This window comes from Fodinibacter luteus (assembly GCF_039541575.1).
GTDB classification, from domain to species: Bacteria; Actinomycetota; Actinomycetes; order Actinomycetales; family Dermatophilaceae; genus Fodinibacter; species Fodinibacter luteus.
On the sequence record NZ_BAABGM010000001.1, the window covers coordinates 286,040 to 340,756 of the forward strand.

General features: G+C 74.6%; 57 protein-coding genes (1 of these 57 running past the window's edge). 28 read left to right on the forward strand and 29 right to left on the reverse strand.

Going from position 1 to position 54,717, the window contains the following annotated elements:
• Positions 1-64: the end of a DUF2339 domain-containing protein gene (locus ABD899_RS01220; protein WP_345201387.1), read on the forward strand. It extends 1,892 nt beyond the left edge of the window; only the last 64 of its 1,956 coding nucleotides appear in the window; its start codon lies off the left edge, out of view; the stop codon is at positions 62-64.
• Between the two features lie 32 nt (positions 65-96).
• Complete coding sequence (locus ABD899_RS01225) at positions 97-981, forward strand: HD domain-containing protein (protein ID WP_345201389.1); 885 nt, start codon at positions 97-99, stop codon at positions 979-981.
• Here ABD899_RS01225 and ABD899_RS01230 read toward each other — a convergent pair.
• Entirely contained in the window at positions 962-1,738 is a 777-nt protein-coding gene (locus ABD899_RS01230; protein ID WP_345201391.1) for a DUF4031 domain-containing protein, read from the reverse strand. The two genes, ABD899_RS01225 and ABD899_RS01230, sit on opposite strands and share 20 nt — an antisense overlap.
• 316 nt (positions 1,739-2,054) lie before the next feature.
• Here ABD899_RS01230 and ABD899_RS01235 point away from each other — a divergent pair, with 316 nt between their 5' ends.
• Positions 2,055-2,345, forward strand: coding sequence for a WXG100 family type VII secretion target (locus ABD899_RS01235; protein WP_345201393.1), 291 nt, complete (start codon positions 2,055-2,057; stop codon positions 2,343-2,345).
• A 69-nt stretch (positions 2,346-2,414) separates the two neighbouring features.
• Here ABD899_RS01235 and ABD899_RS01240 read toward each other — a convergent pair whose 3' ends face one another.
• From ABD899_RS01240 to ABD899_RS01250, 3 genes are all read right to left on the reverse strand, one after another.
• A complete protein-coding gene (locus tag ABD899_RS01240) occupies positions 2,415-4,979 on the reverse strand; it encodes an ABC transporter permease (protein WP_345201395.1) in 2,565 nt (854 codons plus the stop codon).
• Positions 4,980-4,981: 2 nt separating this feature from the next.
• Positions 4,982-5,758: an ABC transporter ATP-binding protein gene (locus ABD899_RS01245; protein WP_345201397.1), complete on the reverse strand. Its 777-nt coding sequence runs from the start codon at positions 5,756-5,758 to the stop codon at positions 4,982-4,984.
• Positions 5,759-5,842: 84 nt separating this feature from the next.
• Positions 5,843-7,591, reverse strand: a complete 1,749-nt coding sequence (locus ABD899_RS01250) for an alkaline phosphatase D family protein (RefSeq protein ID WP_345201400.1) — start codon at positions 7,589-7,591, stop codon at positions 5,843-5,845.
• 161 nt (positions 7,592-7,752) lie between these two features.
• On the opposite strand from ABD899_RS01250, the gene ABD899_RS01255 reads away from it, so the two are divergent.
• Positions 7,753-9,048, forward strand: coding sequence for a phosphoribosyltransferase family protein (locus ABD899_RS01255; RefSeq protein ID WP_345201402.1), 1,296 nt, complete (start codon positions 7,753-7,755; stop codon positions 9,046-9,048).
• Between the two features lie 109 nt (positions 9,049-9,157).
• The gene (locus ABD899_RS01260; protein WP_345201404.1) at positions 9,158-9,790 is read left to right on the forward strand and encodes an HAAS signaling domain-containing protein; all 633 of its coding nucleotides are present in this window, start codon (positions 9,158-9,160) and stop codon (positions 9,788-9,790) included.
• A 469-nt stretch (positions 9,791-10,259) separates the two neighbouring features.
• On the opposite strand, the gene groL is transcribed toward ABD899_RS01260, so the two are convergent.
• From groL to ABD899_RS01275, 3 genes are all read right to left on the reverse strand, one after another.
• Positions 10,260-11,885 carry a chaperonin GroEL gene (gene groL, locus ABD899_RS01265; protein WP_345201407.1) on the reverse strand — a complete coding sequence of 542 codons (1,626 nt, stop codon included), beginning with the start codon at positions 11,883-11,885 and terminating at the stop codon, positions 10,260-10,262.
• A 232-nt stretch (positions 11,886-12,117) separates the two neighbouring features.
• Entirely contained in the window at positions 12,118-12,807 is a 690-nt protein-coding gene (locus ABD899_RS01270) for a DedA family protein (protein WP_345201408.1), read from the reverse strand.
• Between the two features lie 267 nt (positions 12,808-13,074).
• Positions 13,075-13,539 carry a hypothetical protein gene (locus ABD899_RS01275; protein ID WP_345201410.1) on the reverse strand — a complete coding sequence of 155 codons (465 nt, stop codon included), beginning with the start codon at positions 13,537-13,539 and terminating at the stop codon, positions 13,075-13,077.
• 114 nt (positions 13,540-13,653) lie between these two features.
• On the opposite strand from ABD899_RS01275, the gene ABD899_RS01280 reads away from it, so the two are divergent.
• From ABD899_RS01280 to ABD899_RS01290, 3 genes are read left to right on the forward strand one after another with little or no spacing between them, the layout of a single operon-like run.
• Positions 13,654-15,093, forward strand: coding sequence for an inorganic phosphate transporter (locus ABD899_RS01280; protein ID WP_345201413.1), 1,440 nt, complete (start codon positions 13,654-13,656; stop codon positions 15,091-15,093).
• 12 nt (positions 15,094-15,105) lie between these two features.
• On the forward strand, positions 15,106-15,402 hold the full coding sequence (locus ABD899_RS01285; RefSeq protein ID WP_345201415.1) for a hypothetical protein: 297 nt from the start codon (positions 15,106-15,108) through the stop codon (positions 15,400-15,402).
• Between the two features lie 8 nt (positions 15,403-15,410).
• Entirely contained in the window at positions 15,411-16,001 is a 591-nt protein-coding gene (locus tag ABD899_RS01290; protein WP_345201417.1) for a DUF3349 domain-containing protein, read from the forward strand.
• Positions 16,002-16,086: 85 nt separating this feature from the next.
• On the opposite strand, the gene ABD899_RS01295 is transcribed toward ABD899_RS01290, so the two are convergent.
• The 5 genes from ABD899_RS01295 to ABD899_RS01315 all read right to left on the reverse strand — a co-directional run bounded on the left by ABD899_RS01295 (position 16,087) and on the right by ABD899_RS01315 (position 20,124).
• Complete coding sequence (locus tag ABD899_RS01295) at positions 16,087-16,380, reverse strand: DUF3263 domain-containing protein (RefSeq protein WP_345201419.1); 294 nt, start codon at positions 16,378-16,380, stop codon at positions 16,087-16,089.
• 175 nt (positions 16,381-16,555) lie between these two features.
• Positions 16,556-17,857 (reverse strand): pyridoxal phosphate-dependent decarboxylase family protein, encoded by a 1,302-nt coding sequence (locus ABD899_RS01300; RefSeq protein WP_425474929.1) that lies wholly within the window; start codon positions 17,855-17,857, stop codon positions 16,556-16,558.
• A gap of 73 nt (positions 17,858-17,930) precedes the next feature.
• Positions 17,931-18,587 (reverse strand): HAD family hydrolase, encoded by a 657-nt coding sequence (locus ABD899_RS01305; protein ID WP_345201423.1) that lies wholly within the window; start codon positions 18,585-18,587, stop codon positions 17,931-17,933.
• Positions 18,588-18,701: 114 nt separating this feature from the next.
• Positions 18,702-19,307 (reverse strand): PadR family transcriptional regulator, encoded by a 606-nt coding sequence (locus ABD899_RS01310; protein WP_345201424.1) that lies wholly within the window; start codon positions 19,305-19,307, stop codon positions 18,702-18,704.
• Position 19,308: 1 nt separating this feature from the next.
• Positions 19,309-20,124: a DUF4097 family beta strand repeat-containing protein gene (locus ABD899_RS01315; RefSeq protein WP_345201427.1), complete on the reverse strand. Its 816-nt coding sequence runs from the start codon at positions 20,122-20,124 to the stop codon at positions 19,309-19,311.
• A gap of 155 nt (positions 20,125-20,279) precedes the next feature.
• Here ABD899_RS01315 and ABD899_RS01320 point away from each other — a divergent pair, with 155 nt between their 5' ends.
• From ABD899_RS01320 to ABD899_RS01360, 9 genes are all read left to right on the forward strand, one after another.
• Complete coding sequence (locus tag ABD899_RS01320) at positions 20,280-20,969, forward strand: uracil-DNA glycosylase (RefSeq protein WP_345201428.1); 690 nt, start codon at positions 20,280-20,282, stop codon at positions 20,967-20,969.
• On the forward strand, positions 20,966-21,811 hold the full coding sequence (locus ABD899_RS01325) for an SGNH/GDSL hydrolase family protein (RefSeq protein ID WP_345201430.1): 846 nt from the start codon (positions 20,966-20,968) through the stop codon (positions 21,809-21,811). The genes ABD899_RS01320 and ABD899_RS01325 overlap by 4 nt, the downstream gene beginning before the upstream one ends.
• A gap of 226 nt (positions 21,812-22,037) precedes the next feature.
• The gene (locus ABD899_RS01330; protein WP_345201432.1) at positions 22,038-23,354 is read left to right on the forward strand and encodes a glutaredoxin family protein; all 1,317 of its coding nucleotides are present in this window, start codon (positions 22,038-22,040) and stop codon (positions 23,352-23,354) included.
• Between the two features lie 54 nt (positions 23,355-23,408).
• Complete coding sequence (locus tag ABD899_RS01335) at positions 23,409-23,804, forward strand: TOBE domain-containing protein (protein WP_345201434.1); 396 nt, start codon at positions 23,409-23,411, stop codon at positions 23,802-23,804.
• A complete protein-coding gene (modA, locus tag ABD899_RS01340; protein ID WP_345201435.1) occupies positions 23,801-24,592 on the forward strand; it encodes a molybdate ABC transporter substrate-binding protein in 792 nt (263 codons plus the stop codon). Before ABD899_RS01335 ends, modA begins: the two co-directional genes overlap by 4 nt.
• Positions 24,589-25,419: an ABC transporter permease gene (locus ABD899_RS01345; RefSeq protein ID WP_345201437.1), complete on the forward strand. Its 831-nt coding sequence runs from the start codon at positions 24,589-24,591 to the stop codon at positions 25,417-25,419. Before modA ends, ABD899_RS01345 begins: the two co-directional genes overlap by 4 nt.
• Positions 25,416-26,471 (forward strand): ABC transporter ATP-binding protein, encoded by a 1,056-nt coding sequence (locus ABD899_RS01350; protein ID WP_345201439.1) that lies wholly within the window; start codon positions 25,416-25,418, stop codon positions 26,469-26,471. The genes ABD899_RS01345 and ABD899_RS01350 overlap by 4 nt, the downstream gene beginning before the upstream one ends.
• 62 nt (positions 26,472-26,533) lie before the next feature.
• On the forward strand, positions 26,534-27,706 hold the full coding sequence (locus tag ABD899_RS01355; RefSeq protein WP_345201441.1) for an acyl-CoA dehydrogenase family protein: 1,173 nt from the start codon (positions 26,534-26,536) through the stop codon (positions 27,704-27,706).
• 77 nt (positions 27,707-27,783) lie between these two features.
• Positions 27,784-28,281: a hypothetical protein gene (locus ABD899_RS01360; protein WP_345201442.1), complete on the forward strand. Its 498-nt coding sequence runs from the start codon at positions 27,784-27,786 to the stop codon at positions 28,279-28,281.
• 297 nt (positions 28,282-28,578) lie between these two features.
• Here ABD899_RS01360 and ABD899_RS01365 read toward each other — a convergent pair whose 3' ends face one another.
• The 3 genes from ABD899_RS01365 to gabT form a co-directional block, all read right to left on the reverse strand.
• Positions 28,579-29,928, reverse strand: coding sequence for an MFS transporter (locus tag ABD899_RS01365; protein ID WP_345201444.1), 1,350 nt, complete (start codon positions 29,926-29,928; stop codon positions 28,579-28,581).
• A gap of 224 nt (positions 29,929-30,152) precedes the next feature.
• Positions 30,153-30,956, reverse strand: coding sequence for an SDR family NAD(P)-dependent oxidoreductase (locus ABD899_RS01370; protein ID WP_345201446.1), 804 nt, complete (start codon positions 30,954-30,956; stop codon positions 30,153-30,155).
• 2 nt (positions 30,957-30,958) lie between these two features.
• Positions 30,959-32,293, reverse strand: coding sequence for a 4-aminobutyrate--2-oxoglutarate transaminase (gabT, locus tag ABD899_RS01375; RefSeq protein ID WP_345201448.1), 1,335 nt, complete (start codon positions 32,291-32,293; stop codon positions 30,959-30,961).
• 178 nt (positions 32,294-32,471) lie between these two features.
• Here gabT and ABD899_RS01380 point away from each other — a divergent pair, with 178 nt between their 5' ends.
• Positions 32,472-32,744: a Rho termination factor N-terminal domain-containing protein gene (locus ABD899_RS01380; RefSeq protein WP_345201449.1), complete on the forward strand. Its 273-nt coding sequence runs from the start codon at positions 32,472-32,474 to the stop codon at positions 32,742-32,744.
• A 178-nt stretch (positions 32,745-32,922) separates the two neighbouring features.
• On the forward strand, positions 32,923-33,603 hold the full coding sequence (locus tag ABD899_RS01385) for a response regulator transcription factor (protein ID WP_345201451.1): 681 nt from the start codon (positions 32,923-32,925) through the stop codon (positions 33,601-33,603).
• On the opposite strand, the gene ABD899_RS01390 is transcribed toward ABD899_RS01385, so the two are convergent.
• Positions 33,581-34,945 carry a sensor histidine kinase gene (locus tag ABD899_RS01390; RefSeq protein WP_345201452.1) on the reverse strand — a complete coding sequence of 455 codons (1,365 nt, stop codon included), beginning with the start codon at positions 34,943-34,945 and terminating at the stop codon, positions 33,581-33,583. The genes ABD899_RS01385 and ABD899_RS01390 overlap by 23 nt on opposite strands.
• Before the next feature lie 149 nt (positions 34,946-35,094).
• Here ABD899_RS01390 and ABD899_RS01395 point away from each other — a divergent pair, with 149 nt between their 5' ends.
• The 4 genes from ABD899_RS01395 (at position 35,095) to ABD899_RS01410 (ending at position 39,039) form a co-directional block, all read left to right on the forward strand.
• Positions 35,095-35,544: a DUF6325 family protein gene (locus tag ABD899_RS01395; RefSeq protein WP_345201454.1), complete on the forward strand. Its 450-nt coding sequence runs from the start codon at positions 35,095-35,097 to the stop codon at positions 35,542-35,544.
• Between the two features lie 5 nt (positions 35,545-35,549).
• Positions 35,550-35,873 (forward strand): SHOCT domain-containing protein, encoded by a 324-nt coding sequence (locus tag ABD899_RS01400; protein ID WP_345201456.1) that lies wholly within the window; start codon positions 35,550-35,552, stop codon positions 35,871-35,873.
• 102 nt (positions 35,874-35,975) lie between these two features.
• Complete coding sequence (locus ABD899_RS01405) at positions 35,976-38,693, forward strand: winged helix-turn-helix domain-containing protein (RefSeq protein ID WP_345201458.1); 2,718 nt, start codon at positions 35,976-35,978, stop codon at positions 38,691-38,693.
• A 145-nt stretch (positions 38,694-38,838) separates the two neighbouring features.
• Positions 38,839-39,039, forward strand: a complete 201-nt coding sequence (locus tag ABD899_RS01410) for a hypothetical protein (protein WP_345201460.1) — start codon at positions 38,839-38,841, stop codon at positions 39,037-39,039.
• 18 nt (positions 39,040-39,057) lie between these two features.
• Here the strand turns inward: ABD899_RS01410 and ABD899_RS01415 are convergent, their stop codons facing one another.
• Genes ABD899_RS01415 through ABD899_RS01425 form a run of 3 tightly spaced genes read right to left on the reverse strand, consistent with a single transcriptional unit; the run spans position 39,058 to position 41,463 of the window.
• The gene (locus ABD899_RS01415; RefSeq protein ID WP_345201462.1) at positions 39,058-39,756 is read right to left on the reverse strand and encodes a PIG-L deacetylase family protein; all 699 of its coding nucleotides are present in this window, start codon (positions 39,754-39,756) and stop codon (positions 39,058-39,060) included.
• 15 nt (positions 39,757-39,771) lie between these two features.
• A complete protein-coding gene (locus tag ABD899_RS01420) occupies positions 39,772-40,092 on the reverse strand; it encodes a rhodanese-like domain-containing protein (RefSeq protein ID WP_345201464.1) in 321 nt (106 codons plus the stop codon).
• Between the two features lie 30 nt (positions 40,093-40,122).
• Positions 40,123-41,463 carry an MBL fold metallo-hydrolase gene (locus tag ABD899_RS01425; protein ID WP_345201466.1) on the reverse strand — a complete coding sequence of 447 codons (1,341 nt, stop codon included), beginning with the start codon at positions 41,461-41,463 and terminating at the stop codon, positions 40,123-40,125.
• A gap of 289 nt (positions 41,464-41,752) precedes the next feature.
• Between ABD899_RS01425 and ppk2 the strand changes: the two genes are divergently transcribed.
• Positions 41,753-42,556, forward strand: a complete 804-nt coding sequence (gene ppk2, locus ABD899_RS01430) for a polyphosphate kinase 2 (RefSeq protein WP_345201468.1) — start codon at positions 41,753-41,755, stop codon at positions 42,554-42,556.
• Positions 42,557-42,627: 71 nt separating this feature from the next.
• On the opposite strand, the gene ABD899_RS01435 is transcribed toward ppk2, so the two are convergent.
• From ABD899_RS01435 to ABD899_RS01475, 9 genes are read right to left on the reverse strand one after another with little or no spacing between them, the layout of a single operon-like run.
• Entirely contained in the window at positions 42,628-43,398 is a 771-nt protein-coding gene (locus ABD899_RS01435) for a DUF6390 family protein (RefSeq protein ID WP_345201470.1), read from the reverse strand.
• A gap of 5 nt (positions 43,399-43,403) precedes the next feature.
• The gene (locus tag ABD899_RS01440) at positions 43,404-44,333 is read right to left on the reverse strand and encodes a DMT family transporter (protein WP_345201473.1); all 930 of its coding nucleotides are present in this window, start codon (positions 44,331-44,333) and stop codon (positions 43,404-43,406) included.
• The gene (locus ABD899_RS01445; RefSeq protein ID WP_345201475.1) at positions 44,330-44,620 is read right to left on the reverse strand and encodes a HypC/HybG/HupF family hydrogenase formation chaperone; all 291 of its coding nucleotides are present in this window, start codon (positions 44,618-44,620) and stop codon (positions 44,330-44,332) included. The genes ABD899_RS01440 and ABD899_RS01445 overlap by 4 nt, the downstream gene beginning before the upstream one ends.
• Positions 44,607-45,140: a hydrogenase maturation protease gene (locus ABD899_RS01450; protein WP_345201477.1), complete on the reverse strand. Its 534-nt coding sequence runs from the start codon at positions 45,138-45,140 to the stop codon at positions 44,607-44,609. Before ABD899_RS01450 ends, ABD899_RS01445 begins: the two co-directional genes overlap by 14 nt.
• 2 nt (positions 45,141-45,142) lie before the next feature.
• A complete protein-coding gene (locus ABD899_RS01455) occupies positions 45,143-46,453 on the reverse strand; it encodes a Ni/Fe hydrogenase subunit alpha (protein ID WP_345201479.1) in 1,311 nt (436 codons plus the stop codon).
• Positions 46,450-47,286: an NADH-quinone oxidoreductase subunit B family protein gene (locus ABD899_RS01460; protein WP_345201481.1), complete on the reverse strand. Its 837-nt coding sequence runs from the start codon at positions 47,284-47,286 to the stop codon at positions 46,450-46,452. Before ABD899_RS01460 ends, ABD899_RS01455 begins: the two co-directional genes overlap by 4 nt.
• 2 nt (positions 47,287-47,288) lie before the next feature.
• Entirely contained in the window at positions 47,289-48,158 is an 870-nt protein-coding gene (locus ABD899_RS01465) for an FAD/NAD(P)-binding protein (protein ID WP_345201483.1), read from the reverse strand.
• Positions 48,155-48,616, reverse strand: a complete 462-nt coding sequence (locus tag ABD899_RS01470) for a cyclic nucleotide-binding domain-containing protein (RefSeq protein WP_345201486.1) — start codon at positions 48,614-48,616, stop codon at positions 48,155-48,157. The genes ABD899_RS01465 and ABD899_RS01470 overlap by 4 nt, the downstream gene beginning before the upstream one ends.
• Before the next feature lie 10 nt (positions 48,617-48,626).
• Positions 48,627-49,883: a 4Fe-4S dicluster domain-containing protein gene (locus ABD899_RS01475; protein ID WP_345201488.1), complete on the reverse strand. Its 1,257-nt coding sequence runs from the start codon at positions 49,881-49,883 to the stop codon at positions 48,627-48,629.
• Positions 49,884-50,024: 141 nt separating this feature from the next.
• Here ABD899_RS01475 and ABD899_RS01480 point away from each other — a divergent pair, with 141 nt between their 5' ends.
• The 3 genes from ABD899_RS01480 (at position 50,025) to ABD899_RS01490 (ending at position 52,446) form a co-directional block, all read left to right on the forward strand.
• Positions 50,025-50,615, forward strand: coding sequence for a peroxidase-related enzyme (locus ABD899_RS01480; protein ID WP_345201490.1), 591 nt, complete (start codon positions 50,025-50,027; stop codon positions 50,613-50,615).
• Between the two features lie 177 nt (positions 50,616-50,792).
• Complete coding sequence (locus ABD899_RS01485; RefSeq protein WP_345201493.1) at positions 50,793-51,557, forward strand: histidine phosphatase family protein; 765 nt, start codon at positions 50,793-50,795, stop codon at positions 51,555-51,557.
• Positions 51,550-52,446, forward strand: a complete 897-nt coding sequence (locus ABD899_RS01490) for an NAD(P)H-hydrate dehydratase (RefSeq protein WP_345201496.1) — start codon at positions 51,550-51,552, stop codon at positions 52,444-52,446. Before ABD899_RS01485 ends, ABD899_RS01490 begins: the two co-directional genes overlap by 8 nt.
• A 206-nt stretch (positions 52,447-52,652) precedes the next feature.
• Here the strand turns inward: ABD899_RS01490 and ABD899_RS01495 are convergent, their stop codons facing one another.
• Entirely contained in the window at positions 52,653-53,495 is an 843-nt protein-coding gene (locus ABD899_RS01495; RefSeq protein ID WP_345201498.1) for a peptidoglycan-binding domain-containing protein, read from the reverse strand.
• Between the two features lie 403 nt (positions 53,496-53,898).
• On the opposite strand from ABD899_RS01495, the gene ABD899_RS01500 reads away from it, so the two are divergent.
• The gene (locus ABD899_RS01500) at positions 53,899-54,678 is read left to right on the forward strand and encodes an electron transfer flavoprotein subunit beta/FixA family protein (RefSeq protein ID WP_345201501.1); all 780 of its coding nucleotides are present in this window, start codon (positions 53,899-53,901) and stop codon (positions 54,676-54,678) included.
• Positions 54,679-54,717: the final 39 nt, after the last annotated feature.

The window sequence follows — 54,717 nt, forward strand, 5'->3', positions numbered from 1 at the left end:
GCTCCTCCTCGCGACGGGAAGCCGCTACGCGCGCGCCTACGAGCGGAGTCGGCGGAGCGCCTGACAGGCGTGTCGCCCGGGTGGCACAGTGGCCCGATGCACGTGCTCGGACGGCGATGGGTCGCCGACTGCGCCGCCGCTGCCCCCACCGCCGACCCAGCCGTCGTCGAGGAGGTCGGGCGCGACCTGCTCGGCCGCTGGCAGGAGCCGCACCGCCGCTACCACGGCACCGCCCACCTCGGTGAGGTGCTCGCCGCGGTCGACACCCTGTGCACCGCCGAGCGGGTGCCCGCCGACGACCGCACCGTGGCGAGGCTCGCGGCGTGGTTCCACGACGCGGTGTACGCCGTGGGGCCGGTCCCGCCCGGCGGGGGCGCCTGGACGGCGGGCGCGGCGGTGGATGCCGCTGCCGGCGCTTCCGGGGATGCCCGTGCGCAGGGGTCGGCGGACGCTGCGGCGGCCGGGTCCGCGGACGCTGCGGCGGCCGGGTCCGCGGACGCTGCGGCGGCCGGGTCCGCGGACGCTGCCGGGGCCGGGGCCGTACGTGCTGCGGGGGCCGGGTCCGAGGACGCGTCGGCAGATGCCTCGACGAACGAGATCGCGAGCGCGCGGCTCGCCGCCCGCCAGCTCGAGCGGCTCGGCGTCGGCCCCGCGGCCACGTCGCGGGTCGTCGCGGTGGTGCTCGACACCCTGGCGCACGAGCTGTCCGACGCCGCCGCCGAGGACCCCGCCCGCGTCGTCGTCCACGACGCCGACCTGTGGGTGCTCGCGGCCCCCGTCGCGCGGTTCGACGAGTACTGCACCCAGGTGCGCCAGGAGTACGCCCACGTCCCCGCGGCGGACTACGCCCGCGCCCGGTCCGGCGTGCTGCGGCCCTTCCTCGCGCGCGGGCACGTCTACCGCACGGCGTTCGCCCGGGCGGCGTGGGAACCGGCGGCGCGCGAGAACCTCGCCCGCGAGCTCACCCGGCTCGCGGGCTGAGCGCCGCCTCGGCGAGCGGCCACCAGAACTGCGCGGAGCACAGGTCGACGAGCTCGTCCCACGTCACCCACCGGTGGTGCGAGGTGTCGTCCAGCTCGGGCCGCAGCCCCGGCCGGCGTCCCGGGACGCGCACCTCGTAGACCTGGAGCAGGTCCATGCCCTCGCGCCACAGCCCGCCCGTGGTGCGGGAGTGGAAGCGCTCGTAGCCGCGGGGGACGAGGCGGGTCGGGTCGACGACGAGGCCGGTCTCCTCACGCACCTCGCGAACCGCGTTCTCGCGCACCGACTCCCCCGGCTCCCGCCATCCTCCGGGGGCACCCCACTCCCCACGGCGCACGGAGTGCACGACGGCGAGGTCGCCGGCGGCGTCGCGCACGAAGGCCATCGCGGCGAAGACGCGTGCGGCGTCGGCCTCGCGGTCGGAGCAGATGAGGTCGACGTCGGCGGAGGTGCCGTCGACGAAGCGCACGCCACGCACCCGGGCCACCCCCGTGTCGCCACGCCGCTTCTGCATCCGCAGGCCGCTCGCCTGGAGGGCCCGTAGGAGGTCCCGTGCCGGGGTCGGGACCGCGCCGGCGGCGACGACGGCGGCGTACCAGTCCTCCGGGACGTCGTAGTGGTCGCCCTCGAACCCGCGTTCCGGGATGCCGGCCGAGCGGGCGAAGGCGTGCAGCTCATCGAGGCTGGTGTCACTGACGAGGTGCGACCACCGGCGGCCGTGCGCCTCGGGCCGGGGCGGGTCGATGAGGATGGCCACGAGCCCGATCGTAGGTGCCGCCACCGTGGGGTGCCCGAGCGCAGCCTCGACGGCGGCGGCGTCGAGCCCGGCGCTGCGGCGCCAGGCCCGACCCTCCGGCCCCAGGCCCGACCCTCCGGCGCCAGGCCCGGCGCTGCGGCGCCAGGCCCGACCCTCCGGCCCCAGGCACGACCCTCCGGCGCCAGGCAGGAACCTCCGGCCGGGCCCGGCCGCGGGCAGCCTGTGGACAACCGACGGGCCGCGTCGGCGGCTCGACCTAGGCTCGCGGAGAGGGCCCGCCATCCGGGCGCGGCCCCTGCCGATGAGGGGGACTCACATGGCTGCACAGTTCCAGGTCGACACTGACCGCCTGGCCGCGGCGGCGGGCGACGTCGCGCGCATCTCCGCCGAGATCGAGGGTCAGGTCGCCGTCATGATGGCGCGGCTCACCGCGCTCCAGGACGCGTGGACCGGCTCGGCGTCGGTCCAGTTCCAGGGGGTCGTGTCGCAGTGGCGCGGCACCCAGCAGCAGGTGCGCACGTCGCTCGACTCGATCGGGCAGGTCCTCGGGGCGGCCGGCTCGCAGTACGCCGAGGCCGAGGCACAGGCGGTGCGTATGTTCTCGTGAGCCCGGCCGCGGGGCGGGAGGTGCGCGTGTTCTCGTGAGCCCGGCCGCGGGCGGGCGGGGCGCGGGGTGTCAGTCGCTCCCGATGGCGCGCAGGATGTCCAGGCGCGCGGCCCGCCGGCCCGGCCACAACGCTGCCAGCACCCCGACGAGCCCCGCCACCGCGACGAAGCCGACCAGCTGCAACCCGGGGACGGCGAGCACGTCGATGCCGTCGTCGACGAGCGAGCGCTGGAGCGCGAGGGCGAAGGCGAGCCCGAGCACGACACCCAGCACGGCGCCGAGCAGAGCGATGGCGACCGACTCCAGCCGCAGCATGGTGCGCAGCTGGCGGCGGCTGAGCCCGACCGCACGGAGCAGCCCGATCTCCCGCACCCGCTCGATGACCGAGAGGGCGAGGGTGTTGACGATGCCGAGCACGGCGATGACGACGGCGAGTCCGAGCAGCGCGTAGACGATGAAGAGCAGCTGGTCGATCGGCGCGCGCTGCTCGGCCGCGAACGTCGCCTGGTCGTTGACGTTGACGGTGGGCAGGTCCGCGACGACGTCGGCCAGCGACGCCGCGAGCGCGTCCCGGTCGGCGCCGGGCTCGGCCGTGACGTAGACGGTGCGGTCGGTGGGGGGCACGCCGATCGCGTCGAAGCCCTCGAGCGACATCGTGACGTCCGACTGAAGCACGCTGTCCTCGACGTAGGTCGCGACGACCCGGGCCTCGCTCTCGGCCCCCGCGTACCCCACGGTGACGGTGGAGCCGACGGCGATCCCCTGCTCGGCCGCGAGCTCGCTCGAGACGGCGACCGACCCGGCATCCAGGTCGAGGAGCGACCCGGTGACGACCTCGGGTCGCGCGACGATCGCTACGGCCCGAGGGTCGATGCCCGACGCGAAGTCGCGCTCGCCGTCGACCCGCAGCACCGCACCCCGGACGCGGGCCACCTCGGCAACGCCGGGCACCGTCTCGACGTCGTCCGCGACGGTCGCCGAGAAGGCCTGGCCCACCGCGTTCGACACGACGTAGTCGGCGACGATGTCCTCGGCGAGGGTCTGGTCCAGGCTCGCCTTGGCCGATGCCCCGAGCACCGACATCATCGTCACGAGCGCCACGCCGATCATGAGGGCGGATGCCGTGGCCGCGGTGCGCCGGGGGTTGCGCCGGGCGTTCTGCTCCGCCATGAGCCCGACGGCCCCGAAGCCGCGGCGGTACCACCAGCCGAGGCCGGCCAGCACGGGGCGGCCGAGCACCGGGCTGAGCAGCGCCGTGCCGACGAGCACCCCGAAGGCACCGGCTCCGAGGACGTAGGTCGGCTCCGACCCGACGTCGGCGAGCCCCGCGGCCATCGCCGCGACCCCCGCGACGAGGAGGACCGCGCCGACGGCCAGTCGCCACCGCAGCCCGCTCTCGGCGAGGGCGACGTCGTCGCGCATCGCCGCCACCGGTGGCACCCGACCGGCGCGCCGGGCCGGGAGGTACGCCGAGGCGAGGGTCACGACGAGCCCGACGACGAGGGCGACGACGACGGTGCGCGGCTGGAGCACGAGGTCGTTCGCGCTGAGGTCGAGCCCGACCCGGCCGAAGAGCAGCTTGATCCCGACCGCGAGGCCGAGGCCGAGCACGGTGCCGACGGCCGACCCGACGAGCCCCACGACGGCGGCCTCGACGAGCACCGACCGGGCCACCTGGCGCCGGCTCGCGCCGATCGCCCGCAGCAGGGCGAGCTCCCGACTGCGCTGCGCGACGAGGATCGAGAACGTGTTGACGATGAGGAAGGCCCCGACCGTGAGCGCGACGCCGGCGAAGACGAGGAGGAAGGTGTTGACGAAGGAGAGCGCCTCGTCGATCCGGTTCGAGGCCCGAGCAGCCGTCGCGTCGCCCGTGGCGGCCCGGAACCCGGCCGGCAGGACCTCCTCGACCGACGCGAGCAGCTGCTCCTGGCTCGTCCCGGGCGCGGCGGTGACCCAGACCGCCGAGAACGCGTCCTCCCCACCGAGGAAGACCTCCTGGGCCCGGGACGTCTCGAACATGACGACACTCGCCCCGACGAGGGCCGACGCACCGAAGCTCGCCGTGCCCACGTAGGTCGCGGTGATGCGCGGCTGCTCGGTCGTCGTGACGAGCGGGATCTCCTCGCCGAGGGCGTACCCGGCCTCGCCCGCGGTCGACGGGTCGAGCACGACCTCGTCCGGGGCGCTCGGCCACCGCCCACTCTCCAGGGTCGCCGACGGGATGCCGTTCGCGGCCGGCCCCTCGGTGCGGTTCACCGCGATCCCGGGAGGGCCCTGGCCACCGATGACCTTGCCGTCCGCCGCGACGACGAACGTGCCGAAGTTCGAGACCCGGCCGTCCGCCCGCGCGGCTCCGGGCACGGCAGCGAGCTGCTCGACGAGGGACGCGGGCACGGTCCGGGTCCCCTGGGCGGCCACCGGTCCCCCGCCACCCTCGCCCTCGCCGTCGGCGGAGCCCGGCTGGACGATGACGTCACCGACCGCGCCGCTCGTCAGGCCCGTGAAGGCCCGGTCCAGGGTGTCGGTGAAGATGTAGGACCCCGACACGAACGCCACCCCGAGGATGACGGCGAACGCACTGAGGAACAGCCGCAGCTTGTGCGCGAGGACGTTGCGCCAGGTGGCCCGCAGCACGGTCAGGCCTCGGCGCGGTGGCCGAGCCGGGCCATCCGCTCGAGCACCCGCTCGGGCGTCGGGGCGCGCAGCTCGTCGACGACCCGCCCGTCGGCGAGGAACACGACCCGGTCCGTCCAGCTCGCGGCACCCGGGTCGTGCGTCACCATGACGACGGTCTGACCGTGGGTGTCGACGACCCGGCGCAGGAAGCCGAGCACCTCGGCGCCCGACGTCGAGTCGAGGTTGCCCGTCGGCTCGTCGGCGAAGACGACGTCCGGGCGGCCGACGAGGGCCCGCGCACACGCGACCCGCTGCTGCTGGCCCCCGGACAGCTCACTCGGCCGGTGCCCGAGCCGGTCCCGCAGCCCGACGGTGTCGACGACCTCGTCGAACCAGGCGGGGTCGGGGCGACGGCCGGCGATGGCCGCGGGGAGCACGATGTTCTCCTCGGCCGTGAGGGTGGGGACGAGGTTGAAGGCCTGGAAGACGAACCCGATCCGGTCGCGCCGCAGCTCGGTGAGGTGGCGCTCGCGCAGGCTCGTGAGGTCGACGTCACCGAGGAAGACGTGGCCGGCGGTCGCCTCGTCGAGCCCGGCGGCGCAGTGCATGAGGGTCGACTTGCCCGACCCGGACTTGCCCATGATGGCGCTGAACTCGCCGGCGTACAGGTCGAGGGTGACGTCGTCGAGCGCGACGACCCGCGTGTCGCCGGCTCCGTAGACCTTGGTCAGCCCCTCGACACGGGCCGCGGCCAGCCGCTGTCCGGTCTCGCTGGCGGTGGCGTTGGCGAGGGTCATGGGCGTCCTTCGAAGTGGGCCGCGGGGCCGTCGGTCGGGGAGGCACCGCGAGCGTCGTCGCGACACGCCTCTGCCCGCCCAACGCTAGGCGACGCCCTCCGTGTTCCGAACCGGTGTCGAACCTTGGACGAACCCTGAACCGGCCACGGCGGTGGGCAGCGGCTCGATCCGGGCGGCATACACCTGGCGCAGGGTCGGCCGCCCGGGGTCGCCCTCGACGACGCCGGTGACCCAGGCGAGGCGCAGGGCGTCCTCGTCGACGGTGACGAGGGCGATGTTGTTGTCGAACCACGGGCCGTGGGTGACCGTCCACGGGTACGCCGGGTCCGGCACCCGCCGCGACCGCGAGGCGACGAAGCGCATCGGGCGCACGAGCGAGCGGGCGAACAGCGACATGACGACGCGCACCCCGCGCGGCATCGGGTTGCGGATCGGCGAGCACACCGCCTGGACGATCCGCGACCGCGCGCCGAGCCCGGCCGGGTCGGTCACCTCGGCGAGGTAGGAGTTGTGGACGTCGCCGGACAGGAACGTCACGGTCTGCGGAGCCGGGCCGCGCTCGCCCCGCGCCACCTCCATGACGAGCTCGAAGACCTCGTCGAACCCCTCGTTGAAGGCCGCCCAGTGCTCGAGGTCGATCGTGCGGCGCAGTCGCTCCGCGGCGTGGGCCACCCGCCTGCCGTAGGCGCCCTGGGCCATCGCCTCGTTCATCGCCTCGAAGTCGTGCAGCCCCGGCGGCAGGAGGAACGGCAGCGACGTGCCGACGAACACGTGCCGCACCCCGCCGCGCAGCACCCCGTCGAGCCAGCGCATCTCCTCGCTGTCGAGCATCGAGCGCCCGTCGGGGCGCAGCTCACGGGCGGCCCGGGAGTCGATGACGACGAGGAGGCAGTCGCCGAGGGCTCGGGTGTAGCTCCACCGGTAGGTCGCCGGCTCGGCGTCGGCGCGGGCGGCGACGGCATCCAGGGCCGGGGTCAGGTCGAGCTCGTCCGTCGAGCCGGATGCCGCGTGGTCGGCGACGGCCTGCCACACCTCCTCCTGCGCGAGGTCGGCCGGCGAGAGGTTGCCGATGTGCTGGTGGACCCAGTAGGCGCCGAGCCCGGAGACGATGCGCTCCTGCCACCACGTCGTCGCGCGGATCTCCCGCCGCCACGACCACGAGGTGTTCCAGTCGTCGCGGATGTCGTGGTCGTCGAAGACCATCGCCGAGGGCAGCGTCGAGAGCACCCACCGGATGACGTCGTCGCTCCACGCGAGGCGGTACAGCTCGGCGTACTCGACGAAGTCCTTGATCTCGTCACCGGGCGGCTCGTCGAGGCTGCGGCGGGCGGCCATGAACTCCTCGAGCTCGGGGTGCGGCGTCGTGTCGGCGTACACCTGGTCGCCGAGGAGGAGCAGCAGGTCGGGCCAGATGGCCCGCGAGTCGTCGCGCAGCGAGATCGCGAGGCTGCGCAGGGCGTCGACACCGTGGGCCCGGTTGCCGGCGTCGTCGTGGCTGCCCGTCGTGCGGCAGGTGCCGAACGCGACCCGCGGCTCGCGGGTGGGGTCGAGGGTGCGGATCCGGCTCACCGGCATCCCGGGACGCGGCCACACGGGCACGTCGTCGACCCGCACCGCGTAGGCGTCGTCACTGCCGGGGAGGAGGCCGTCGAGCACGACGAGGGCGAAGTGGAAGCCGTGCACGGCGAAGGTCGGGGCGCTCCAGGCACGTCCGGCACGCTCGACGGTGACGGTGGCGGCATCCGCCGTGCGAACCCACACGGTCGCGGAGGTCTCGTCGACATGGCGCAGCATGGGGCCGAGCACGAGGGGGTCAGGGCTACGGCGCGTCATCGCCCCATCCTGCCCCCGTCACCCGTGCGTGCGCTGGGAGCGAGCCGACCGACCGGGCCCGCACCGCCGACGAGGACAGCGCTTGGGGCCGGGAGACGCTGCGAGCACGGCCATTCCCGGCATGCCGCCGGGAGAGCACTGTGGTGGTGGGAGGTGCGCTCATGCTCTTCACCGATCGCCGGGATGCCGGTCGCCGCCTCGCGGGCCGCCTCGGGCACCTGCGGGGTGAGCCGGTCGTCGTCCTCGGCCTGCCACGCGGGGGCGTCCCCGTCGCGGCCGAGGTCGCCGCGGCACTCGGCGCACCGCTCGACGTCATCGTCGTCCGCAAGCTCGGTGTCCCGTCGCGGCGCGAGCTCGCCATGGGGGCCATCGGCGAGGACGGGGTGCGCGTCGTCAACGACGAGGTCGTCCGCGGCGCCCGGGTCACGGAGCGACAGCTCGCCGAGGTCGAGGCCCGCGAGCGGGTCGAGCTCGACCGTCGCTCGAGGGTCTTCAGGGGCGCCCGTCCGCGTGTCCCGCTCCGCGGCCGCACCGCGGTCGTCGTCGACGACGGCCTCGCGACCGGGTCGACGGCCCGGGCCGCATGCCAGGTGGTCCGGGCGCACGGGGCGTCCCGCGTCGTGCTCGCCATGCCGGTCGCACCCCCCGGCTGGGTGGCCCGGATGGGCCGGGAGGCCGACGAGCTCGTCTGCGTCGCCACCCCCGAGCCGTTCTACGCCATCGGGCAGTTCTACGACCAGTTCGCCCAGACGACGGACGACGAGGTGCTGGCGTGCCTCGACCGAGCCGGGACGGCCCGCGACGACGAGGTGACGGTGCAGGCCGGGCCGGTGCGGCTCGCCGGTCACCTCACCGTCCCGCACGGTGCCACCGCGGTGGTCGTCTTCGCGCACGGCAGCGGCAGCAGCCGGCACAGCCCGCGCAACCGCTCCGTCGCCGACGTCCTCACCGCGTCCGGTCTCGGCACCCTCCTCCTCGACCTGCTCACCGTCGAGGAGGAGGGCGACCGCAGCGTCGTCTTCGACGTCGAGCTGCTCGCGACGCGGCTCGTTGAGGCCACGCACTGGCTGCGCGCTCAGCCGGGCCTCGGTCACCTCGCCATCGGCTACTTCGGTGCGAGCACGGGCGCCGGGGCCGCTCTCTGGGCCGCGGCCGAGCCGGATGCCGGGGTCGGCGCCGTCGTCTCGCGCGGCGGCCGCCCCGACCTCGCCGCGTCCCGGCTCCCCCTCGTCACCGCCCCGACGCTCCTCGTCGTCGGCGGTCACGACGACGTCGTGCTCGGCCTCAACCGGCGGGCGCAGGAGCTGTTGCAGCGGTGCGACTCCCGGCTCGTCGTCGTCCCCGGCGCCACCCACCTGTTCGAGGAGCCGGGCACGCTGCGGGCTGCCGCCGAGGCGGCACGTGACTGGTTCGTCGAGCACCTGTGTCCCGACGCACGAGCTGCGGGCTGCCGCTGAGGCGGCGCGCGACTGGTTCCTCGAGCACCTGTGTCCCGACGCGCGGCCGCCCCCTACGGTGTGACCATGACGGCGGACGGAGCCTGATCATGACGGCGGACGGAGTGTGATGAGGAACCTCGACCACCCCGACGTCCGCGCGTGGCTGGCCCGGCTCGACACCGAGTCCGCCGTGCTGCCCGACGAGCGCCGCACCGAGCTGCGCGCGGACGTCGAGGAGATCCTCGAGGGGGCGACGACCGGGTCGGCCGAGGACGACGCCGCCGTGGCGCGGGTGCTCGCCGACCTGGGCGACCCGGCCGACGTCGTCGCGGAGGCCGGCGGCTACGCCGTCCCCCTCGGCGGTCGCGGTCCCGAGCCGGGCGCCCCACGCGACGACGGGGGGGCACCCGAGGAGGCGGGGCCGCCCTGGCTCGAGGTCGCGACGATCGCGCTGCTCGCGGCATCCGTCGTGCTCGCCCTCGTCCCCGCGACGGAGGCGTTCGCGCCGGTGCCCTGGTTCCTGGGAACCCTGCTCGTGCTCCTCTCCCGGCGGTGGGGTGCCGCGGACAAGGGCCTGGCGGTACTCGCCTTCGGCGTGCTCGGGGTGCCCTTCGTCCTCCTCGGCCGCGACGAGCTTCCTACCGGCGCGAGCCTCGTCGTCTCGGTGCTCCTCGTCGTGCTGTGGGTCGGGGCCGCCGGGCGGCTGCTCCTGCGGGCGCGGTCGCCACGCGACCAGGGCCGCGGCCTGCGGATGCGCTGACCCTCGCGGCTCTGCCCGCCCCCCAGGGCATCCATCCCGAGGGTGGCCCCCCACCTGATCCCCGCGCCCACCGCCAGGGGTGCCACCCGCGCGGACAGCCGCGCCCCCGGCATCCCTCCACCCCGGCAGGCCCCTCCGCGCCCGACGTCCAGGGGTGCCACCCGCGCGAGCACCCGCGCCCCCGGCATCCCTCCACCCCGGTAGACCCACCGTGCCCGACGTCCAGGGGTGCCATCCGCGCGGACACCCGCGCCCCCGGCATCCCTCCGCCCCGGCAGACCCACCGCGCCACCGTCCAGGGGTGCCATCCGCGCGGAAACACGCGCCCCCGGCATCCCTCCACCCCGGCGTATCCACGATGCCCGACGTCCAGCGGTGCCATCCGCGCGGAAACACGCGCCCCCGGCATGCCGCGAGGGCGGCCCCCGGTGGGGGACCGCCCTCGTGACGTTGGACCGGGTGGCCGGGGTCAGAACCCCATGCCGCCCATGTCGTCGCCGCCGGGCATCGCCGGCGGGTTCTTCTCCGGCTTGTCGGCGATGACGGCCTCGGTCGTGAGGAACAGCGCGGCGATCGACGCGGCGTTCTGCAGTGCCGAGCGCGTGACCTTGGCCGGGTCGATGATGCCGGCCGCGATGAGGTCGACGTACTCGCCGGTCGCGGCGTTGAGGCCGTGGCCCGCGTCGAGGTGCGAGACCTTCTCCGCGACGACGCCGCCCTCGAGGCCGGCGTTGACGGCGATCTGCTTGAGCGGGGCCTCGATCGCGACGCGCACGATGTTGGCTCCGGTGGCCTCCTCGCCCTCGAGGGAGAGGTTCGCGAACGCCTTGGCGCCGGCCTGGATGAGCGCGACGCCACCACCGGCGACGATGCCCTCCTCGACGGCCGCCTTCGCGTTGCGGACGGCGTCCTCGATGCGGTGCTTGCGCTCCTTGAGCTCGACCTCGGTGGCCGCGCCCGCCTTGATGACGGCGACGCCGCCGGCGAGCTTGGCGAGGCGCTCCTGGAGCTTCTCGCGGTCGTAGTCGGAGTCCGACTTCTCGATCTCGGCCCGGATCTGGTTGACCCGGCCCTGGATCTGGTCGTTGTCGCCAGCGCCCTCGACGATCGTCGTCTCGTCCTTGGTGACGACGACCTTGCGGGCGTGGCCGAGCAGGTCGAGGTCGGCGGTGTCGAGCTTGAGGCCGACCTCCTCGGAGATGACCTGGCCGCCGGTGAGGATGGCGATGTCGGCGAGCATGGCCTTGCGGCGGTCACCGAAGCCCGGCGCCTTGACCGCGACCGACTTGAACGTGCCGCGGATCTTGTTGACGACGAGCGTCGACAGGGCCTCGCCCTCGACGTCCTCGGCGATGACGAGGAGCGGCTTGCCCGACTGCATGACCTTCTCGAGCAGCGGGAGCAGGTCCTTGATCGAGCCGATCTTGGAGTTCGCGATGAGGACGTACGGGTCCTCGAGCACGGCCTCCATGCGCTCGGCGTCGGTGACGAAGTAGTGGCTGATGTAGCCCTTGTCGAAGCGCATGCCCTCGGTGAGCTCTAGCTCGAGGCCGAAGGTGTTGCTCTCCTCGACGGTGATGACGCCTTCCTTGCCGACCTTGTCCATGGCCTCGGCGATCATCTCGCCGATCTGGGGGTCGGCGGCGCTGATCGACGCGGTCGCGGCGATCTGCTCCTTGGTCTCGACGTCCTTGGCGTTGGCGAGCAGCTCGTCGGAAACCGCAGCGACGGCCTTCTCGATGCCGCGCTTGAGCGCCATCGGGTTGGCACCGGCGGCGACGTTGCGCAGGCCCTCGCGCACGAGCGCCTGGGCGAGCACGGTCGCCGTCGTCGTGCCGTCACCGGCGACGTCGTCGGTCTTCTTCGCGACCTCCTTGACGAGCTCGGCGCCGATCTTCTCGTACGGGTCGTCGAGCTCGATCTCCTTGGCGATCGAGACGCCGTCGTTCGTGATCGTGGGGGCACCCCACTTCTTCTCGAGCACGACGTTGCGGCCCTTGGGGCCGAGCGTGACCCTGACGGCGTCGGCGAGCACGTTCATGCCCCGCTCGAGACCGCGGCGTGCCTCTTCATCGAAAGCGATGATCTTGGCCATTCGGGTGGTTCCTCCCACGCGAATCGAAGGTGGAGACCGGGCGGCGCCCGCGACGGACGAGACCGGTGTCGTCGGCTTCCGTCGCCGGGACACCGGGCCCTCACCGGACCGGTCGGAGTTGTCACTCTCATGGTGAGAGTGCTAACGCCATTATTGGCACTCAGACGTGGAGAGTGCAAACGACCGGGCCTCCCGGGACGGGCCGAGCGCACGTCCGAACGGCCCGGCCGGGCTACGGCGTCGCGCCGAGCGGGGTCGCCGGGGATGCCGTGACGGCGGCGTCGCGGCCCGGCCCACCGACCGCGGGGGCGGGGGACGGCATCCGGCCCCACCCGCTGAAGCGGCGGGCGAGCCGGTCGACGACGAGGCCGAGGAGCAGGGCGGCGACGACCCCGGTGGCCGATCCGAGGAGCGGGTTGCCCTCGAGCCAGTGGCCCGCGAGGGCACCGACGCCGACCGACCACGCCGCCCAGGTCGTCGCGGCGAGGGCCGCGATGGCGACGAACCGCCGGGGCGGGAAGCCCGTCGCGCCGGCGGTGAGGTTGACGGCGACCCGGCCGAGGGGGACGTACCGGGCCGCGAGGATGACGACCGCCCCGCGGCGCTCGAGGGTCGCGGACGCCCGCTCGACGGCCCGCCGGAGGCCGGGCCGGCCGACTCGCTCGAGGCGGCGGGGGCCGAACCGGCGACCGACGAGGTAGGTCAACGAGTCGCCGACGAAGGCGCCGGCACCCGCGGCCACGGCGAGGAGGAGGAGGTCGGGCCCGTCACCGGCGACGGCGACAGCGGCGAGCGCGACGACGATGCCCTCGCTCGGCACGACCGGGACGAGCGCGTCGAGCACCGCGACGAGGAGCACGACCGGCAGCACCCACGAGGCGGCGGCCCCCGCCTCGACGATGGCGGTCAGGGTGTCGAGCACGGTGGGGTCCTTCGGGTCGGGCGGCGTCGAGCCGTGGGGTCGACCTGAGGCAGGTCGGGTCCGGCGGTGCGGTCGGTCGGGATGCCGGCCTGGCGGTGCGGTCGGTGGCATGCCGAGTCGGGCGCGAGCGGGTGGGTCGAGGGTCCAACGAACGGGAGGCGGTCGCGGTGCCCGCCCCCCGGCATCCGGCCGCCTGCCCCCGCCTCGAGTGCGGAACCGGCTGCCGGGGCGACCACGTCCGCCCTCGGGGTGGGGCCGCGGCCCGGGTCAGAGCTCGGGGGCGTGCCCCTCGAAGGTCGCCCGCATCGAGCCGTCGGCCTCGCTCGTCACGGGGTCGTCGAGGTCGGCGACGAAGACCGCCCTCGCCTCCCGGGCCGGGTTGCCGTCGAGCTCGTCGACGACCCGTCTCCAGGCCTCGAGGTTGGGGTGCGGCACGTCGGAGCACGCCTGCGCGGGCTCGAGGGACTCGACGGCCGCCGCGAGCTCGGCCCGCGACAGGGGCAGGGTGGCCGTCGAGCCGTCGTGGCCGAGCACGGTGGCGAGCACGACGGCCGACAGCCCGTGCTGCCCCCCGGGGGCGTTGACGTGCGGGAACACCCACTCCGGCGACGAGCTCGCCGGGCTGAGGCCGACGGCATGCGCGACGGGGGGGCGCCAGCCCTCGATGCGGGCCGCGAGGTGGTCGCGGATGGCGGCGAGGCCGTCAGGGGTGCTCCAGTCGAGGTCGCTCATCGCGCGATGCTCGCAGGTCGGCCGGGCCCGCCCTCGCCCGCGGCGGGTGAACAACGGGTGAACAGGGCACCTCGCGTTGGTGAAGTCGAGTTGACGGCCTCACACTGGTGCCTCGTGGACGCAGCAACACTCACTCTCGTGCTCGTCATCGTGACGGCGCTGGCCTTCGACTTCACGAACGGCTTCCATGACACGGGCAACGCGATGGCGACCTCGATCGCCACCGGGGCCCTCAAGCCGAAGGTCGCCGTGGGGCTCTCGGCCATCCTCAACCTCGTCGGCGCCTTCCTGTCGGTCGAGGTCGCCCTCACGGTGACGAACGCCGTCGTCAACCTCCAGGACAAGTCGGGAGCGCCCAAGGAGGAGCTCCTCGCCGACGGCGGGCAGGCCCTGCTCCTCATCATCCTGGCCGGGCTCGTCGGCGGCATCGTGTGGAACCTGTTCACCTGGCTCTACGGCCTGCCGTCGAGCTCGTCGCACGCCCTGCTCGGCGGCCTCGTCGGCTCGACGATGGCGGGGATGGGGGTGAGCGGCGTCAAGTGGACCGGCGACGGCACGAAGCTCGACGGCGTCGTCGGCAAGATCCTCCTGCCGGCGCTCATCTCGCCGACCATCGCGATCCTCGTCGCGGCGGTCGGCACGTGGCTCGTCTTCCGGATCACGAACGGCGTCACCGAGCGCTACCGCCAGCAGGGCTTCCGCTGGGGCCAGGTCGGCTCCGCGTCGCTCGTCTCCCTCGCGCACGGCACGAACGACGCCCAGAAGACGATGGGCGTCATGACCCTGGCCCTCATCGCCGCGGGCGTCTGGACCGACACGACGAGCGTGCCGTTCTGGGTCAAGGTCTCGGCAGCGACCGCCATCGCCCTCGGCACGTGGCTCGGGGGGTGGCGGATCATCCGCACCCTCGGCAAGGGCCTCATCGACATCTCCCCCGCCCAGGGCATGGCCGCCGAGAGCAGCTCGGCCGCCGTCATCCTGTCCTCGAGCCACCTCGGGTTCGCGCTCTCGACGACCCACGTGGCGACGGGCTCGATCCTCGGGTCCGGCGTGGGCAAGGGGGCGGAGGTCCGCTGGAACATCGCCGGCCGGATGGTCGCCGCGTGGGCCATCACGCTGCCGTCGGCCGGGTTCGTCGGCGCCGTCACGTGGTTCATCGGCGACAGGATCGGCGGCGCCCTGGGCGCCGTCGTCATCTTCCTCATCCTCGCCGTGCTCTCGACGTGGATGTGGGTCCGGTCGCGCCGCGCCCCCATCGGGGCGCACAACGTCAACGACGAGTGGGAGGGCACTCCGAGGGTGTCGTCCAGCCCCGCCGCCCCGGGCGCCCCGGGCGCCCCGGGCGCATCGGGCGCATCGGCTGGTGCTCCTCCGGCTTCTCCGACCCCCCTGGTCGCACCGGTCGTCCCGGCCACGCCACCCACGGATGAGCCGGCCCCACGGCCGGACGCGGCCGCCGCGACCGGCGCGCCCCCGAGCAACGGCGCCGCGCCCACCCCGGCACCGGTGGCACCGGCGGCACCGGCCGAACGACCCCGAGACACGGTCCTGTAGAGGAGCACCCCCATGCACAACGTCACGTTCGCCCTCGAGGGCGCCATGCGCGTGCTCGTCGTCGGCCTCCTGCTCGGCGCCGGCCTTCCGGCGGTCTTCGCCCTCGGTGTCCGCGCCCTCGCCTACGGACAGGGCGGTGACGCGGAGGTCAGCCACGACCGCCCACACCCCGCCGGCAAGCTCCTCGCCGGGCTCGCCTTCGCCGTCGTCATCGGCGGGGTCGTCCTCGGGCTGACCGTCATCGTCGCCTCCGGCTTCGGGATGGAGGTCGTCTTCGACCCGTTCCCCACCCTCGTCGAGAAGGAGTGACCGCCCCGATGGCCCAGCTTGTCGCGTCCGTCCTCGCGTGGATCCGCGCGGGCTACCCCGACGGCATCCCCGACACCGAGGCCGCGGCCCTCAACGCCGTGCTCCAGGAGCGGCTCGGCGTCGAAGGCACGATGGACGTCCTGCGCCGGCTCGCCGACGAGGGGCGCCTGTCCGCCGCCGCGGCCGCGGCGATCATCCCCGACGAGCTACAGATCCGCCAGGTCTCGGCCCGGCTCGTGCTCGGCGGCTGGCCGCTCGGCGACACCCACGAGGACGAGGACGAGGCTCCCCCGCGCGAGGGCAGCCCGCTCGCCCGGATCGTCGCCTGGCTGCGAGAGGGCTACCCCGGCGGCGTCCCCGAGCACGACTACCTGCCGCTCCTCGCGCTCCTCGAGCGCCGCCTGACCCGCTCCGAGGTCAAGAAGGTGGCCAAGGCCCTGCGCCGCGCCGACGTCAGCCCGGCAGGCCCGGACGACATCGCCGCGGCCATCACGAGCGTCACGCACACCGACCCGAGCGAGAACGACCTGCGCCGCGTGCGCGACCAGCTCGCGAGCAAGGGCTGGCCGGTCGAGTTCCCCGACCCCGACCTGCCCTGAGGCTCCTCACCCCCGGGAGCGGACACAGCGACGCCCGTCCGGCTTCCCTCACGGACGGGCGTCGCTGGTCTCTGGGGTGCCGGGCTCAGGGCTCCAGGCCGAGGCGACGGGCGGAGCGAGCCCGCTGACGGCTCGCGCGCAGGCGGCGCAGGCGCTTGATGAGCATCGGGTCGTGCTCGAGGGCGGCGGGGTGGTCGATGAGGGCGTTGAGCACCTGGTAGTAGCGCGTCGAGCTCATGTCGAAGAGCTCCTTGATCGCGGTCTCCTTGGACCCGGCGTACTTCCACCACTGCCGCTCGAACGCGATGATCTCCCGGTCGCGCTCGGAGAGCCCCACCGCGGGGACTGCCGTGCTGAGCTGTTCGGAGGCGGCGCTCACGTGTTCCTCGACCCTTCGTCCGTGACCTGCTGAGCGCTCACTGTAACGGGCGAATGACATGCCTGTCATTCGCCCGGCCCGGTTGTCCCGGCGTGTCCGACCGTGGCCCGGCTCAGGAGTCACAGGCACCCCACCCACCCCGCGTGCCCTCGCCGGTCTCCCGCCGGGCGGCCGCTCAGGCCATCGTGTCGAGGATGGCGATGATGTCGGCCTCGCTCGTCTCGGGGTTGACGACCGCGAAGCGCGCGAGCGTCTCGCCCTCGTGCGTCGTCGGCACGACGAACGCGAACTCCTCCGCCAGCATCCGGTCCGACCACGCGGTGTAGTCGGCCGGGGACCAGCCGAGCCGCCGGAACACGACGACGGACAGGTCCCGGCCGCGCACCAGCTCGAGGTAGGGGCGGCGTCGCACCTCCTCCTCGGCGAAGCGCGCGACGTCGAGGGTGTGCTCGATCGCGGCCTCGTAGGCGTCGGTGCCGTTGACGGCGAGGGAGAACCAGAAGGGCAGGCCGCGTGCCCTACGGGTCAGGCCGACGGAGTAGTCCGTGGGGTTCCACTCGGGCGCCTCGGTGAGCACGTCGAGGTAGCCCGCCTTCTGGGTGTGGGCGGCGCGCGCCTCGGCCGGCTCGCGGTAGAGCAGGGCGCAGCAGTCGAACGGCGCGAAGAGCCACTTGTGCGGGTCGACGATGAACGAGTCGCAGTGCTCGATGCCGGTGTACAGGTCGCGCACCGAGGGAGCGGCGAGCCCGGCGCCGCCGTAGGCGCCGTCGACGTGGAACCAGATGCCGTACTCGCGACAGACCTCGGCCACCGAGGCCAGGTCGTCGATGATGCCGAAGTTCGTCGTGCCGCACGTCGCGACGACTGCGAAGAACGTCTCGGGGCCGTGCTCCTCGAGCACCGCCCGCAGGTTCGGGCCGGTGAGCCGCCACTGCTCGTCGGCCGGGACCCCGACGAACTCGGCGTCCATGACGTCGCACGCCGAGACGATCGAGGAGTGGGCGCCGGCGGTGGCGGCGACCCGGTTCGGACGGACGCCGACCGCGGCCGTGCGCCGGGCCGTGTGCCGAGCGGCGACGAGGGCCGACAGGTTGCCGATCGTCCCGCCGGGGGTGAAGACGCCCCCGGCCTCGGGCGGCATCCCCGCAAGGTCGGCGACCCAGCGCAGCGCCTGGTTCTCCGCGTAGACCGCGCCGGCGCCCTCGAGCCACGAGCCGCCGTAGATCGACGATGCGCCGACGACGAGGTCGAACATGACGGCGGCGTCGCTCGGCGCGCACGGGATGAACGAGAGGTAGCGCGGGTGGTCGGTCGACAGGCACGTCGGTGCGAGGCGATCGGCGAACAGGCGCATCGTCGCGACCCCGCCGAAGCCCTCGGCGGTGATCGTCTGCCCGACCCGCGCGTCGAGCTCGGCTTCGCTCATCGGCTGGTCGAGTGGCGGTGCGACGCGCACCCGGTTCTCCGCATACGACATGACCGCGTCCGCGAGCGCCGCGAGCTCGGTGTGCTTGTTCTCCTCGTAGACCTTCCCGTGCACGGCGGCGACTCTAGCCCTCGCGGTGGCCGAGCAAGTACGCCGCGAGGTGGGCCACCGTGTCGACGACGGCGGCCGGGCCGGCCGCCACGAGGGCCTGCCGCTCCCCTGCACCCCACGTGACGGCGACGGCCGCCATCCCGGCTGCCCGGGCCGCGAGCACGTCGACGATCGCGTCACCGACGTACACGCAGTCGGCCGGGTCGACGTCCAGGGTCGCGGCAGCGTGGAGGAGCGGGTCGGGCTCGGGCTTGTGCCGGGTCGTGTCCTCGAGGCCGGCCACGACGTCGACGAGGTGGTCGATGCCGACGCCCCTCAGGGCCAGCCGAGCCGTCTCGCGCCGTTTCGACGTGGCCACCGCGGTGCGCACCCCGGCCTCGGCGAGGGCGCCGAGCATCTCGGGGACGCCCGCGTACCGGCGGATGAGCCGCGCGGTGTTCGCGAGGTTCCACTCGCGGTAGACCCGGTCGAGCTCGTGGCCGTGGTCGGGGGCTTCGTCGAGCAGGGCGGGCAGGAGGGGGCGGCCGATCCAGGCACGGGCCCGCGCCTCCTCGACCTCCTCCTCGAGCACCGTGCGGAACGCGTGCTGGTACGAGGCGACGATGAGCGGGATGGTGTCGGCCAGCGTGCCGTCGAGGTCGAACAGCACGGTCCGGAAGCGGGGTTGCACCGGCCCAGTCTGCTGCCCCGGGTCCCCGGCCGTTGACCCACCCACCCCCGGAGTTGTGTGCCCGGGCGGTCGCCCGGGCAGCCGTCCGGGCACCCGACTCCGGCGGTGGACCACTCAGCGCAGGGTCTGGCGCACCGCCGAGAGGGCCGAGTCGAGCACCGTGCGCAACGTCTCGACCGTGAGGTCCTCGAGCCGGCCGGCGGCGTCGGCCCGACGCAGCTCGATGCGCAGGTCGTCACGGAACCGGCGCAGGAGGGCGTCGGCCTCGGTGAACCGGGCGTGCGAGGTCGCTCGGCCCGCCCCCCGCTGGGTCGCGCTCCTCGGGGCGGCGGCCCGAGCCTCCTGGGCCGCGGCCGCGAGCTCGGCACGCAGGCCGCTCATCGTGCCCCGCACGTCGTCGCGGACCCGGGCCGCCCGGTCCCGCACGGTGTCGGCGATGCCCTCCTCGAGGGCCGCCAGCTCACCACGCCGCTCGTCGAGCTCGAGGCGCCCGGAGTCCGTCAGCTCGTAGGTGCTGCGACGATCGTCCTCCGTGCGACGCACGAGCCCGTCCTCCTCGAGCTGGGCGAGCCGCGGGTAGATCGTCCCCGCACTCGGGCGGTAGGTGCCACCGAACCGGTCGGAGAGCGCGGTGATCACCTCGTAGCCGTGCATCGGCCGTTGCTCGAGCAGGGCCAGGACGTACAGGCGCAGCTGGCCGTGGGCGAAGACCGGCGGCACGTCAGGCCACCCCGGCCGCAGCCCCGCGCAGGAGCGTCACGTGGCCGGAGACGGTGGTGGCCGAGACGCGGCTGCGACCGTCGCCGGTGGAGACGTCGACGGAGCCCCCGGGGAAGGAACCCCCGTCGTGCGCCCGGCCGTCGACGACGACGCGACCTCCGACGGCACTCGCGGTGACGTGCACGCCTTCCCCCTCGGGGAGCCGCACCGTGACGTCGCCGGAGACCGACGTGGCGTCGATCGACGTCGACCCGGCCGTGACGTCGAGGGCGAGCTCTCCCGAGACGGTGTTGGCATGCACGCGTGCCAGGGCGCCGGATGCAGCCGCCTCCCCCGACACCGAGTTGATGTGGAGGTCACCGCTGTGGTCGCGCACCACGACCTCGCCCGAAACGGTGTTGGCACCGAGCGACCCTCGGGTGCCGTCGACGACGAGCGACCCCGAGACCGTCGAGACGGATGCCGTGGCCTGCAGTCCCGCGAGCAGCCCGTCGGCGCTGACCGTGCCGACCTTGGTCGGCAGGTCGGGTGGCACGGCGACGCTGATGTCGGCCCGGTCCCTGTCGCGGAAGTTGCGGAACCTCTCCAGGAAGCCCTCCCACCCACCGAGGGTGAAGGCGTACCCGACGCGCAGCTCACCGTCGGTGAGGGACACCTCGAGCGGCCGACCGTCGACCGAGTGCACCTCGAGGCGGACTCCCGGCGCGTCATGGGTGACGACGTCGATGCGCCCGCCGACCACCTGGACCCGCAGGGAGCGCACCTCGTCGATGTCGATGACCTGCGGGCCGGTGACGACCCAGGACTCCTCCGCCATGACCGGCTCCTCACGATATGTCGCGTTCTCTATTCACGATATATCGCGAATACCGCGACCACAACCCCCGTGGGGCGCCGAGGTGGTCGACGGGGCAGCCGCCCCGGCCGTCCCCGCTGGTGGCGCGCCCGGCATCCGGCGATACGGTGGGACGGATGAGCACGACGACCCCCGCACGGCCCCTGCGCGACCTCGTGCACCCGTCCTGGGCCCGGGCCCTCGCGCCCGTGGAGCCGGTCGTCGCGCGACTCGGTGAGTTCCTGCGCGCCGAGGTCGTCGCCGGGCGCGGCTACCTGCCGGGCGGCCCGCACGTGCTCCGCGCGTTCGAGCGGCCGCTGGATGCCGTGCGCGTCCTCGTCGTCGGCCAGGACCCCTACCCCACCCCCGGCCACGCGGTCGGGCTGTCGTTCTCCGTGGCGCCCGACGTGCGACCCGTCCCGCGCAGCCTCGCCAACATCTTCACCGAGCTCGAGGGCGACCTCGGCCTGCCGCCGCCGAGCAGCGGGGACCTCACGCCGTGGGCCGACCAGGGCGTGCTGCTCCTCAACCGGGTGCTCACCGTCTCACCGGGGAAGCCGGCGAGCCATCGCGGCAAGGGCTGGGAGGAGGTCACGGCACGGGCCATCGAGGCACTCGTCGAGCGGGGAGGCCCGCTCGTCGCCGTGCTCTGGGGCCGCGACGCCCGCGCCCTCGTGCCGCGCCTGCCCGGCATCCCGTGCGTCGAGTCCCCCCATCCGAGTCCCCTGTCGGCGCACGCGGGGTTCTTCGGGTCCCGACCGTTCAGCCGCGCCAACGACCTGCTCGCCCGACAGGGCGCCGACCCCGTGGACTGGAGGATCCCGTGAACCCCGCCCCGACCACCCGGCCCGTGTGGACCCGCTATGTCGCCATCGGCGACTCGTTCACCGAGGGGATGTCCGACCCCGACCCCGACCGTCCGGGCTCGTACGTCGGCTGGGCCGACCGGCTGGCCCGCCACCTCGACCTCGTCGCGGAGAAGGAGCACCTGCCCTTCGGCTACGCCAACCTCGCCGTGCGCGGCCGCAAGCTCGACGACGTCGTCGGCGCCCAGCTCGACACCGCCGTCTCGCTCCAGCCCGACCTCGTCTCGATGGTCGGCGGAGGCAACGACCTGCTCCGCCCGAGCGTCGACCTCGACGACCTCGCCGCCCGCCTCGAGGAGGCCGTCGTCCGGCTCCGCCACACCGGTGCCGACGTGCTCCTCGCGACCCCCACCGACACCCGGGATGCCGGGCTGTTCAAGGCGCTGCGCCCCCGGCACGCGGTGCACACCGCGAACATCTTCACCATCGCCCAGCGGCACGACTGCTTCGTGCTCAACCTGTGGGGGATGGCGGCGCTGCGCGACTGGCGGATGTGGAGCGAGGACCGCATCCACCTCACGAGCGAGGGGCACCGTCGGGTGGCGCTCGCCGCGCTCACCGCCCTCGGCCACCGCACCGACCTCGCCGACTGGACGACTCCGCTGCCACCGCCCGACCGGGCCACCCGGCGCGAGGAGCTGCTCGGCCACGCCGAGTGGGCCCGCACCCACGCCGCCCCGTGGGTGCAGCGGCGCCTGCGGGGCGAGTCCTCGGGCGACCGGCTCGTCGCGAAGCGACCGATGCTGCTGCGCTTCCGCGACCCGCACGGGGAGCCACGCCACCACGCCCTCCCCGACGGCTGACGACCCCGGCCGACGGCCGCCCCGGGCCGACGCGCGCACCCCACCCGTCGCGGCGCCGGCCCGCGCGTGGCGCCATGTGACGGCGCCGAGCCGCCCGTGGCGCCATGTGACGGCGCCGAACCGCCCGTGGCGCCCACGTGACGGGGCCGGCCCGCCCGTCGTACGTCACACGTGACGGCGCTTTCACCCGGCGTCCCACCCCGGGCAACGTACCTACAGTGGCCTCGTGGGTTGGCTGCCCAGGCTGCTGGCGCTGGTCGCGGCGATCCTCCTCCTGGGGACCGCCGCGGGCCCCACCCCGGTCGCCGCCGCCCCGGCCGATCCCTCGGGAGAGGTCGTCCTCCAGCTGTTCTGGGGGGACGGCTGCCCGCACTGCGCCGCCGAGAAGGAGTGGCTCGAGCAGGCGGTGGAGGACCACCCCGGCCTCGTCGTCGAGCAGTTCGAGGTCTGGGGCGACGCGGACAACCAGCAGCTGTTCCTGCGGACCGCCGACGAGCTGGGCTTCGAGCCGAGCGGGGTGCCCACGACCGTCATCGGGGAGCGCTACTGGGTCGGCTGGTCCGACACCGTGCGCGACGAGATCGCGGCCGAGGTCGAGCGGACCCTGTCGGCGGGAACCGACCCGGTGCCCACGGACCAGCCGAGCACCGCGAGCGTCGACGTCCCGCTCGTCGGGCCCGTCGAGGTGGGCAGCGGCTCGCTCGTCCTGTCGACCCTGGTCATCGGGTTCGTCGACGGGGTGAACCCGTGCTCGCTGTGGGTCATCTCCGTCCTCCTCGCGATCGTCGTGCGCTCCGCGAGCCGTCGCCGGGTGCTCCTCGTCGGGTCGACCTTCCTCGCGGTGACCGCCGCGATGTACGCGGCGTACATGGCCGGCATCTACTCGGCGATGGGCGTCATCGGGCACCTGGGGGCGGTCCAGGTCGTCGTGGCCGTCGTCGCAGGGGTGTTCGGGGCCATCAACGTCAAGGACTACGTCGCCTTCAGGAAGGGAGTCTCACTCACCATCCCGGAGTCGTCGAAGCCCGGGATCTACGCGCGGGTGCGCACCGCGGCGGGCCGGCGGGAGCTGCTCCCCGCGCTCGGCGCCACGGTCGTGCTCGCGGTCGCCGTCTCGCTGCTGGAGACGCCGTGCACGGCGGGCTTCCCGGTGCTGTGGACCGGCCTGCTCGAGGCCAACGGGGTGAGCACGGCGCAGGCCGCGGGGCTGTTCGGCCTGTACATGGCGCCGTTCCTCCTCGACGAGCTCGTCGTGTTCGGCCTCGCGGTCGCGACGATGCGCGCGACGAAGGTCCAGGAGCGCCACGGCCGGCTGCTCAAGCTCGTCGCCGGGACGCTCATGCTCGCCCTCGCCGGCACGGTGCTCGTCGCCCCCGAGGCGATGACCCGCCCGGCGACCGCGGCTCTCGTCTTCGCCGGCGCCTTCGCGACGGCCGGCGCGGTGCACCTCGTGACGCGGGCGGTCCGCGGGGACCCGTGGTCGAGCGGTGAGCCGTCGCAGACGAGTCGCCGGCGGCCGACGCCCGTCCGGAGTCGCCGCTGAGCCGACGTCGCCCATCGGGTCTCGATCCGCAGGTGCGGCGCTATCCTGTCTGCCATGACGCACCTGCGGGTCTCCGAGGCGGCCGTGCTGCTCGGGGTCTCGGACGACACCGTCCGCCGGATGGTCGACGCCGGGCGCCTGCCGAGCCACCACGACGACGCCGGGCGGCTCGTCGTCGCCGGGGCCGACCTCGCCGCCGTCGCGCAGGAGCTCGCCCGTCCCGCCCCGGTCGGCGTCGTCGCGGACGAGTCGGCACGCAACCGGATGCGCGGCATCGTCACCCGCGTGCTCACGGACACCGTCATGGCCCAGGTCGAGCTGCAGTGCGGCCCGTTCCGCATCGTGTCGCTCATGTCCCGCGAGGCCGTCGACGACCTCGGGCTCGAGGTGGGCTCGGTGGCCGTCGCGTCGATCAAGTCGACGAACGTCGTCGTCGGTGTGCCGCGATGAGGTGCCCGGATGCCGTCCCGCTCGCCCTCGTGGCCCTCCTCCTCGGCGCGTGCGGCGCCTCCGTCGACGGCCCCGCCGCCCCGACCGCGGCGGGCACGGCCGGCGCGGGCACGGCATCCTCCCGCGTCGACGGGGAGGTGACCGTGCTCGCCGCCGCGTCCCTCGCGGCACCGCTGACCTCGCTCGTCCGGGCGTACGAGACGGAGCACCCGGGCACGTCGGTGCGGCTCGGCTTCGGGTCGAGCACGACGCTCGCCCAGCAGGTGGCGCAGGGCGCGCCGGCCGACCTGCTCGCCACCGCCGGCACCGACGCCCTCGACCGGCTCGGCGACGCGGCGCCCACCGAGACGACGACGATCGCCCGCAACACCCTCGAGATCGCGACCCCCCGGGACGACCCCGCCGGGATCGACGGCCTCGTCGACCTCGCCCGCGAGGACGCCGCCGTCGTGCTCTGCGCCGCGACCGTCCCCTGCGGCGCGGCGGCCGACGAGGTGCTCGCCCGGGCGGGGGTCGCGGCCCACGTCGTCTCGCGGGAGATCGACGTCGGCGCGACCCTGGCCAAGGTGGCCCTCGGCGAGGCGGACGCGGCGATCGTCTACCACTCCGACGTCGTGTCGGCCGGCGGCGCAGTGCGCGGGGTCGAGATCCCGGCGGAGCAGAACACGACCCTGGACTACCCGCTCGCACGCTTCGGCGACGACCCCGGGGCCCGGGACTTCGCGGCCTACCTCGCCGGCCCCGCGGGCCGGGCGGCCCTGGCCGCCGCGGGCTTCCTCCCACCGTGACGACCACGACTGCGAGCCCGACCACGGCGGGCGGTGCGGCCCCGGCGGCACGGGTGCGCCTGTCCCGCGCGCTCATCGTCGTGCCGGCGGTGCTCGCCGCGCTCGTCGTCGTGCTCCCGCTCGTCGGGCTGCTCGCGGGGGTCGAGTGGAGAGGGCTCCCGGCCCGGCTCGCCGACCCCGCGGTGCGGCCCGCCGTCCGGCTGTCGCTCGTCACGACGCTCGCGACGGTCGTCGTGTGCTGGGCCCTCGGCACCCCCCTCGCGTGGCTGCTCTCGCGGGCCGACGGCCGGGGCGCGACGTGGCTGCGCGCCGTCGTCACCGTGCCGGTCGTGCTGCCCCCGGTCGTCGGCGGCGTCGCCCTGCTGCTCGCGTACGGCCGTCGTGGGCTCGTCGGGGAGCCGCTGCTCGAGGTGCTCGGGCTGCGCATCCCCTTCACCCCGATCGCGGTCGTGCTGGCCCAGGTCTTCGTCTCCCTCCCCTTCTACGTCCTGGCCGTCGAGGGGGCGATGCGGGGGATCGACCGCCGCCTCATCGACGTCTCGGCCACCCTCGGCGCTCGCCCCCTGCGCGTGCTGTTGCGAGTCGCCCTGCCACTCGCTGCCCCCGGGATCGTCGCCGGCACCGCGCTCGCGTGGGCGCGGGCGCTCGGCGAGTTCGGCGCGACGATCACCTTCGCCGGCAACTTCGCGGGCGAGACGCAGACCGCCTCGCTCCTCGTCTACGTCGCGCTCCAGGACGACCATCAGACCGCCGTGGCGCTCAGCCTCGCCATGCTCGCGGTCGCCGTCGCGGTGCTCGGGCTGCTGCGCGGTCGGTGGGTGCGGTGAGCCTCGACGCCCTCGTGCGCCTCTCCCGTGGCGGGCTCGACCTCGACCTCCCGCTGCGCGCCGGCGACGGGGAGGTGGTCGCCGTGCTCGGGCCCAACGGCGCCGGCAAGACGACCGCGCTGCACGTCCTCGCCGGGCTGGTCCGCCTCGGTGGCGGGCACGTCCGGGTCGACGACGAGGTCTGGGCTGGCGATGGCATCCACGTCGACCCCTCGCTGCGGCGGGTCGGCCTGCTCGCGGCCGACCACCTCCTGTTCCCGCACCTGTCGGCCCGGGCGAACGTCGCGTTCGGGCCACGCAGCCGGGGGACGTCGCGGGCGGATGCGGCGGCCCGCGCCGACGCCGAGCTCGACGCCCTCGGGGCCCTCGACCTCGCCGGGCTCCGCCCGGACCGGCTCTCGCACGGCCAGGCCCAGCGGGTGGCCATCGCGCGCGCCCTGGCCACCGACCCGCGGCTGCTCCTGCTCGACGAGCCCCTGTCGGCCCTCGACCCCGAGCTGCGCCCGCTCGTGCGGGCGACCCTCGCCGCCCGGCTGCGCACGTACCGCGGGTCGACGGTGCTCGTGACCCACGACCCGCTCGACGCCCTCACCCTCGCCGACCACCTCGTCTTCGTCGAGGCCGGCCGGGTCGTCCAGGAGGGCAGCCCCGCCGACGTCGTGGCCCGCCCCCGCAACGCCTACGTCGCGCACGTCGTCGGCCTCAACCTCTATCCCGGGGACGCGGTGGGGGCCGACACGGTGACGACGGCGCTCGGCCCGGTCGTGACGTCGGGGCACGAGCACCGCGGCGCCTCGTGGGTCGCGTTCGCGCCGGCCGCGGTCGCGCTCTACCCCCACCGCCCCGACGGCTCGCCGCGCAACACCTGGCCGGGTCGGGTCGTGGCGGTCGAGCTCGTCGGGCAGAGCGCCCGGGTCCGCCTCGCCGCCGAGGGCGGCGCGACGGTCGTCGCGGAGGTCACGCCGGCATCCGTCGCCGCGCTCCGGCTGCACCCGGGCACCGACCTGTGGGCCGGCGTCAAGGCCACCGAGGTCAGCGCGTACCCCGCCTGAACCCTCGCACCGCCCCGGTCGGGACTCGGCGCCCGTCGGACCGTCTCGGTACGCTCGGGACCATGGCAGCGACGAGGCTCATGCCGACCGAGGAGGCTCAGGACCTCATCGACCTGACCCGCGAGATCTGCGACAAGGAGCTCCGGCCGGCCGTCGACGAGGCCGAGCGGGCCGCGGCGAGCGGGGAGTCGTTCCCCACGGAGGTGTTCCGCACCCTGGGGCGGGCGGGCCTGCTCTCGCTGCCCCACCCGGAGCAGTTCGGCGGGTACGGGCAGCCGTATGAGGTCTACCTCCAGGTCGTCGAGGAGATCGCGTCGGCGTGGATGAGCGTCGCCGTCGGGGTGTCGGTGCACTCCCTCACCGCCTACCCCGTCACGACCTTCGGCACCCCGGCCCAGCAGGAGGCCCTGCTGCCCGGGATGCTCTCGGGCGAGCAGCTCGGCGCGTACTGCCTGTCCGAGCAGCAGGCCGGCTCCGACGTCGGGTCGATGACGACGCGCGCGGTCGCAGACGCCACCGGCGCGGGTGAGCCCACGGGCTACACGGTGCGCGGCCGCAAGGCGTGGATCAGCCACGCCGGCCACGCCGACTACTACACGACCTTCGCCCGGACCTCCGACGATGGCAGCAGGGGGCTGTCCTGCCTCGTCGTCCCCGGCGACGCGCCGGGCCTGTCGTTCGGCGCCCCCGAGCGCAAGATGGGCCTGCACTGCGACACCGTGCGCGAGGTGATGTTCGACGACGTGCCCGTCGAGGCCTCGCGGCGGATCGGCGCCGAGGGCCAGGGCATGGCCATCGCGCTCTCGGCCCTGGATGCCGGCCGCCTCGGCATCGCGGCCGCCGCGACAGGGCTGGCCCAGTCCGCCCTCGACCTCGCGGCGTCGTACGCGAAGGAACGCCGCCAGTTCGGCCGCGCCATCGCCGACAACCAGGGGCTGGCCTTCCTCATCGCCGACATGGAGGCCGCGGTGACGAGCGCCCGGGCGACCTACCTGCACGCCGCCCGGCTCAAGGACGCCGGGCGGGCGTTCTCGAAGGAGGCCGCGGTCGCCAAGCTGACGGCGACCGATGCCGCGATGCGGGTCACGACGGATGCCGTCCAGGTGCTCGGCGGTGCCGGCTACACGCAGGACTTCCCGGCCGAGCGGTTCATGCGCGAGGCGAAGGTCACCCAGATCTTCGAGGGGACGAACCAGATCCAGCGGCTCGTCATCAGCCGACACGTCCTGCGGTGAGCCCGACGCCTGCGGTGAGCCCGACGGCTGCGTCCCGCTCGACCCGCCCCCACCAGCGACCGACGCCTGGAGCACGCATGCACACCCACCTCCGCCTCCTCGCCGTCCTCGCCGTCGTCACGCTGGCCACGGCCTGCGGCACCTCACCGGGCGGGTCCGACGAGACGACGGGCAGCCCCGGTCCCGGCACGGCGGTGCCGAGCGCGTCGGGGAGCGTGGCGCCGTCGGCGTCCGGGTCGGCGACCGAGGCGTCACCGGGCGGCGGCCCGACGGGGGCCGCGCCGGTCCCCTCCGGACTGCGCGAGCAGCCACGGGTGGTCGCGGCGATCGAGGACACCGCGGCCCGCGAGGACGTCCCCGTCGACGAGGTCGTCATCGCGGCCTGGAGCCCCGTGACGTGGAACGACGGGTCGATGGGCTGCCCGCAGGAAGGCATGTCCTACACCCAGGCCACGATCGAGGGCGAGCTGCTCATCCTGCGCGTCGACGGCGGGCTGTTCCAGTACCACGCCCGCACCGGCGGCCCGTTCATGTACTGCGCCTCGCCGTCGGCCGGCTACCGGGTCGGCGGCTGAGTGGGGGCGGCTGACCTGATGAGTCGGGGCGGCTGACCTCACCCGGACCGTCCACCCCGACCCGCCGATCCCGACCCACGGACCTCGGACGCCGACCCACGGACCCGCGGATCCCGACCCGCGGACGACAGCGACCGGGCCAACTCATACCTGGCCCGGTCCCCACCTTTATAGGCACTCGGCACGGCCCGCCCGGTGACCGACACGCGGCATCCCGGATCCTGCGGGCTCAGGAGGAGCTCGCCGGCTCAGGGCGACACCCGCCCCTGACCGGGCGAGGTGCTCCTGAGCCCGCGGTCATGGGTCGACGTCACGCGAGATCCCCGGCAGGAGCGTCTGTCCGCCCCGCAGGGCCTCGAGGGCCGCCGGGTGGACCTCCTCGAGGTGCCGCAGGCTCTTGCGCCGGTACCGCACGAGCTGGACGATGCCGATCCCCCAGAACACGAACTGCACCGACATCGCCGCCCGGAAGTGGTCGAGCGTGTAGGTCTCTGGCCCACCGGGGGCCAGCTGGTCGAGCACGACGCCGATGAGCGCGATCGTCACGAGGGATGCCGTGAAGCCGCCGATGTTGACGACCCCCGTGGCCCGGCCCAGCCTCGACGACGGGTGGAAGGTGCGCGCGAGGTCGAACCCGACCATCGACCCCGGTCCCCCCATCGCGGTCACGACGACGAGCACGACGAGCAGCCACACCGGTGCGGGTCCGGGCCAGAGGAGCACGACCGCCCAGACCGTGACGATCGAGAGCACGATGCCCAGCACGAGCTGCGAGCGCCGGTAGGGCACCCGCGCCGTGAACGCCGCGACGAGCGGTCCGGCCGCCATCGCCGTGACCGTCATGACGACGAGCAACCACGACGCGAGGCCCGGGGCCAGTCCCTCACCGCTCACGAGGAACGGGTACCCCCACAACATCGTGAAGACGGTCGCGCCGAACTGCGCCGTGAAGTGCACCCACAGCCCGAGCTGGGTGCCCGGGTTGCCCCACACCTCGCCGAGGGTCCGGGCGAGCGCGCGCACCTTGATCCGCTCGACCGCCTCCCCGCGGTACGGAGAGTCCTTGACGAGGAGCACGAGGAGCACCGACAGCACGATGCCGACGCCCGCCGCCGTCGCGAACGAGCGGGTCCAGCCCCAGGTGGCGAGCGCGGCGGCCAGCGGCGTCGCCGCGGCGATCGCGCCGACCTGGCCGACCATGCCGGTGAGCTGGGTGACGAACGGCGCCTGCTTGACCCGGAACCACACGGCGACGAGCCGGAGCAGCGAGGTGAAGATCATCGCGTCGCCCGCACCGAGCAGGATCCGGGCCGCGATGCCGACCTCGAAGGACCCCGCGAAGGCGAACCACATCTGCCCGGCCGTCATGAGCAGCAGCCCGGTCAGCATGAGCGTCCTCGAGCCGAAGCGGTCGAGGAGCACCCCGACGGGGATCTGCATCGCGGCGTAGACGCTCAGCTGGACCACGGTGAAGGTCGCGAGCTGGGCCGCGGTGATGTCGAACCGGTCGGCCGCGAGCAGCCCCGCGACGCCGAGCGAGGTGCGGTGGAAGACGGCGAGGACGTACACGGCCAGACCGACGAGCCAGATGACCCACGCGCGCCGCCGCCCGATGTTGTGCACCTGGCGCAGCACGGGACGGGTCACCACCGAAGTCTAGGAGCGCGGGCGGGCAGGCCCGGCGCCGTGCCCGGCGGCCGGCCCGCGAGTTCCCCGGCGGAGCCGCGCCTGCCGACAGGCAGTCGGGCACCCCGGCCGCCGCGACGAGCACGGTGGCATCTCGGCGACCCACCCACTGCCTGTTCGCGGGAGCACTCGAGCAGGCTCCCGGTGCCCGACGACGGCCCGACGACGGCCCGGAGGGCTCCGGGTCAGCGGGTCGCGCGCTCCTCGGCCACGCTGTTGCCTCCGTCGACGACGAGCACCTGCCCCGTGACGTAGCCCGCGCCGGGCGAGGCGAGGAACGCCACCGCCGCCGCGACCTCGTCCGCGGTGCCGGAGCGCCCCGCCGGTGTGACCTGCCCCTCGCGCGCCTCCGACGGCGTCTGCGACCCCGTCGCGATCCATCCCGGCGCCACGGCGTTGACGGTCACGCCGTGCGGTGCCTCGTCGACGGCGAGCGCGCGGGCGAACCCCACGAGACCGGCCTTGGCCGCGGCGTACGCGACGTCGGCCCGCATCGCCATGACGGGTCCCGACACCGACGACACCATGACGACCCGGCCCCGACCGCTCGCCCGCAGGTGCGGCAGTGCCGCGCGGGTCATGAGGAAGGCCGTGTCGAGGTTGCGCCCCATCGACGCCTCCCAGCGCTCCGGGGGGGTGCCGAGCAGGTCGCCCTCGAGGTAGTCGCCGCCAGCGGCGACCGAGACCATGCCCGCGTTGTTGACGAGCACGTCGAGCCCGCCGCCCAGGTCGAGGGAGGCCGCCACGACCGCGGCCGCACCCTCCTCGGTCGTGAGGTCGGCGGCGACGCCCGCCGCCGCGTGCCCGGCATCCCGCAGCTCGGCGACCCGCTCGCGCACCCGGTCCGTCGTGGCGCCGAGGACGACCGAGGCACCGCACTCGGCCAGCAGCCGGGCGCACGCCATCCCGATGCCGGTCGGCGACCCGGCGCCGGTGACGACGGCGGTGCGACCCGTGAGGTCGAACGCCGCGGGGAGGTGCCGGGACACGCTCAGCCGACGGCGGCGGTGAAGGACTCCTCGAGCACGTCCATGCCCTCGTGGAGGAGGTCGTCCGAGATGGACAGCGGCGGCAGGAACCGGAAGACGTTGCCGTACGTGCCGCACGTCAGCGTGATGAGCCCGCGCTCGTGGCACCCCTTGTTGACCGCGGCGGTGAGGGCGGACGCGGGCTCCTTGGTCGCGGGGTCCGTGACGAGCTCCATGGCGATCATCGCGCCGCGGCCGCGCACCTCCCCGACCTCGTCGTACTTCTCCGCGAGGCGGCCGAGCCGGTCGGTGAGGACGTCGCCGATCTCGCGGGCCCGTCCGGCGAGGTCCTCCTCCTCCATCGTCTCGATGGCGGCGAGGGCCGCGGCGCACGCGACGGGGTTGCCGCCGTACGTGCCGCCGAGGCCGCCGGCGTGCACGGCATCCATGAGGTCGGATCGGCCGGTGACCGCGGCGAGCGGCATCCCGCCGGCGATGCCCTTGGCCGCGGTGAGGAGGTCGGGCACGACGCCCTCGTGGTCGCAGGCGAACCAGTCTCCGGTGCGGCAGAAGCCCGACTGCACCTCGTCGGCGATGAGCAGGATGCCGTGCTCGCGGCACCAGTCGGCCAGCCCCGGGAGGAAACCCTCCGGCGGCACGATGAACCCGCCCTCGCCCTGGATCGGCTCGATGATGACGGCCGCCGTGTTCTCCTCGCCGACCTGGGCGTGGATCTGGTCGGTCACGGTGCGCAGAGCCTGCTCGGCACAGTGCTCGGCGCCACCCGGCCAGCGGTAGGGGTAGGCCATCGGCACCCGGTAGAGCTCGTTGGCGAACGGGCCGAAGCGGTGCTTGTAGGGCATGTTCTTCGCGGTGAGGCCCATCGTGAGGTTCGTGCGGCCGTGGTAGCCGTGGTCGAACGCGACGATCGCCGGGCGGCCGGTGGCGTGGCGGGCGATCTTCACGGCGTTCTCGACGGCCTCGGCACCGGAGTTGAACAGCGCCGAGCGCTTCTCGTGGTCGCCCGGGGTCACCTCGTTGAGCTTCTCGCAGACCCGCACGTACGTGTCGTACGGCGTGACCATGAAGCAGGTGTGCGTGAAGGCGGCGATCTGCGCGGTGACGGCGTCGATGACCCGCTGGTTGCCGTTGCCGACGGTCGTCACGGCGATGCCGGAGCCGAAGTCGATGAGCTGGTTGCCGTCGGCGTCGCGCACGATGCCGCCGGCGCCCTCGGTGACGTACACCGGCAGCCCGGTGCTCACGCCGGCGGCGACGGCGGCGGTCTTGCGCGCCTGCATCGCCTGGGAGGCCGGCCCGGGGATGGGGGTTGCCAGAATCCGCTTCTGCTCGATCATGGGCCGATCCTATCCGTGCCCGTAGGCGCTCGGAACTACGGATTCCGTCGGATCGGCGCTCCCTGCCGGGTGACGAGGCGGGATGCCGGCCACGGCCCGGGATCCGTGCGTCACGACCGCCCCGCCGCCGGCGGGGACGGGGTAGGCATGGAGGACGACGACACGAAGGAGGCACGCCATGCCCAGGCGCAAGGGCCCCGGCCCGTCGGTGAAGGACCCCGAGCTCTACGAGGCGCTGCGCGACGACGGCGCGAGCAAGGAGAAGGCGGCGCGGATCGCGAACGCCGCCGCGAACACGTCCCGGTCGGCGGTCGGGCGCAAGGGCGGGCGCGCCGGCGACTACGACGACTGGACGAAGAAGGAGCTGCTCGCCCGGGCCCGCGAGGTCGGCATCGAGGGTCGGTCGACGATGTCGAAGTCGGAGCTGGTCGACGCCCTGCGCAACCACTGACCCGGGCCCGAGGCCACGGAATCCCGGGTGCGAGGACGGTGTCGGACCCGATGACCCCCACGGTGGCGTCGCTCCGCCGCAGGACGCCGGCCGCGTCCGTGGGAATGGTGGGTACGCTGACGGGAGGTCATGACATCCACCCCGATCGTCATGGCAGACCCGGAGAACGGACATCGTCGTGAGGCTCCTGCTCGTCGAGGACGAACGCCCGCTCGCGGCGGCCCTCGGCGACGCCCTCCGCGAGGACGGCTGGGTCGTCGACCACGCGGGTGACGGCGTCGAGGGGCTGCGGCTCGCCCTCAACGGCGCGTACGACGTCATCGTGCTCGACATCATGCTGCCGTCGATGAACGGCTACGACGTGCTGCGGCACCTGCGTGGGCAGCGGGTGTGGGCGCCGGTGCTCATGCTCACCGCCAAGGACGGCGAGTACGACCAGACCGACGCCTTCGAGCTCGGTGCCGACGACTACGTCACGAAGCCGTTCAGCACGCCGGTGCTCCTCGCCCGCCTGCAGGCGCTGTCGCGGCGCGGCGCGCCCGAGCGCCCCGTCTCCCTCACGGTCGGCTGCCTCACCCTCGACCCCACGACTCGTCGGGTCATCCGTGAGGGGCGCGAGATCCAGCTCACGGCGCGCGAGTACTCCCTCCTCCACCACCTCATGCGCAAGGCCGGACAGGTGCAGAGCAAGGCGGAGATCCTCGAGAACGTCTGGGACTCCGACTACCCGGGCGCCGACAACGTCGTCGAGGTGTACATCGGCTACCTGCGGCGCAAGATCGACGCCCCGTTCGAGACAAAGTCGCTCGAGACCGTGCGCGGGATGGGCTACCGGCTCAACCCGGTCGCGTGTCCGTAGGCAGCCTCACCGCGAACCGGCACCAGCCCTCGGGGCTCTCCTCGGCGACGACGGTGCCCCCGTGCGCCCGGACGATCTCGGCGACGATCGCGAGGCCGAGCCCCGCGCCGCCGGTGTCCCGGGTGCGCGAGTCGTCGAGCCGCACGAACCGTGCGAAGACCCGGGACCGGTCCTCGGGTGCGACGGGTGGCCCGTCGTTGTCGACGACGACGAGCGCGCTGTCACCGTCGCGCGTGAGGGCGAGCCGCACGGCATCCTCGCGGTGCCGCTCCGCGTTCTCGAGCAGGTTGCGCACGACCCGGCCGAGGCGCATCGCGTCACCCCGCACCCGCACCGGCTCGACCGACACGTCGAGCGGCATCCCCCGGGCCCGCAGCACACCCGACTCCGCGAGCACGATGTCGTCGAGGTCGACCTCGGCGACCTGCAGGGTCATCGCGTGCTCGTCGGCCGAGGCGAGGGTCAGCAGGTCGTCGACGAGCAGCGACAGCCGGTCGACCTCGGCGGAGGCGCGCGCCGCGACGAGCCGGCGCTCCTCGAGCGGACGGTCCTCGGCGAGGCGGTCGAGGAGCACCCGGATCGTCGCGAGCGGGCTACGCAGCTCGTGGCCCGCGTCGGCGACGAAGGCCCGCCGCGACGCATCGGCGCGGCGGAGCCGGTCGAGGACGCCGTTGAGGGTCTCGGCGAGCTTCGCGAGCTCGTCGCGCCCGGCCGGTACCTCGAGGGCCGGGGCGGGCCGCGAGGAGGCGATGTCCTCGACCTGGTCACGCATCCGTTCGACGGGGCGCAGGGCCTGGCCGACGGCGAAGGTCGTGACGGCACCGAGGAGCGCGATGAGCCCGACGGCGCCGATGAGGGCGAACTCCGTGGAGCGGCGCAGGGCCGTCGTGTCGACCTGGGTCGCGACGGCGACGAGGGCGGTGTAGCGGCGCCCGTCGAGGCTCGGGGCATCGGCCGCCGCAACGACGAACGCCCGCTCGTCGAGGCCGGGGATCGACCGGGTCGTCGTGAGCCGCACCTCGCCGGGTGCCACGGCCGGGTCTGCGAGCGGCCGGGTCACCGCGGCGTCGGTCGTCACGACGACGACCCCCGCCTCGTCGACGATCTGGGCGACCCGGTTCCCGACGGTCAGCTCGTGGGTGACCATGAGGTCGTCGACGGTGTGCAGGCTGAGCTCCGCCCGCAGCTCGGCGGCCTCGGCCGCGGCGATCTCGCGAGCCGACGCCTCGAGCACCTGGCCGAGGGAGAGGTAGACGATCCCCGCGATCGCCGCGCTCACGAGCAGCACCACCGGCATCGTCAGCGCGAGGATGCGGCTGCGCAGGCCGAGCCGGGGCGACATGGGCCGAGTCTAGGTAGGGGTGTCGGTGAGCCGTCTGGGGCCGGATGCCGTCGCGCCCGTCGCGGGGTGCAGTCACCCCGGCGGGGTGAGGCGGGCGGCGGCCGGGGCGCCGTAGGAAGGAAGGGCCCGCGACTGCCGAGAGGGACCACATGACCACGACCGCCACCGTAGAGGCCCACGGGCCCATCGACTTCGTCCTCATCGAGTTCCCGAGCGACGAGCGCCAGACCGAGGCCGCCGACGCGCTCTTCGAGCTCGTCGAGGCCGGGACCGTCCGCCTGCTCGACCTGCTCGTCGTCCGCAAGTACGCCGACGGCACCCTCGAGATCATGGACCTCAACACCCTGGGCGGCGAGGCGTCCTTCAGCCGGTTCGTCGGCGCCCGCTCGGGCCTGCTCGGCGAGGACGACGTCGACGAGGCCGGCGCCGCACTGGGCCCGGGCACCACGGCCGCGCTCATCGTGTACGAGAACAGCTGGGCCGCACCCTTCGTCGCCGCGGTCCGCCGTGGCGGCGGCGAGCTCGTCGCCAGCACCCGCATCCCTGCGTCGGACGTCATGGACGCCCTCGACGCCCTCGAGTCGACCGAAAGCGAGTAAAGACCATGCCCGGACTCCTGCGCGGCGTCGCCCGCACCGCCGTCGTCGCCGGCACGGCGACCGCTGTGAGCGGCCGCGTCCAGCGCCGTCAGGCGGAGAAGTATGCCGACCGCGACGCCGGCATCGCCGCCCAGCGCACCCAGTCCTATCAGGAGCAGGTCCAGGCGGCGGCCCCGCCGCCCGCCGCGGCTCCGGCCCCGCCTCCGGCTCCCGCTCCGACCGCGACGACCGACCTCGTGGCCCAGCTCAAGGCCCTCGCCGAGCTGCGCGACCAGGGCATCCTCACCGACGAGGAGTTCGCGGACCAGAAGGCCAAGCTGCTGGGCTGACCCCCACCCCGACGCGGCGCGAGGGGGTGCGGGGTTCGACACGCCGGGGACCGGATGCCGGATGCCGCGCCTGGGTTCAGGATGCGTCGCTACCCTGCGGGCGTGGCAGACCTGCGCAGCGCGCTCGCCGTGCCCCGACCCAAGGTGTCGGTGCCGCGCCGCATCGACCGGGCGCTCGAGCGACCCCGGCTGCTCCAGAACCTCGCGGCCGAGACGACGTGGGCCACCCACGGCCCCGACGTGCTCCTCGCGTGCGCGCCCGCCGGGTACGGGAAGACGACGATGCTCGCCGAGCTCACCGAGGAGCGGCGGGCGCACGGAGTGCCCGTCGCCTGGGTGACGTGCACCCGCGACGACGACGGGTGGACGCTGTGGAACGCCGTCCTCGTGGCGGTGCGCGAGGTCACCGGCCCGCCGGCGGGTCTCCTCGCCACGCTCGACGCCCCGACCGGGCCGTCGGACCCGGCCTTCGTCGCGGACCTCATCGCCGCCGTGCGTGAGGAGGCCCCCGGCCTCGTCCTCGTCCTCGACGACGCGCACGAGGTGCGCGACGCCGACGCCGTCGAGGGCCTGCGCCACCTCGTCGAGTGGGCGGACGGCAGCCTGCGGGTCGTCCTCGGATGCCGGTTCGAGCCGCCCATCGGCCTGCACCGGCTGCGGCTCAGCGGTCGGCTTCACGAGGTGCGCGCCGCCGACCTCGCGTTCACCCCCGGCGAGGCCGACGAGTTCTGGAGCCGGCACGACATCGACCTCACCGCTGCCTCGCGCGCGACGCTGCACGTCCTCACCGAGGGATGGCCGGCCGGCCTGCGCCTGGCCGCGCTGTCCCTCGAGGGGGGCGGCGACGCCGAGTCCTTCGTCACGCAGTTCAGCGGCGCCGACCGGCCGGTGGCCGACTACCTCGCGGGCGAGGTGCTCATCCGCCTGCCCGACGACGAGGTCAGCTTCCTGCTGCGCAGCAGCATCGTCGAGCAGCTGTCCGTCGACCTCGCCGCCGTGCTCACCGGCCGGCCCGACGCCGCGGCTGTCCTCGACGACCTCGCCCAGCGCAACGCCCTCGTCATGCCGCTCGACCGCCAGGGCGCCTGGTTCCGGTACCACGCGCTGCTGCGCTCCTACCTCCTCGCGGCGCTGACCCGGCGTGACCCGGCCGAGCGGGCCCGGCTGCACGCCCTGGCCGCGCAGTGGTTCCTCGGACAGGACCAGCCCCTGGCGGCGCTCGAGCACGCGTCGGACTCCGGCGACTCAGCGCTCGTCGACCGGGTGCTGCGCGACACGGGCCTCGGCCTGCTGCTCGCCGGGGCGGGGGCGGCCGTGCGGCGGTCGATCGCCCGCCTGCCCGCACCGGCCCGGGGCACGGCAGCGGTGCTCGTCCACCGGGCGCTGCTGGCGGTCGACGACGGCGACCTCGTCGAGGCCGACGAGGCACTGGCCGAGCTGGCCGCAGTCCCGGACGACGCATCCGACGCCCGGCTGACGTCGCTGCGCCGGGCGGCCTCGCTCCACCGGGCCCGCCTGGCCGCAGACCTCGCCGGGGCCCGGGCGAGCGGGCTCGTCGCGGCCGCCGGGTCCTCGAACCTGCCTCCCGACCTCGACCCCGACGTCCGGCTGCTCGTCCTCGCCGACCGGGGAGCCCTCCGGCTCTTCGAAGGCGACGACGAGGGTGCGCGGCGCGACCTGCACCGAGCCGCCAAGCTCGCCCGGACCGCCGGCCTCGCCTCGATACAGCTGTACTGCAAGAACCTCATCGCCGGTGCCTACGTCGCCCAGAACGACCTCGTCGAAGGGCGCCGCGCCGCCGAGCGGGCGATCGCCTTCGCGACCGAGCGGGGCTGGGGGCGGTCACCGACGATGGCCTACGCGTACGTCCTCGCCGGCTGGACGTCCTTCCAGGCCCTGCACCCCCAGGAGGCGGCCACCTGGGCGGCGACGGCGATCGACGTCCTCGACACGACGGTCGACGTCGAGGTCGAGGGCTCCGCGCGCTCGCTCGAGGCGATCATCGCCTTCGACGAGCCGTCCGAGCGGCGCGCGGCCCTGGGTCGGCTCGAGCGGGTGACCGCGTGGCGCACCGAGCGCGGCGGCTCGCCCGCCATCACCGCTGCCGCGGCACCCCACGAGCTGCGGATGTGCCTCGGGCTCGGCGAGTGGCGGCTCGCCGAGCAGGCCGTCGTGCGCGCCGAGAACCGGCTCGGCCCGGGCGGCGACGCCGCGGTCCTCCAGGCCCAGCTGGCGAGTGCCCGCGGGCGGCCCTCCGACGCACGGCGCCTGCTCGAGCCCGTGCTGCGGGGGGGCCTCGAGCCGCGGCGTGCGACGGCGCTGACGACGGCGTGGCTGCTCGACGCGCTCCTCGCGGCCCGGTCCGACCGCACGCCGGCGGCGACCGAGTCGCTGCTCACGGCCCTGCGCGTCGCCGCCCCGACAGGCGTGGGCCGGCCCTTCCTCGACGCCGGCACCGAGGTACACGCGCTGCTCGCCGGGCTGCGCGGCCGGGCGGGGCACGTCGAGCCGTTCCTCGAGCAGGTGCTCACCGGCATCGACGACGTCCTCGCCTGGCAGGCCTCGCCGGGCGGGGCGGGCCGCGGGCACGGCGCCGAGCACGAGCCCCCGACGTCCGCGCCGGCCGGGGGCTGGCTCACCGAGCGCGAGCTCGTCGTCCTGCGCGACCTGCCGTCGATGATGACCCTCGGCGAGGTCGCGGACGCCCAGGGCATCAGCCTCAACACGGTCAAGACCCATGTGCGCTCGATCTACGCCAAGCTCGGCGTCGGCACCCGCCGGGAGGCGATCGCCGCGGCCCGCGCGCTCGGGCTGCTCTGACGCACGACGGCATCCGTCCGGCCCGCACGCGCGCCGACGGCCCTGGGACGTGCGCGCTCACCCGCCACGCGTGATGCGCGGCGACTGGTCGCGCGGGCACGATCGGACCACCGCGCCACAGCAGGGACGCACGGAGAGGACGACGATGCGTTACGAGTTCATCATCATGGGCTCGGTGTCCGATGACATCCTCGCGGCCTTCCCCGAGCTGAGCTCGACGCCGTACCCCACGGGGGGCACCGCCCTCTACGGCCCGGTCCGCGACGAGGCCGACGTCTCCTCCCTCCTCGCCCGCTTCGGCGACCTCGGCCTGTCCGTCGTCGAGATGCGCCGGCTGCCGGACTGACCCGCCCGCCCGGCGACGTCAGGGCCCGGGGACCCGACCCGCCCGACGGAGCGGCCGCACGTGCTCGACGTCGCCGAGCAGCTCGAGGCGGCGCCAGAGCACGCTGCCGGGCACGGCCTGGCTCGCGTGCCGGCGCACGGCCCGCAGCTGGCGGGTGCGGTCGACGACGACGGCCTCGAGCTCATCGTCGGCGTACCCGACGAACGCCGCACCGAAGGCCACGTTGAGGGCATCGCTCACCGAGACCGGCAGTGCCCACCCGAGCACGGGCAGGTCGTGCCGCGCAGCGACGGCGAGCGTCGCCAACGACGCGGCCCGGTGGTCGGGGTGCCCCGTCACCCCGCCCTCGGGGTCGAAGACGAGGATGCCGTCCGGCCGCGTCCTGGCCACCTCGGCCTCGACGTCGCGCTCGAGCACGGCGCCGTCGACCGCGGCGAGGGCGCCGTCGGGGTGGTCGAGCAGCGTCGTGCGCGCGCACCCGAGCTCGCGCGCGGCCTCCGCGAGCTCGGACTCCCGCAGCGCGGCGAGGTCGCGGGAGGTGGCACCGAGGGTCGAGGCCTCACCCCGGGTCAGGCACAGCACGGCGACCTCGGCACCGCGGGCGACCTCGCGGTCGATGAGGGCGCCCAGCGCGAATGACTCGTCGTCGGGGTGGGCGACGACGACGAGCACCCGCCGCCAGGGCGTGTCCGGCGACGGGTGCCCGGGCGCGGTCATCGGGGCGCCGGGCCCTCAGGCGGCCTGCGGGCCGCGCACGACCGGGAGCCCGGCCGCCATCCACCCCGCGGTGCCCCCGTCGACCGAGACCGCGTCGTAGCCGAGCGCGGTGAGCAGGTCGGCCATCGAGCGGCTCCGGTTGCCGCTCTGGCAGATGACGAAGACGGTCTGGTCCTTGGGCACCCCGCCGAGGGATGCCGTGATCCGGCTCATGGGGGCGAGGACGGCGCCCGGGACGTGGCCACCGAGGTACTCGGCGGGCTCCCGGACGTCGAGGACGACGGCGCCGTCGGCGTGACGCGCCTTGAGGAACTGGATGTCGACGGTTCGAGTCATGGAACCAAGCATACCCCGGGGGGTATATGGTCACGCAACTCCGGCGTGGTCGTCGAAGTCGTCGTCGACGAGCACGACCTGCCCGCCGTTGGCCGCCAGGAGCGACGCCGCGATCGCGGCGCGGTAGCCGCTCGCGCAGTGCACCCAGATCTCGCCGGCGGGCACGTCGTCGAGGCGCTCGAGGAGGTCGCCGATCGGGATGTTCGTCGCACCCGGCAGGTGCGCCTCGGCGTGCTCGGAGGCCTGCCGCACGTCGAGCACCCCGACCGGGCGGTGGTGACGGACCTGCTCGAGGTCGGCGAACGTCGCGCGCGGCACGCTCGCGAGCGCGGCATCCGTCCACTCCCCGGGCTCGCCACTCGCCGCTCCCTCGAGCCGGTCGATCCCGATCCGCACGAGCTCGCGCTGGGCCTCGGCGACCTGCTCCGGGCTCTCACCGAGGAGGGTGAGCGGCGCACCCCAGGGCATGAGCCAGCCCACGTACGTCGAGAGCTGGCCGTCGACGCCGATGTTGACGGTGCCGGGGACGTGGCCGGCCGAGAACGCGGTGCGGGTGCGCAGGTCGACGACCCACTCACCGTCCGCGAGGGCCCTGGCGACGGCCGCCCGGTCGGCCTTCTCGGGAGCGCGCAGGTCGGGGGCCGACGGGCCGCCGCTGTTCGCGGGATCCATGTGCGCGTAGTAGGTGGGGTAGGCGTCGAGCCCGGCGAGGACGTCGGCGACCCACGCGTCCTCGGGCTGGGTCAGGGCCGGGTTGGCGCCCTTCTCGGTGCCGATCGTCGAGGCGTCCGCCCCGCTCGTCGTGCCCGCCGAGCAGAAGCTGCCGAACCCGTGGGTGGGCAGCACCTGGGCGTCGTCGGGCAGCTCGTCGGCGAGCCGGCGCGCCGAGGCGTACTGGTGGCGCACGAGGTCGTGGGTGTGGTCGGGGCCGAGCAGGTCGGGGCGCCCGGTCGCGCCGAAGAGCAGCGAGCCGCCGGTGAAGACGCCGACCGGCCGCCCGGCGTCCTCGACGGCGTACGAGAGGTGGGTGAAGGTGTGCCCCGGGGTGGCGATGGCCCGCACCCGCAGCGCCTCGGACACCTCGACGGTGTCGCCGTCGGCGATCGGCGAGCGCTCGAAGGCGACGTCGTCGTCACCGTTGACGTGGTAGACCGCCCCGACGGCCCGGGCCAGGGCGAGCCCGCCGGTGACGTAGTCGTTGTGGATGTGGGTCTCGAAGACGTGCGCGACCCGCACGCCCTCGCGCTCGGCGAGGTCGAGCACCCGGTCGATGTCCCGCTGCGGGTCGACGACGAACGCGGTCGCGCCGTCGTGGACGAGGTAGCTGCGGTCGCCCAGGCTGGGCGTCTCGATCGGGATGATGGTGGCCATGCGGGTCCTCTCGCGTCGAGCGGGTCGTCGTCAGTGGGCCCCGGCGCGCGACCGGTGTGCGTGCGGGGTCCCGACGTCCACCGTGCCATGTCGTGGCATACCACCTGGGGTATCGGTGCAGCGGTTCTCGGCCCGACAGGAGGCCGGCGGCGGGAGCGGCTGGCGGCCGTGCCCTCCCCTCCCGCCGCGAGTGCGGACGTGGTCGCCCGGGCGACCAGGTCCGCCTTCGCGGCCGGACGTGACGCGATCCGCAGGGACGCCAGCAGGCCTCCGTGACACGATGAGGCTCATGGAGAAGCACGCACGGCTCAAGAAGTCCCTGTACGAGGCCGAGCTGGTCCGGCTGCAGGCCGAGCTGGTGAAGATGCAGGAGTGGGTCCGCCAGGAGGGGGAGCGCGTCGTGCTCGTCTTCGAGGGTCGCGACGCCGCCGGCAAGGGCTCGACGATCAAGCGGGTCACCGAGTACCTCAACCCCCGCCAGGCCCGGATCGCGGCCCTCCCGACGCCCACCGAGCGCCAGCGCACCCAGTGGTACTTCCAGCGCTACGTCGAGCACCTGCCCGCAGCGGGCGAGATCGTGCTCTTCGACCGCAGCTGGTACAACCGGGCCGGGGTCGAGCGGGTGCTCGGCTACTGCACGCCCCAGGAGCACCAGCGCTTCCTGCGCCAGTGCCCCATCTTCGAGCGGATGATCGTCGAGGACGGCATCCGGCTCCACAAGTACTGGTTCTCGGTGAGCGACGCCGAGCAGCAGCGCCGGTTCGAGTCGCGGCTCACCGACCCGATGCGCCGGTGGAAGCTGTCGACGACCGACATCGAGTCGATCACCCGCTGGGAGGACTACTCGCGGGCCAAGGACGACATGATGGTGCACACCGACATCGCCCAGGCGCCGTGGAACGTCGTCGAGAGCGACGACAAGCGCCGGGGACGGATCAACATGATCGCGCACCTGCTGAGCCAGATCCCCTACGAGGAGGTCGAGATGACCGCCCTCGAGCTGCCCGAGCGACCCCCGTCGAAGGGCTACGTGCGCCCAGACCGCTCGCTCCAGCACGCCGTGCCCGACCACGCGGCGACCCTCGAGGCCTGACTCACACACCGACACGTGGGTTCCCGGCGGGATGCCGACGGAGACACCCACGTTCGGGCGCGGACCCTCGATCAGCCGAGGACCGCCGCCGGCGCCGGGTACGGGGTGCCGTTGGCCACCGCCAGCTGGTCACCCGTGCGGCGGTGCAGGGCCGCGAGCTGCCGGGGGGTCAGCCGCTCGCACACCCAGTCCCAGTGCAGCGAGCACCAGTCCCCCACCTGCACCGCGCCGGCGAGGCCCAGCCCGTCGACGCGGAGCAGGACCTCCTCCGGCCGCTCGGCACCGAGCGAGAGCAGCCGCCCGTCCCAGACCAGCGGCCGCGACGCGACGACGGCCCGCGGGCCGTGCAGCTCGACGACCCGCCCCCAGCGCACCCGGCAGCGGTCGAGCACGTGCAGCGGCTCGTCGACGCGCCCCTCGCGCAGCAGGCCGACCCACGGGTAGATGCCGAGCACGTGGAAGGAGTGGTGGGGGACGGCGCCGGCCGGCACGGCCTCGGCCAGCCGCGCCCACGACCGCCCGGCCCGCCCCCGGAAGCGGCTCTCGAGGGAGTCCCCGAGCAGGCGCGGGCCGACCCGGTCGAGCAGTGCGTTGCCGACCCAGTAGGCCTCGACGACCCGCGGGTCGAGCGGGTCGCGGATGCCGTTCGCCGCGGCGATGAGCTCGAGGTACGGCCACGCGCCCTCGAACCCGCGGGCCAGCCGCCGCAGGTCGGGGTCGTCGACGCCGGCCGCCACCTGCTCGAGCAGCTGGTGCGCCGCGTCGGGGCCGCAGTAGCCGAGCGCGTTCGGCGGGTAGGCGTAGGCCGCGAAGCGCAGGGCGCCGCTGAGCGCGGACGGCACGGGCGCTACCTGCGGGCCTCGACGGCGAGCGGATGCCGGTCGAGCGGGGTGTCGCGCCCGCCGAGCCACACTGCGACGGCCCCGCCGGCGACGACGAGCGCGAGCCACGGCGCCTGGGGGGCCAGGGCCGAGCCGTCGAGGGCGATGCCGAGCGCGGCGGTCACCGGGGCGGCGAGCACGAGCACGGCGGTGACGTCGACGGCCTGGGCGCGGGCGAGGGCGGCGAACCACGTGCCGACGTAGCCGGCGAGCAGGATCCCGGTGACGAGCACCCAGCCCAGCTGCGCACCCGTCATCGAGAACAGCGCGCCGAGCTGGCCCCGCACGGCGAGCCAGGCGAGGAGCGCCACCGACCCGACCCCCATCCGGGCCACGGCCACGGTCCACGACGAGAGCCCGCCCAGCACCCACTTGGCGACGACCACCTCGACCGACCACAGCAGCGTCGCCGCGAGGATGAGCAGCCCCGACGTCCCGAACGACGATGGCAGGCCGCCGACGAGTCCGACCTGCCCGACGACGAGGAGGCCGATCGCCACCCAGTGACCCCACTGCAGGCGCTCGCGCAGCAGGGGGACGGCGAGGAGCGCCACCCACAGCACGAGCGTCTTGTGGATGAACGCGGCCTGCGGGGAGGTCGCCCGCGCCAGCCCCTCGAAGAAGAGCACGAAGGCCAGGGCCCCACCGACGAGCCCGATCCCCGTGAGCGCCAGCCACTGCCGTGCTCCGGTCGGCCGGGTGAGCCGGGCCCCGCTGCGGGCCCCGAGCCCGATGACCGCGAGCAGCACGGCCGCGGCGACGACGTTCTTGGCCGTCGTGTAGACCGTGGCGCTGTCGAACGTGCGCACGCCGCGGGCGTTGACGTAGACGGAGAAGCCGCTGATCGCGGCCGTCGCCAGGGCCAGCAGGATGCCGGTCCGTCGGGTGGGGTTCATCGCGTGTCCTTCCTCGGTGGCACGGTCGGTGCCGGCGTGGGGGCGGGCTCGGTGGCCAGCTCGGTGGTGGAGCGGTCGGCCGCGGACCGGATCGCGGCGGCCTCGGCGGCCTCGGCGGCCGTGACGCGTGCGAGGGCGAAGCCGGAGTGGCAGACGACCCAGTCACCGGGGGCGACGGCATCCGCGAGGGTGAGCAGGGACACCGACGCCGTGCGTTGCCGGGCGCGCACGAGCGCCGAGGGGCCGGGCCTCAGCTCGACGACCTGCGCCACCTCACCGAGGCACATCGGCGCCCCGTCCGCCATGGGCCACCGCGCCGGCGGTGGCCTGGAGCGCCCCCAGCACCGCGTCGACGGCATCCGGCACCGTGTCCGCGACGGCGCGTGAGAGCGGCGCCCCCGGCTCGAACGACACCGCCTCGACACCGACGACGGTGAGCCGGGCCGGCAGCCGGCCGAGGACGCGAGCCAGCTCGACCGCCGCGGCCAGCCCGAAGGCATGGGTGCCGCCGCGGCCGGTGCGGGCCCACGCGTCCGTCGGCAGCAGGCCCTGCTCGGCGCCGGCCTCGAGGACGACGACGGTGCCCGGCGCCGCGCCGGAGCACGTCGCGTCGACCACGACGACGCGGTCGTGGCCGGACCACAGCTCGATGAGGTCGGTCGGGTCCTCGTGCTCGAGGACGGCGACGCGCCGGTTCGTGGCAGCGGCGACCGCCCGCGCGACGTGACCGCCGACCGCGTCGTCGCCCCGGTCCGGGCTGCCCAGCCCGACGACGAGCGCGGCGGCCGGCGCGCGAGGTCTGGCCACACTCATCCGCGGTCCACGGTGAGGTCGAGGAAGTGGGTCGCGCACGAGATGCACGGGTCGTAGTTGCGGATCGCCTGTTCGCAGCGGTGCTGCAGGGCGTGGTCGTCGAGGTCGGACCAGGCCTGGACCATCGTCCGGAGGTCCGCCTCGATGCTCGGCTGGTTCTGCGACGTCGGCGGCACGATCTGCGCGTCACGGATGATGCCCGCCTCGTCGAGGACGTACCGGTGGAAGAGGGTGCCGCGGGGTGCCTCGCTCGCCCCGAAGCCCTCGCCCGCCCGGGGTGGCACGGGAACGCTCGGGGCGGCGCCGTCCGTCCAGCCGTCGATGATCCGCAGCGCCTCGGTGCACGCCTCGACGAGCTCGACGGCACGCACGACGATCGATCGGAACGGGTTGCGGCACACCGGCCCCAGACCGGCCGAGGTCGCGGCATCGCGTGCGGCGTCGCCGAGCCGGTCGGAGTTGAGGGAGTACCTCGCGAGCGGGCCGACGACGTACGGCTGCGGCGACCCGTCGAGGCGTGCGTGCAGCGCGTTCGAGTGGGGGACGTGCACCTCCTCGATGTGCCTCGCGAAGTCCCGCACGGCGAACGCCCCGCCCGAGGAGGTGACGACCTCGCCCGCCTCGATGGGGTAGCCGCGCTCGGCCCGGAGCGAGAGGTACTCGTACGGCTGCTCGTGGTCGGGGACGTCGAACCCGGCGACGAGCGCCACCGTCTCGAGCGACTCGTCCCTGGCCCGCTCGAGCCGGCCCCGCACCGCGCGCAGCTCGGCACGCGACGGCATCCGGTAGAACCCGCCGATACGGACGTTCACGGGGTGGATCGAACGACCACCCACGGTGTCCATGAGGTCGTTGCCGGCCTTCTTGATCCGCAGCCCCCGCTCGACGACGTCGGGGTGGTCGGCCGCCATCTCGATCGCCCCGTCGTAGCCGAGGAAGTCGGGCGCGTGGAGGAGGTAGACGTGCAGTGCGTGGCTCTCGATCCACTCCCCGCAGTACAGGAGCCGGCGCATGAGCCGGATCTCCTCGGTGACCTCGGCGCCGCAGGCGTCCTCGACCGCCCAGCACGAGCTCGTCTGGTAGGCGACCGGGCAGATGCCGCAGATCCGGGCGGTGATGTCCGGGGGCTCGGTGTGCGCGCGGCCGCGCAGGAACGCCTCGTAGAACCGTGGCGGCTCGTAGATCCGCAGCTGCACGTCGGTCACCGCGCCGTCGCGGTACTCGATGTGCATCGCACCCTCACCCTCGACCCGGGCCAGGGTGCCGACGTGCATGACGCGGCCGCCGTCGGTGAGCCGGTGGCTCATGGCGTCACCTCCGTCGTGACGGGCTCGTGCCGCTCGCTCTCTCGCCGGAACGGCTCGGAGGCGGCGTTGAACGTGCGGAACACGCGCATCACCTCGGGCTCGCTCATCCCGAGGGCCCCGAGCCGGCTCGCGATCGACGCCGTGTTGGGGGTGTCCTGCGGCCCGAAGCACCCGTAGCAGCCGCGCTCGAAGGTGGGGCACAGGGCGCCGCACCCGGCCTGGGTGACCGGGCCGAGGCACGGGGTGCCGTGGGCCACGGCGACGCACGCGGTGCCGCGCCGCTTGCACTCGACGCAGACGCTGTGCCTCGGGATCCGCGGCCGGCGGCCCTGGATCGACGCGGCGAGCACCTCGAGCAGCTGGCGCTTGTCGACCGGGCAGCCGCGCAGCTCGAAGTCGACGGCGACGTGCGCCGAGATGGGGGTCGACCGGGAGAGCGTCGCGAGGTACTCGGGGTGCGCGTAGACGATCGAGCGGAACTCGGCGACGTCGGCGAAGTTGCGCAGGGCCTGGATGCCGCCGGCGGTCGCGCACGCGCCGATCGTGATGAGCCGCCGCGAGACCGCCCGCACGTGCTGGATGCGCTCGAGCTCCTCGGGGGTCGTGATCGAGCCCTCGACGAGCGAGACGTCGTACGGGCCCTCGACGACCGCGCGGGTCGCCTCCGGGAAGTACGCGATCTGCACCTCGCCGGCGAGGGGGATGAGCTCGTCCTCGCAGTTGAGCAGGGTGAGCTGGCACCCGTCGCACGAGGCGAACTTCCACACCGCCAGCTTCGGCCGGCCCCGGTGGGCCGCGGTGTGCTCGCTGCCGTGGCTCGCGTCGATGGTCATCGCTACAGCTCCGCCCTGGCCATGAGGGGTTCGAGGACGTCGTAGGTGAGCACCGGCCCGTCGACGCAGAGGAAGACCTCGCGCAGCTGGCAGTGCCCGCACAGCCCGACGCCGCACTTCATGTTGCGCTCCATCGACAGCCGCAGCCGTGACGCCGGCACGCCTCGCTCGGCGAGCGCCGAGGCGGCGTACCGCATCATCACCTCGGGCCCGCAGACGAGGGCGAGCGTGTTCGCCGCGTCGAACCCGCCCCTGGCGACGAGCTGGGTCACGAGGCCGACCCGGCCGCGCCAGGCGTGCTGCCCGTTGTCGACGGTGACCTGCACGTCGATCCCGTGGTCGGCGGCCCAGCGCCGCAGGTCGTCGCCGAAGAGGATGTCCTCGGGGGTGCGTGCGCCGTAGAGCAGGAGCACCCGGCCGAAGGCGGCCCGGGTCGCGCACAGCTCGAGGATCGCCGGCCGAAGGGGGGCCAGGCCGATGCCTCCGGCGACGAACACGACGTCCCCTCCCGCACCGGTCCCGACCTCCCAGCCGGTGCCGAACGGCCCGCGGATGCCGAGCACGTCACCGGGCGAGGCGTGGACGAGGGCATGGGTGACGGCGCCGACGTCGCGGATCGTGTGCTCGAGCAGGTCGGGCCGGGCCGGGTCGCCGCTGATCGAGATGGGGGCCTCCCCCGCGCCGAACGCGTGCATCATCGTGAACTGGCCGGCGGCGAACGGCATCGGCTCGCCGTCGACGGGCTCGAGGACGAGGGTGTAGGTGTCGCGGGTGTCCTGGCGGTGCCGGCGGACGACGAAGGGGCGTGGGAGGAAGGGGTCCTGCGCAGCGGGTGGGGCAGGGACGGCGGACGGGCCGGTGGTCGTCGTCATGCCGGGGTCCCGTAGAGGTCGAGCAGCCGCGTGCGCGCCGAGTGCAGCCGGGTCGCCATGACCGTGACGACGCGCTGGAGCAGGGCGTACCCGACCGCGGGGTCGGTCTCGCCCTTGGCCCGCAGGCAGGCCCCGTCGAACGCGATGGCGCTCGTCTGCTCGGTGGCGCGGGCGTCGTAGCGCCACCGGTGCGGCGGCACGAGCCAGGACCAGCCGACGACGTCGTCGTCGTGGGCGGTGTCGACGACGACCGAGGGGCCGCCCGGCGCGTGCACCTCGAGGGTGACCCGGCCGTGCCGGATGACGTAGAAGGCGTCGGCCGGCTCGCCCTCGTGGAAGAGGTGCTCGCCCGGGCGGAAGTGGACGTTGACCGCGCAGCCGGCGACGAGCGTGGCGACCGACTCGTCGAGACCGGTGAAGAACGGGTGGTGGGGCAGGTACTCGGCGATGGTCTGCATGTCCGTTCTCCTACTCGAGCCCGTGCGTGGCCACGGGGGCCGCCGCCGGCGCGGGCGGCGCCGCCGGCGCGGGGGCCGCCGACGTCGCGGGGGCCGCCGACGTCGCGGGCCCGGGCAGGTGCGAGCCGGGCGCCCCGCGCAGGGCCGCGGCCTCGGCGGTGATGTCGATGGCGGCCGGGCACCACGTGACGCAGCGGCCGCACCCGACGCAGCCCGACGAGCCGAACTGGTCGTGCCAGGCGGCCAGCTTGTGCGTCATCCACTGGCGGTAGCGCGACCTCGGCGACTCGCGCACGACACCACCATGGATGTACGAGAAGTCCGCGTCGAAGCACGAGTCCCACACCCGGTGCCGCTCCGCCTCGTGCCCGGTGAGGTCGGAGGCGTCCTCGACGGTGGTGCAGAAGCACGTCGGGCACACCATCGTGCAGTTGGTGCACGACAGGCAGCGGCTGGCCACGTCGTCCCACCGGGGGCTGTCGACGTTCGCGTAGAGCAGCTCCTTGAGCCCGTCGGTGTCGAGGCGCCGCCCCATCCTCCGGCTCGCCAGGGCGGTGACCTGCGCCGCGGCATCCACCTCGTCGGCCGTCGCCTCCCGGGCGCCGACCTCGTCGAGGAGCTCCGCGCCGCGGGTGCTGCCGACCTCGACGACGAATCGGTGGCCGCCGTCGAGCAGCTCGGTGAGGGACAGGTCGAAGGGCGCACCTCGGCCGGCCTCGGGCCGCGGGCCGGTGCCCATCGACACGCAGAAGCACGTGCCCCCCGGGTCGGAGCACGCGACCGCGACGACGAAGGCATCGGCGCGGCGGCGCCCGTAGTGGGTGTCGACCGTGCGCCGCCCGCTGAGCACCGTGTCGTGGATGCCGAGCGCGGCGAGGTCGCACGAGCGCACGCCGAGGAGCGCGTAGGGGCCGTCGGGCTCGGGAGGTGCCGCGACGGCATCCCGCTCGGCGCCGACCTCGAAGGCGTGCCCGTCCGCCGTGCGCCTACCCCGCCACAGCAGCTCGTCGGCGGGGAAGAAGACGGGCTTGGCGGACTGCGCGCCCGCGGCGAAGCCGAAGAACGCCTCGTCGTCGCGGCGCCGCAGTCGGTACGAGGCGGGCTGCTGCTCGTCGCCCCACCCGCGGGGCAGGTCGTCGACGCCACTGATGGGGGCGTTGGCGATCGCGCCGCCGCGCACCGTCGGGCCGATGACGGTGAACCCCCGGGCCGTGAGGCCGTCGACCAGCGCCTGCAGGCCGTCGACGTCGATCAGCCGCGTCAGCACCATGACGCCTCCCGGCGCTCAGTGATCGCGAGTCCTCACCGATCACTGTAGGACCGCCGCGGGGCGCCGCGACACGGATGTGGTGGGGTTCTCCCCGGTCGAACGAGCCCCCGGGCGTGCGCGCCCGGTTAGGTTCGGTGCATGTTCATCGAGACGACGCACGAGGATGCCGCCGAGGGCCCCCTCGCGCAGTGGTACGGCTCCCAGCGCGCGAGCTGGGGCTTCCTCCCCGACTACGCGCGGTGCTTCGCGACGCGCCCCGAGGTCGCGCAGGCCTGGACGACGCTCAACCTGGCGATCCGCGAGGGCATGGACCGGCGGCGGTTCGAGATCGCGACGATCGCGGCCGCCCGGGCCCGGCGCTCGACGTACTGCACCGTCGCGCACGCGTCGTTCCTGCGCGACGTGTGCGGCGACGAGGAGGGCGTGCGCGCGCTCGCCGAGGCACCCGACGGCAGCACGCTCGGCGCGCAGGATGCCGCGGTCGTCGCCTTCGCGACGAAGCTCGCCGTCGACGCGGCCTCCGTCGAGCAGCACGACGTCGACGCGCTGCGGGCCGCTGGCCTGAGCGACGCGGACGTCGCCGACGTCGTGCTCGCCGTCGCGGCGCGGGCGTTCTTCACGACGGTCCTCGACGGGCTCGGGGCCCGGCTCGACGCGGCGACGGCGGCGACCTTCGAACCCGACGTCCTCGCGGCGATGGTCGTCGGCCGGCCCGTCGGCGACCACTGACCGTCCGGCAGGCCTGGGGCGCTCGCGGCCGTCGAGCACGCGACGCGCCGGGCGGCGGTCGGCGCCGATCACCGTGACGAGCAAAGCCCTTCCGGCGGCATCGCGTTGCTAGCGTCGGGCGGTGGCGCCGCACGCCTCGCTGCCGTGGCGCCGTCAGCCTCTGGAAGGGACGCGACCATGCCACGAGCCGCAACGGCATCCCCAGCCGAGCTCGTGCTCGTCCGGCACGCCGAGAGCGTCGGCAACCTCGCCGCGACGGCCGCGAGCGAGAAGGGCCTGGCCCGCCTCGAGCTGCCCTACCGCGACCCCGACACACCGCTGTCCGACAACGGCGTCGCCCAGGCCGAGGCGCTCGGCCGGCACCTCGCGGGCAGGCCGGCCGACGCTCGCCCCGAGGTCGTCCTGGGGTCGCCGTACGTGCGCGCGGCGACGACGATGTCGCTCGCCCTCCGGTCGTGGCCGGAGGCGCCCGTGCCGGTGCACGACGAGCGGCTGCGCGAGCGCGACCTCGGCCTCTTCGACGGCTTCACGGGGCAGGGCATCAAGGACACCTTTCCGGAGGAGGCCGAGCGCCGCGCCGCGATGGGCAAGTTCTACTACCGCCCACCCGGCGGCGAGAGCTGGACCGACGTCGTGCTGCGGGTGCGCAGCCTGCTCACGGACGTGCGCACCGAGCACGCCGACCGGAGGGTGTGGGTGTTCACCCACCAGGCCGTCATCATGGCGTTCCGCTACCTGCTCGAGTCGCTCGGCGAGGAGGAGCTGCTCCGCATCGACGGCGACACCCCGCTCGGCAACTGCTCCGTCACGGTGTACCGGCCGGATGCCGAGGCGCTGCGGCTCGTCGCCTACGGCGAGATGGCACACCTCGAGCCGTCCGGCGCCGAGGAGACCCACGAGGAGCCGCACGCGCCCAGCGACCCGGGTCCGGGCCGTGGCTGACCGGTCGGCCGGGGCGTGTACCGAGGTCACCGCGGACCTCCTGCGCGGGTGGCCGCTGCCCGACCCCGGTGGCGACAAGGAGGCCAAGGGGCGGCTGCTCGTCGTCGGCGGGAGCGTGCGCAACCCCGGCGCCGTCGTCCTCGCCGCCGAGGCGGCGCTGCGCGCGGGGGCGGGCAAGGTGCAGGTCGTCACCGCCGCGGAGACGGCGGTGCACGTCGCGACGGTCGTGCCCGAGTGCCTCGTCGTGGGGGTCGAGACCGCCGCCGGTGAGCTGTCACCGGCCGGCGCCGGCCGCGTCCTCGAGCTCGCGGACGCGGCGGATGCCGTGCTCGCCGGACCGGGGGTCGGCGCACCGTCCGCGGCCGTCGCCCTCCTCGAGGCGGTCGTGCCGCACCTCCGCACGGCGCTCGTGCTCGACGCGCTCGGGACCGCGTACGTGACCGCCCACCCCGACGGCCTGGCCCACCTCGAGGGCCGCGTCCTCGTGACTCCGAACGTCGTCGAGCTGGCCCAGGTGCTCGGTGAGGACGAGCCTGCGGTGGCTCGCGACCCCGTGCGCGCCGCCCGCCGGGCCGCCGAGCGCACGGCGGCCACGGTGCTCGCCGGCACCGACGAGTCGTACGTCGTCGAGCCCGACGGCGTCGCCCGGCGCGTCACGGCCGGCACGCCGGGCCTGGCGGTGGCCGGGTCCGGTGACGTCAAGGCGGGCATCGTGGCGGCCCTGATGGCGCGTGGCGCCGAGCCCGCTCGGGCCGCGGCGTGGGGTGCCTGGGCGCACGGCCGTGCAGGTGAGTACCTGGCGAGCACGATGGGCCCGGTCGGCTTCCTCGCCCGGGAGGTCTCGGCCCGCGTCCCGGCCGAGCTCGCCCTGGCGCGCCCGGGCGGCTGACCGGAGGACCTCCGCCCCGGCCGAGCTCGCTCGGACCCGGCACTGGACCGGGCTCAGGTGCGCCCACCGACAGGCAGTGCGCCCCGACGGCCGAGGGCCCCGTGCTCAGCCCGACCGCTCGCACCGGCGACTGCCTGTCGGTGGAAACGCCGTCGCCCGAGCCCCACGACCGCTCGTGGCCGCACCCACCGCCCGGAGGCGCCTCGTCAGTCGAAGATCGGCAGGGTGAGGGCGTGCCACGTGATGGGCCCGACCCTGCCGTCGACGGGTGGCGAGAACATCTGCTGGAACTCGCGCACCGCCGCCTCGGTGAGCGGGCCGAAGGAGCCGTCGACCGTGAGGTCACCGGGCACGAGGGTCTGCACCGCCTTGACCGCGTCGCCGTGGTCGCCCGGCCGCACCGGGACGACGAGCGAGGGCCAGTCGAGCTGGCCGAGGGTCGTGCTGATGTCGCTCGCCCGCAGAGTCTGCTGAAACGCCTGCACGGCTGCGCCGCTCGCCGGACCGAAGCTGCCGTCGGCGGCGATCGCGGCACCCTGGGCCCGCAGGAGGTACTGGGCCGCGAGCACCCGCCAGTTCGTGTCCTGGGTGGCGCCGCGCCTGACGAGCGGCCACGGTCGTGGCCCCGGGCTCAGCGTGCTGAGGAAGGACCACGTCTGCGGACCGGCGATGCCGTCGACCCCCAGCCCCCACGACCGCTGGAACTCCTCGACCCGGGCCGTCGTGGCCGGCCCGTACGACCCGTCGACGACCAGGGGGTCGACGTCGGGGGACGGGACGAGACCGAACTGCTGGACGGCGCGGACGGCATCCCCGGTCGAACCGGCCCGGGTCGGGACGACGAGCCGGGGCCAGGTCCGCGGTCCGACGACACCGTCCCCCGGCAGCCCCTCGGCGGACTGGAAGGCGGTCACCGCCGCCCGGGTGGCCGGACCGTAGGACCCGTCCGCCGCCACGGCGTGGCCGCGTGAGCGCAGGAGGTACTGGATGCCGGCCACCGCCGACGACTCGGCGCCCGCTCCGACCGTCCTCCAGGGCGTGGTGTTCATGGCGTGCTCCTCGCTCGTCGACCCCGCCGGCGCGGGTCTCCTCGGACAAGAGTGCTCCTCCCGGCCTCCTGATACACCCCGTGCCGATCCACCTCGTGCCGCTCGACCCGCGACGTGGCTGCCCGCCGCGGACGATGGGCGACCCCACCCACGGCTCGGATCTCCCTACCTCAAGTGCGGAAGTGGCCGCTGCAGCAACCACTTCCGCACTCGCGGCGGGATCGCGTGGGCCACGGAGGCGGCGCAAGTTACCCGCGGGTTGGAGAATCTGTGGCGAAGGTGACGCCGCCCCGGCCACTCTGGGGAGGCGAGCAGGCGGTCGACGAGCGTAACGTCGGGGTCCAAGAGCACACCCGCAGGGCGGCTCAGCCGCCCCGCTTCCCGGCAGCGAAGGCAGTCACGGATGAAGATCGTCGTCCTCGTCAAGCACGTTCCCGAACCGAGCGCCGTGTGGGCGTTCGCCGCGGACCACACCCTCGACCGGAGCGGGGTGCCCGGCCGGCTGTCCGAGCTCGACGAGTACGCCGTCGAGCAGGCGGTGCGCCTCGTCGAGGGCGGCCTCGACGCCGAGATCACCTACCTCACCGTCGGCCCCGAGCCCGCGCGGGACGGGCTGCTCAAGGCGCTCGCGATCGGCGGCGACAGGGGCGTGCACGTGCTCGACCCCGCCATCCACGGCTCCGACGCCCTGGCCACCTCCCTCGTGCTCGCCAAGGCGCTCGAGCACCTCGGGTTCGACCTCGTGCTCGCGGGGATGGCCTCGACGGACGCCGAGATGTCGGTCGTCCCCTCGATGGTGGCCGCGCGCCTCGACGTCAACCAGGCCACCTTCGCCGGAGCCCTGTCGGTCGAGGGTGGCACCGTCACCATCACCCGCGAGGGCGACACCGCGACCGAGCAGGTGAGCACCGACCTGCCCGCCGTCGTGTCGATCACCGACCAGACCGACGAGGCCCGCTACCCCGCCTTCCGGGCCATCATGATGGCGAAGAAGAAGCCGGTCGAGACCCTCACGCTCGCGGACCTCGGCGTGGATGCCGCCTCGGTCGGCCTCGCGGCGGCCGCCACCCGCGTCGTCGACGTGGCGCCGGCACCCCCACGAGCGGCAGGCTCGGTCGTCGTCGACGACGGCACCGGAGCGGCCCAGCTCGCCGACTTCCTCGTGTCCCGCGGCGCTCTCTGACCATGCGCCGCACCGCGACCGGGCCGACCCCGGCACCAT

What these genes read in the sequence shown, in the direction of transcription:
- ABD899_RS01245 (WP_345201397.1), bottom strand. Translation starts at nt 5,758, where the DNA reads ATGACCCTCGCCAACGCCACCGCCAGCGAGACCGGACAGCGGCTGGCC.
- ABD899_RS01395 (WP_345201454.1), top strand. Translation starts at nt 35,095, where the DNA reads ATGACCACGACCGCCACCGTAGAGGCCCACGGGCCCATCGACTTCGTC.
- ABD899_RS01425 (WP_345201466.1), bottom strand. Translation starts at nt 41,463, where the DNA reads ATGGCCACCATCATCCCGATCGAGACGCCCAGCCTGGGCGACCGCAGC.
- ABD899_RS01470 (WP_345201486.1), bottom strand. Translation starts at nt 48,616, where the DNA reads ATGCAGACCATCGCCGAGTACCTGCCCCACCACCCGTTCTTCACCGGT.
- ABD899_RS01225 (WP_345201389.1), top strand. Translation starts at nt 97, where the DNA reads ATGCACGTGCTCGGACGGCGATGGGTCGCCGACTGCGCCGCCGCTGCC.
- ABD899_RS01290 (WP_345201417.1), top strand. Translation starts at nt 15,411, where the DNA reads ATGGCCCAGCTTGTCGCGTCCGTCCTCGCGTGGATCCGCGCGGGCTAC.
- ABD899_RS01400 (WP_345201456.1), top strand. Translation starts at nt 35,550, where the DNA reads ATGCCCGGACTCCTGCGCGGCGTCGCCCGCACCGCCGTCGTCGCCGGC.
- ABD899_RS01250 (WP_345201400.1), bottom strand. Translation starts at nt 7,591, where the DNA reads ATGACGCGCCGTAGCCCTGACCCCCTCGTGCTCGGCCCCATGCTGCGC.
- ABD899_RS01355 (WP_345201441.1), top strand. Translation starts at nt 26,534, where the DNA reads ATGGCAGCGACGAGGCTCATGCCGACCGAGGAGGCTCAGGACCTCATC.
- ppk2 (WP_345201468.1), top strand. Translation starts at nt 41,753, where the DNA reads ATGGAGAAGCACGCACGGCTCAAGAAGTCCCTGTACGAGGCCGAGCTG.
- ABD899_RS01380 (WP_345201449.1), top strand. Translation starts at nt 32,472, where the DNA reads ATGCCCAGGCGCAAGGGCCCCGGCCCGTCGGTGAAGGACCCCGAGCTC.
- ABD899_RS01315 (WP_345201427.1), bottom strand. Translation starts at nt 20,124, where the DNA reads ATGGCGGAGGAGTCCTGGGTCGTCACCGGCCCGCAGGTCATCGACATC.
- ABD899_RS01445 (WP_345201475.1), bottom strand. Translation starts at nt 44,620, where the DNA reads ATGTGCCTCGGTGAGGTGGCGCAGGTCGTCGAGCTGAGGCCCGGCCCC.
- ABD899_RS01360 (WP_345201442.1), top strand. Translation starts at nt 27,784, where the DNA reads ATGCACACCCACCTCCGCCTCCTCGCCGTCCTCGCCGTCGTCACGCTG.
- ABD899_RS01260 (WP_345201404.1), top strand. Translation starts at nt 9,158, where the DNA reads ATGAGGAACCTCGACCACCCCGACGTCCGCGCGTGGCTGGCCCGGCTC.
- gabT (WP_345201448.1), bottom strand. Translation starts at nt 32,293, where the DNA reads ATGATCGAGCAGAAGCGGATTCTGGCAACCCCCATCCCCGGGCCGGCC.
- ABD899_RS01500 (WP_345201501.1), top strand. Translation starts at nt 53,899, where the DNA reads ATGAAGATCGTCGTCCTCGTCAAGCACGTTCCCGAACCGAGCGCCGTG.
- ABD899_RS01480 (WP_345201490.1), top strand. Translation starts at nt 50,025, where the DNA reads ATGTTCATCGAGACGACGCACGAGGATGCCGCCGAGGGCCCCCTCGCG.
- ABD899_RS01335 (WP_345201434.1), top strand. Translation starts at nt 23,409, where the DNA reads ATGACGCACCTGCGGGTCTCCGAGGCGGCCGTGCTGCTCGGGGTCTCG.
- ABD899_RS01415 (WP_345201462.1), bottom strand. Translation starts at nt 39,756, where the DNA reads ATGACCGCGCCCGGGCACCCGTCGCCGGACACGCCCTGGCGGCGGGTG.
- ABD899_RS01235 (WP_345201393.1), top strand. Translation starts at nt 2,055, where the DNA reads ATGGCTGCACAGTTCCAGGTCGACACTGACCGCCTGGCCGCGGCGGCG.
- ABD899_RS01410 (WP_345201460.1), top strand. Translation starts at nt 38,839, where the DNA reads ATGCGTTACGAGTTCATCATCATGGGCTCGGTGTCCGATGACATCCTC.
- ABD899_RS01440 (WP_345201473.1), bottom strand. Translation starts at nt 44,333, where the DNA reads ATGAACCCCACCCGACGGACCGGCATCCTGCTGGCCCTGGCGACGGCC.
- ABD899_RS01255 (WP_345201402.1), top strand. Translation starts at nt 7,753, where the DNA reads ATGCTCTTCACCGATCGCCGGGATGCCGGTCGCCGCCTCGCGGGCCGC.
- ABD899_RS01275 (WP_345201410.1), bottom strand. Translation starts at nt 13,539, where the DNA reads ATGAGCGACCTCGACTGGAGCACCCCTGACGGCCTCGCCGCCATCCGC.
- ABD899_RS01465 (WP_345201483.1), bottom strand. Translation starts at nt 48,158, where the DNA reads ATGACGACGACCACCGGCCCGTCCGCCGTCCCTGCCCCACCCGCTGCG.
- ABD899_RS01285 (WP_345201415.1), top strand. Translation starts at nt 15,106, where the DNA reads ATGCACAACGTCACGTTCGCCCTCGAGGGCGCCATGCGCGTGCTCGTC.
- ABD899_RS01420 (WP_345201464.1), bottom strand. Translation starts at nt 40,092, where the DNA reads ATGACTCGAACCGTCGACATCCAGTTCCTCAAGGCGCGTCACGCCGAC.
- groL (WP_345201407.1), bottom strand. Translation starts at nt 11,885, where the DNA reads ATGGCCAAGATCATCGCTTTCGATGAAGAGGCACGCCGCGGTCTCGAG.
- ABD899_RS01300 (WP_425474929.1), bottom strand. Translation starts at nt 17,857, where the DNA reads ATGTCGTATGCGGAGAACCGGGTGCGCGTCGCACCGCCACTCGACCAG.
- ABD899_RS01320 (WP_345201428.1), top strand. Translation starts at nt 20,280, where the DNA reads ATGAGCACGACGACCCCCGCACGGCCCCTGCGCGACCTCGTGCACCCG.
- ABD899_RS01460 (WP_345201481.1), bottom strand. Translation starts at nt 47,286, where the DNA reads ATGACCATCGACGCGAGCCACGGCAGCGAGCACACCGCGGCCCACCGG.
- ABD899_RS01455 (WP_345201479.1), bottom strand. Translation starts at nt 46,453, where the DNA reads ATGAGCCACCGGCTCACCGACGGCGGCCGCGTCATGCACGTCGGCACC.
- ABD899_RS01390 (WP_345201452.1), bottom strand. Translation starts at nt 34,945, where the DNA reads ATGTCGCCCCGGCTCGGCCTGCGCAGCCGCATCCTCGCGCTGACGATG.
- modA (WP_345201435.1), top strand. Translation starts at nt 23,801, where the DNA reads ATGAGGTGCCCGGATGCCGTCCCGCTCGCCCTCGTGGCCCTCCTCCTC.
- ABD899_RS01485 (WP_345201493.1), top strand. Translation starts at nt 50,793, where the DNA reads ATGCCACGAGCCGCAACGGCATCCCCAGCCGAGCTCGTGCTCGTCCGG.
- ABD899_RS01495 (WP_345201498.1), bottom strand. Translation starts at nt 53,495, where the DNA reads ATGAACACCACGCCCTGGAGGACGGTCGGAGCGGGCGCCGAGTCGTCG.